The organism is Archangium violaceum (assembly GCF_016859125.1).
GTDB lineage: Bacteria > Myxococcota > Myxococcia > Myxococcales > Myxococcaceae > Archangium > Archangium violaceum_A.
This window is the reverse complement of sequence record NZ_CP069338.1, coordinates 3,714,470-3,770,619: the sequence shown is the minus strand read 5'-3', so window position 1 is coordinate 3,770,619 and position 56,150 is coordinate 3,714,470. Positions and strand designations below refer to the sequence as shown.

Annotated in this window: 50 protein-coding genes (2 of these 50 running past the window's edge); 25 read left to right on the top strand and 25 right to left on the bottom strand. The window is 69.1% G+C overall.

Annotation, left to right across the window (positions count from 1 at the left end; translation table 11 throughout):
* Both JQX13_RS16190 and JQX13_RS16185 read right to left on the bottom strand, forming a co-directional pair.
* A protein-coding gene (locus JQX13_RS16190) for a type VI immunity family protein (protein WP_239014783.1) crosses the window boundary here: on the bottom strand, positions 1–662 show its 5' portion. The gene continues 280 nt to the left of window position 1, outside the view; only the first 662 of its 942 coding nucleotides appear in the window; it begins with the start codon at positions 660–662; its stop codon lies beyond the left edge, outside the window.
* 104 nt (positions 663–766) lie between these two features.
* The gene (locus JQX13_RS16185) at positions 767–1,390 is read right to left on the bottom strand and encodes a hypothetical protein (protein ID WP_203409909.1); all 624 of its coding nucleotides are present in this window, start codon (positions 1,388–1,390) and stop codon (positions 767–769) included.
* A gap of 326 nt (positions 1,391–1,716) precedes the next feature.
* Between JQX13_RS16185 and fdh the strand changes: the two genes are divergently transcribed.
* From fdh to JQX13_RS16155, 6 genes are all read left to right on the top strand, one after another.
* On the top strand, positions 1,717–4,980 hold the full coding sequence (gene fdh / locus JQX13_RS16180; RefSeq protein WP_203409908.1) for a formate dehydrogenase: 3,264 nt from the start codon (positions 1,717–1,719) through the stop codon (positions 4,978–4,980).
* Between the two features lie 5 nt (positions 4,981–4,985).
* Complete coding sequence (locus JQX13_RS16175; protein ID WP_203409907.1) at positions 4,986–5,786, top strand: 4Fe-4S dicluster domain-containing protein; 801 nt, start codon at positions 4,986–4,988, stop codon at positions 5,784–5,786.
* Entirely contained in the window at positions 5,779–6,999 is a 1,221-nt protein-coding gene (gene nrfD / locus JQX13_RS16170; protein ID WP_203409906.1) for an NrfD/PsrC family molybdoenzyme membrane anchor subunit, read from the top strand. Before JQX13_RS16175 ends, nrfD begins: the two co-directional genes overlap by 8 nt.
* A gap of 78 nt (positions 7,000–7,077) precedes the next feature.
* Positions 7,078–8,685 carry an FAD-binding oxidoreductase gene (locus tag JQX13_RS16165; protein ID WP_203409905.1) on the top strand — a complete coding sequence of 536 codons (1,608 nt, stop codon included), beginning with the start codon at positions 7,078–7,080 and terminating at the stop codon, positions 8,683–8,685.
* A gap of 152 nt (positions 8,686–8,837) precedes the next feature.
* Positions 8,838–9,320 carry a hypothetical protein gene (locus JQX13_RS16160; RefSeq protein ID WP_239014782.1) on the top strand — a complete coding sequence of 161 codons (483 nt, stop codon included), beginning with the start codon at positions 8,838–8,840 and terminating at the stop codon, positions 9,318–9,320.
* 135 nt (positions 9,321–9,455) lie between these two features.
* A complete protein-coding gene (locus JQX13_RS16155; RefSeq protein ID WP_239014781.1) occupies positions 9,456–9,989 on the top strand; it encodes a cupin domain-containing protein in 534 nt (177 codons plus the stop codon).
* A 60-nt stretch (positions 9,990–10,049) separates the two neighbouring features.
* On the opposite strand, the gene JQX13_RS16150 is transcribed toward JQX13_RS16155, so the two are convergent.
* Positions 10,050–10,772 (bottom strand): hypothetical protein, encoded by a 723-nt coding sequence (locus tag JQX13_RS16150; RefSeq protein WP_203409903.1) that lies wholly within the window; start codon positions 10,770–10,772, stop codon positions 10,050–10,052.
* Positions 10,773–11,096: 324 nt separating this feature from the next.
* A complete protein-coding gene (locus JQX13_RS16145; RefSeq protein WP_203409902.1) occupies positions 11,097–11,882 on the bottom strand; it encodes an SDR family NAD(P)-dependent oxidoreductase in 786 nt (261 codons plus the stop codon).
* Positions 11,883–12,064: 182 nt separating this feature from the next.
* On the opposite strand from JQX13_RS16145, the gene JQX13_RS16140 reads away from it, so the two are divergent.
* The 3 genes from JQX13_RS16140 (at position 12,065) to JQX13_RS16130 (ending at position 15,713) form a co-directional block, all read left to right on the top strand.
* The gene (locus JQX13_RS16140; protein ID WP_203409901.1) at positions 12,065–13,909 is read left to right on the top strand and encodes a serine/threonine-protein kinase; all 1,845 of its coding nucleotides are present in this window, start codon (positions 12,065–12,067) and stop codon (positions 13,907–13,909) included.
* Between the two features lie 111 nt (positions 13,910–14,020).
* Positions 14,021–14,683 (top strand): hypothetical protein, encoded by a 663-nt coding sequence (locus JQX13_RS16135; RefSeq protein ID WP_239014780.1) that lies wholly within the window; start codon positions 14,021–14,023, stop codon positions 14,681–14,683.
* A 181-nt stretch (positions 14,684–14,864) separates the two neighbouring features.
* The gene (locus JQX13_RS16130) at positions 14,865–15,713 is read left to right on the top strand and encodes an ankyrin repeat domain-containing protein (RefSeq protein WP_203409899.1); all 849 of its coding nucleotides are present in this window, start codon (positions 14,865–14,867) and stop codon (positions 15,711–15,713) included.
* Here JQX13_RS16130 and JQX13_RS16125 read toward each other — a convergent pair.
* The 3 genes from JQX13_RS16125 to JQX13_RS16115 form a co-directional block, all read right to left on the bottom strand.
* Positions 15,597–15,974 carry a hypothetical protein gene (locus JQX13_RS16125; protein WP_203409898.1) on the bottom strand — a complete coding sequence of 126 codons (378 nt, stop codon included), beginning with the start codon at positions 15,972–15,974 and terminating at the stop codon, positions 15,597–15,599. The two genes, JQX13_RS16130 and JQX13_RS16125, sit on opposite strands and share 117 nt — an antisense overlap.
* On the bottom strand, positions 15,971–16,306 hold the full coding sequence (locus JQX13_RS16120; protein WP_203409897.1) for a hypothetical protein: 336 nt from the start codon (positions 16,304–16,306) through the stop codon (positions 15,971–15,973). The genes JQX13_RS16125 and JQX13_RS16120 overlap by 4 nt, the downstream gene beginning before the upstream one ends.
* Before the next feature lie 97 nt (positions 16,307–16,403).
* Positions 16,404–16,922 carry a hypothetical protein gene (locus JQX13_RS16115; protein WP_203409896.1) on the bottom strand — a complete coding sequence of 173 codons (519 nt, stop codon included), beginning with the start codon at positions 16,920–16,922 and terminating at the stop codon, positions 16,404–16,406.
* Positions 16,923–17,075: 153 nt separating this feature from the next.
* On the opposite strand from JQX13_RS16115, the gene JQX13_RS55390 reads away from it, so the two are divergent.
* The 3 genes from JQX13_RS55390 to JQX13_RS16100 all read left to right on the top strand — a co-directional run bounded on the left by JQX13_RS55390 (position 17,076) and on the right by JQX13_RS16100 (position 20,641).
* Positions 17,076–17,978, top strand: a complete 903-nt coding sequence (locus tag JQX13_RS55390; protein WP_203409895.1) for a peptidoglycan-binding protein — start codon at positions 17,076–17,078, stop codon at positions 17,976–17,978.
* 442 nt (positions 17,979–18,420) lie between these two features.
* Positions 18,421–19,527, top strand: a complete 1,107-nt coding sequence (locus tag JQX13_RS16105; RefSeq protein WP_203409894.1) for an esterase/lipase family protein — start codon at positions 18,421–18,423, stop codon at positions 19,525–19,527.
* Between the two features lie 259 nt (positions 19,528–19,786).
* On the top strand, positions 19,787–20,641 hold the full coding sequence (locus JQX13_RS16100) for a hypothetical protein (RefSeq protein ID WP_203409893.1): 855 nt from the start codon (positions 19,787–19,789) through the stop codon (positions 20,639–20,641).
* Here the strand turns inward: JQX13_RS16100 and JQX13_RS16095 are convergent.
* The 3 genes from JQX13_RS16095 to mobA all read right to left on the bottom strand — a co-directional run bounded on the left by JQX13_RS16095 (position 20,638) and on the right by mobA (position 22,879).
* Entirely contained in the window at positions 20,638–21,420 is a 783-nt protein-coding gene (locus JQX13_RS16095) for an SDR family NAD(P)-dependent oxidoreductase (RefSeq protein ID WP_203409892.1), read from the bottom strand. The genes JQX13_RS16100 and JQX13_RS16095 overlap by 4 nt on opposite strands.
* Positions 21,421–21,554: 134 nt before the next feature.
* Positions 21,555–22,040, bottom strand: coding sequence for a hypothetical protein (locus tag JQX13_RS16090; protein WP_203409891.1), 486 nt, complete (start codon positions 22,038–22,040; stop codon positions 21,555–21,557).
* Positions 22,041–22,234: 194 nt separating this feature from the next.
* Positions 22,235–22,879, bottom strand: a complete 645-nt coding sequence (mobA, locus tag JQX13_RS16085; RefSeq protein WP_203409890.1) for a molybdenum cofactor guanylyltransferase — start codon at positions 22,877–22,879, stop codon at positions 22,235–22,237.
* A 117-nt stretch (positions 22,880–22,996) separates the two neighbouring features.
* Here mobA and JQX13_RS16080 point away from each other — a divergent pair, with 117 nt between their 5' ends.
* From JQX13_RS16080 to fdhD, 3 genes are read left to right on the top strand one after another with little or no spacing between them, the layout of a single operon-like run.
* Positions 22,997–24,238 (top strand): molybdopterin molybdotransferase MoeA, encoded by a 1,242-nt coding sequence (locus JQX13_RS16080; protein WP_203409889.1) that lies wholly within the window; start codon positions 22,997–22,999, stop codon positions 24,236–24,238.
* Entirely contained in the window at positions 24,238–24,741 is a 504-nt protein-coding gene (gene mobB, locus JQX13_RS54100; RefSeq protein ID WP_239014779.1) for a molybdopterin-guanine dinucleotide biosynthesis protein B, read from the top strand. Before JQX13_RS16080 ends, mobB begins: the two co-directional genes overlap by 1 nt.
* Positions 24,738–25,616 carry a formate dehydrogenase accessory sulfurtransferase FdhD gene (fdhD, locus tag JQX13_RS54095; protein WP_239014778.1) on the top strand — a complete coding sequence of 293 codons (879 nt, stop codon included), beginning with the start codon at positions 24,738–24,740 and terminating at the stop codon, positions 25,614–25,616. Before mobB ends, fdhD begins: the two co-directional genes overlap by 4 nt.
* A gap of 150 nt (positions 25,617–25,766) precedes the next feature.
* On the opposite strand, the gene JQX13_RS16070 is transcribed toward fdhD, so the two are convergent.
* Entirely contained in the window at positions 25,767–27,212 is a 1,446-nt protein-coding gene (locus tag JQX13_RS16070) for a DHA2 family efflux MFS transporter permease subunit (protein ID WP_203409888.1), read from the bottom strand.
* Between the two features lie 99 nt (positions 27,213–27,311).
* Between JQX13_RS16070 and JQX13_RS16065 the strand changes: the two genes are divergently transcribed.
* Positions 27,312–27,731, top strand: a complete 420-nt coding sequence (locus JQX13_RS16065; RefSeq protein WP_203409887.1) for a MarR family winged helix-turn-helix transcriptional regulator — start codon at positions 27,312–27,314, stop codon at positions 27,729–27,731.
* 50 nt (positions 27,732–27,781) lie between these two features.
* Positions 27,782–28,087, top strand: coding sequence for a DUF3861 domain-containing protein (locus tag JQX13_RS16060; RefSeq protein WP_203409886.1), 306 nt, complete (start codon positions 27,782–27,784; stop codon positions 28,085–28,087).
* A gap of 18 nt (positions 28,088–28,105) precedes the next feature.
* Here the strand turns inward: JQX13_RS16060 and JQX13_RS16055 are convergent, their stop codons facing one another.
* The 5 genes from JQX13_RS16055 to JQX13_RS16035 form a co-directional block, all read right to left on the bottom strand.
* Entirely contained in the window at positions 28,106–29,428 is a 1,323-nt protein-coding gene (locus JQX13_RS16055) for a cytochrome P450 (protein WP_203409885.1), read from the bottom strand.
* Between the two features lie 87 nt (positions 29,429–29,515).
* Positions 29,516–30,022, bottom strand: coding sequence for an ABA4-like family protein (locus tag JQX13_RS16050; RefSeq protein WP_203409884.1), 507 nt, complete (start codon positions 30,020–30,022; stop codon positions 29,516–29,518).
* Between the two features lie 905 nt (positions 30,023–30,927).
* Positions 30,928–31,317 carry a GNAT family N-acetyltransferase gene (locus JQX13_RS16045; RefSeq protein WP_203409883.1) on the bottom strand — a complete coding sequence of 130 codons (390 nt, stop codon included), beginning with the start codon at positions 31,315–31,317 and terminating at the stop codon, positions 30,928–30,930.
* 52 nt (positions 31,318–31,369) lie between these two features.
* Complete coding sequence (gene pgm / locus JQX13_RS16040; RefSeq protein ID WP_203409882.1) at positions 31,370–33,007, bottom strand: phosphoglucomutase (alpha-D-glucose-1,6-bisphosphate-dependent); 1,638 nt, start codon at positions 33,005–33,007, stop codon at positions 31,370–31,372.
* A gap of 72 nt (positions 33,008–33,079) precedes the next feature.
* On the bottom strand, positions 33,080–33,526 hold the full coding sequence (locus JQX13_RS16035) for a hypothetical protein (protein WP_203409881.1): 447 nt from the start codon (positions 33,524–33,526) through the stop codon (positions 33,080–33,082).
* Between the two features lie 238 nt (positions 33,527–33,764).
* On the opposite strand from JQX13_RS16035, the gene glgC reads away from it, so the two are divergent.
* On the top strand, positions 33,765–35,018 hold the full coding sequence (gene glgC / locus JQX13_RS16030; protein ID WP_203409880.1) for a glucose-1-phosphate adenylyltransferase: 1,254 nt from the start codon (positions 33,765–33,767) through the stop codon (positions 35,016–35,018).
* Positions 35,019–35,024: 6 nt separating this feature from the next.
* Here glgC and JQX13_RS16025 read toward each other — a convergent pair whose 3' ends face one another.
* The 6 genes from JQX13_RS16025 to JQX13_RS16000 all read right to left on the bottom strand — a co-directional run bounded on the left by JQX13_RS16025 (position 35,025) and on the right by JQX13_RS16000 (position 42,437).
* Entirely contained in the window at positions 35,025–36,161 is a 1,137-nt protein-coding gene (locus tag JQX13_RS16025) for an aminotransferase class V-fold PLP-dependent enzyme (RefSeq protein WP_203409879.1), read from the bottom strand.
* A complete protein-coding gene (locus JQX13_RS16020; RefSeq protein WP_203409878.1) occupies positions 36,158–38,767 on the bottom strand; it encodes a sensor histidine kinase in 2,610 nt (869 codons plus the stop codon). Before JQX13_RS16020 ends, JQX13_RS16025 begins: the two co-directional genes overlap by 4 nt.
* Before the next feature lie 135 nt (positions 38,768–38,902).
* Entirely contained in the window at positions 38,903–39,616 is a 714-nt protein-coding gene (locus tag JQX13_RS16015) for a CHAP domain-containing protein (RefSeq protein WP_239014777.1), read from the bottom strand.
* Between the two features lie 137 nt (positions 39,617–39,753).
* Entirely contained in the window at positions 39,754–40,134 is a 381-nt protein-coding gene (locus JQX13_RS16010; RefSeq protein ID WP_203409877.1) for a hypothetical protein, read from the bottom strand.
* 11 nt (positions 40,135–40,145) lie between these two features.
* Positions 40,146–41,294, bottom strand: a complete 1,149-nt coding sequence (locus tag JQX13_RS16005; RefSeq protein WP_203409876.1) for a zinc-dependent alcohol dehydrogenase — start codon at positions 41,292–41,294, stop codon at positions 40,146–40,148.
* A gap of 75 nt (positions 41,295–41,369) precedes the next feature.
* Positions 41,370–42,437 (bottom strand): thiamine pyrophosphate-binding protein, encoded by a 1,068-nt coding sequence (locus JQX13_RS16000; protein WP_203409875.1) that lies wholly within the window; start codon positions 42,435–42,437, stop codon positions 41,370–41,372.
* A gap of 402 nt (positions 42,438–42,839) precedes the next feature.
* On the opposite strand from JQX13_RS16000, the gene JQX13_RS15995 reads away from it, so the two are divergent.
* From JQX13_RS15995 to JQX13_RS15985, 3 genes are all read left to right on the top strand, one after another.
* Positions 42,840–43,763 carry a heme-dependent oxidative N-demethylase family protein gene (locus JQX13_RS15995; protein WP_203409874.1) on the top strand — a complete coding sequence of 308 codons (924 nt, stop codon included), beginning with the start codon at positions 42,840–42,842 and terminating at the stop codon, positions 43,761–43,763.
* A 92-nt stretch (positions 43,764–43,855) separates the two neighbouring features.
* Complete coding sequence (locus tag JQX13_RS15990; protein WP_203409873.1) at positions 43,856–45,220, top strand: hypothetical protein; 1,365 nt, start codon at positions 43,856–43,858, stop codon at positions 45,218–45,220.
* A gap of 77 nt (positions 45,221–45,297) precedes the next feature.
* Positions 45,298–48,009: a tetratricopeptide repeat protein gene (locus tag JQX13_RS15985; RefSeq protein ID WP_203409872.1), complete on the top strand. Its 2,712-nt coding sequence runs from the start codon at positions 45,298–45,300 to the stop codon at positions 48,007–48,009.
* Between the two features lie 112 nt (positions 48,010–48,121).
* Here JQX13_RS15985 and JQX13_RS15980 read toward each other — a convergent pair whose 3' ends face one another.
* The 3 genes from JQX13_RS15980 to JQX13_RS15970 all read right to left on the bottom strand — a co-directional run bounded on the left by JQX13_RS15980 (position 48,122) and on the right by JQX13_RS15970 (position 51,750).
* Positions 48,122–49,483: a hypothetical protein gene (locus JQX13_RS15980; protein ID WP_203409871.1), complete on the bottom strand. Its 1,362-nt coding sequence runs from the start codon at positions 49,481–49,483 to the stop codon at positions 48,122–48,124.
* Between the two features lie 166 nt (positions 49,484–49,649).
* Positions 49,650–50,225, bottom strand: coding sequence for a Uma2 family endonuclease (locus tag JQX13_RS15975; protein WP_203412046.1), 576 nt, complete (start codon positions 50,223–50,225; stop codon positions 49,650–49,652).
* A gap of 118 nt (positions 50,226–50,343) precedes the next feature.
* Positions 50,344–51,750: a PLP-dependent aminotransferase family protein gene (locus JQX13_RS15970; protein ID WP_203409870.1), complete on the bottom strand. Its 1,407-nt coding sequence runs from the start codon at positions 51,748–51,750 to the stop codon at positions 50,344–50,346.
* 165 nt (positions 51,751–51,915) lie between these two features.
* Here JQX13_RS15970 and JQX13_RS15965 point away from each other — a divergent pair, with 165 nt between their 5' ends.
* The 4 genes from JQX13_RS15965 to JQX13_RS15950 all read left to right on the top strand — a co-directional run.
* Positions 51,916–52,983 (top strand): branched-chain amino acid aminotransferase, encoded by a 1,068-nt coding sequence (locus JQX13_RS15965; protein WP_203409869.1) that lies wholly within the window; start codon positions 51,916–51,918, stop codon positions 52,981–52,983.
* Positions 52,984–53,075: 92 nt separating this feature from the next.
* A complete protein-coding gene (locus JQX13_RS15960) occupies positions 53,076–53,459 on the top strand; it encodes a RidA family protein (RefSeq protein WP_203409868.1) in 384 nt (127 codons plus the stop codon).
* Between the two features lie 34 nt (positions 53,460–53,493).
* Entirely contained in the window at positions 53,494–54,570 is a 1,077-nt protein-coding gene (locus JQX13_RS15955) for an enoyl-CoA hydratase/isomerase family protein (RefSeq protein WP_203409867.1), read from the top strand.
* 281 nt (positions 54,571–54,851) lie between these two features.
* Positions 54,852–56,150, top strand: the 5' portion of a protein-coding gene (locus JQX13_RS15950) for an ATP-binding protein (protein ID WP_239014776.1). 903 nt of this gene lie beyond the right edge of the window; only the first 1,299 of its 2,202 coding nucleotides appear in the window; its start codon is at positions 54,852–54,854; its stop codon lies off the right edge, out of view.

Genomic DNA, 56,150 nt, shown 5'->3' with positions numbered 1-56,150 from the left:
CCACCGAGCTGGCCCAGCACGGGTTGCGCGAGGAAGTTGAGCCAGTGGACACCATCGACTCGCAAGCCCATCCGGTGAGCGCCGAGCCAGGCCGTGCGCAGATCGATCCCCGGATAACGCAGGAACTCGGCGCGGAGGGCCGCATCCGAGGGACGCAGGGACCCGTAGAGGTGGAGAGCGAGGCCGGCGTGGCCAGAGGCGAAACGAAGCTGGGACGCCATCTCCAAGGCGAGCTCGCGCACCCTCGCAGCGCCGTGCACCTCCAGGTACTCGGTGGGAAACGTCGCGGTGAGGAGGCTCACGGAGTCCGGTGATGGCGTACGCCAGGGAAGGCGGGCCCGGTAGCAAAGCTCGTAGCCATTGCTGCTGAAGATGCCTCCGTTGAAGATGAGCTGAGTGGCATAGCCCCTCTTTTCCAATCGGTTGGCAGTTGGCTCGCTGAGTTCCTCGACGAAGCGGAAAGGCCGCTCGGGAAGAAGAAGACGGCGGATATAGCTCCAGCGCTCTTCGTGCAGAGCATCACCTTCATCGTCGTTGGTGAAGGCACGGTTGATGGTCTTGGGACCCTGCCCGACAACACGCATATAGCTCTCGACAGCATGACTCACCCCAGAGGCGATGTCCGGGTGGTCGTAGGGCAGGTAGAAGGCGAAGCGAACCACGTCTCGCGCGAGAAGTTCCCGCGGAAAGCGGGGCTCTTCACCACTCCAGAGCTTGACGTAGCCAGGGCGACGTCCACGATGGCGGATGCGAGGGAAGGGTGAAGTCATGGATGGATGCCGTGTTGGAAAAGCCCCCCGGGAGAGATGATGGCCGCGGGACATCGTTTCGTGAGCTTCTGGTAGGCATCCAGTTGAGCCTTTACTCCCGGAGACTTGCGAGGGTCCAGCTTGTAGGAGGAGAGGCAGGGAAACTTGAACTCGTAGACGCACTGCACGTCGGTGGCATTCCTCGTCCCGTGCACCACGAAGTCTGGATGGAGGGTGTCGAGACCCTTGTTGGTCAGCACGACGCCATTCACATCCGGGTCCGGCTTGTAGCGAGGCTCGACGGTGAAGTTTTCACGGAGGTCCAGAGGTAGGCGAACCTTGAGGCAGGCAAAGGCCACAGCGTGCTTGAGTCGGCCAAGCTCCTGGGCGAGGGAGACATTTTCCCCCGAGTCATCGAACCCGACTGTTTTCAAGCACTCGGCGTCATTTGGAAACTTGCCGTTCTCGAACTTCGAGCCCCCATCCCGTTGCTGGTAGGCAGCGTTGACGTCAGCGTGGGCCTGCGCCGCGCAATCCTTGAGAGTCTCCTCGACGAGATCCAGCTCCGCGCCGGACAGGGCCCTCGCGAGGATGTTGAGGCCCTGGACGGCCTCCGCGACCTGAACGACCTTGTCGAGCACCTGACCGGCGCGGGTCGCCGTTGGAGCGAGGAACTCCCCGGTGCTTGCATTGACGGGGGCGGCACAGGCTGCACCACACGACTGGTTGAACCGGGACCGTGAGCCTGGGAACGAACCGTGCGGCGCGTGAGGAGTGGTAGTGCAGGACAGGCCGAGTGGATTGTCGACCCTCACCCCGTCCCTCTCCCAGAGGGAGAGGGGAGTGGGGCACGCTCGGTTGCCTGGTGGGTTCGGTGACTGTTCCACGGAACAGCTCCCTCCCCCCTCGCTTCCCGTCTCGTCCATCCCCACCTTTCGTCGGAACCTCGTCCTCCCGGAGGCATGCCATGGGACTCTTGGACCTGCTCTCTCGCTGGCCTCTCATCCGTCAACTCCAGGAGAAGGACTCCACCGCCCTGGGTGAGACGGCCATGTCCGAGCGCAGCCGCGAGCTGGAGCCACGTACGGCCCAGGCCGACAAGGTCGTCCAGTCCATCTGCCCCTACTGTGCCGTCGGCTGTGGCCAACGCGTCTATGTGAAGGACGAGAGGATTCTCGACATCGAGGGTGACGAGGACTCACCCATCTCCCGCGGCCGGCTCTGCCCCAAGGGCGCCGCCACCTTCCAGCTCGTCACCGGTAGCCACCGGCTCGACACCGTCCTCTACCGGCGTCCCGGCGCCATGCAGTGGGAGCGCATCCCCCTCCACAAGGCCCTGGACATGGTCGCCGAGCGCGTGAAGAAGACGCGCGACGCCACCTGGGAAGAGAAGAACGCCAAGGGGGAGATCGTCAATCGCACCCTGGGGATTGCCCACCTGGGCGGCGCCACGCTCGACAACGAGGAGAACTACCTCATCAAGAAGCTCTTCACCGCCGGGCTCGGCATCGTCCAGGTGGAGAACCAGGCTCGAATATGACACTCCTCCACGGTGCCCGGTCTGGGCATCTCGTTCGGTCGCGGCGGTGCCACCTCGTTCCAGCAGGATCTGCAGAACGCGGACTGCATCGTCATCATGGGCAGCAACATGGCCGAGTGTCACCCGGTGGGCTTCCAGTGGGTGATGGAGGCGCGAGAGCGCGGCGCCACCGTCATCCACGTGGACCCCCGCTTCACCCGCACCAGCGCCATGGCGGACGTGTACGTGCCGCTTCGCGCGGGCTCGGACATCGCGTTCCTCGGGGGAATCGTCCACTACATCCTGGAGAACGAGCGCTACTTCCACGACTACGTCGTGAACTACACCAACGCGCCCGCCATCCTCCGCGAGGACTTCCGGGACACCGAGGAGTTGGATGGCCTCTTCAGCGGCTACGACCCGGAGACGGGCAAGTACGATCCCCAATCCTGGCAGTACGAGAACATGGACGGCGTGGTGCCCGCCGCGGGCCATAAGGAGCTCTTCGGCGAGCCGGGAGCGGGCGGCCACGGGCGCGTGCGCGGCAAGAACGTCACCGAGGTGTCCAGGGACAAGACGCTCCAGCACCCGCGCTGTGTCTTCCAGGTGCTCAAGCGCCACTTCTCGCGCTACACGCCGGCGGTCGTCTCGCGCATCTGCGGCGTCCCCGAGGAGCTCTTCCTGAAGGTGGCCAGGGCGCTCTGCGACAACTCAGGGCGCGAGCGCACCAGCGCCTTCTGCTACGCGGTGGGCTGGACGCAGCACTCGGTGGGCGTGCAGAACATCCGCACCGCCGCCATCATCCAGCTGCTGCTCGGCAACATCGGCCGGCCCGGCGGCGGCATCATGGCCCTGCGCGGCCACGCCTCCATCCAGGGCTCCACCGACCTCCCCACGCTCTACAACCTGCTGCCCGGCTACATCCCCATGCCGCACGCGCCGGACGCGCAGCGCTTCGACCAGTACATCCACGACAACGAGTCGGCCAGCGGCTGGTGGAGCGAGTTCCCCAAGTACGTCGTCTCGCTGCTCAAGGCGTACTACGGCGACGCCGCCACGAAGGACAACGACTGGGGCTTCCATTGGATACCGAAGCTCACCGGCAACCACTCGCACATGGTGACCGTGGCCGACATGGCCGATGGCCGCGTGAAGGGCTACTTCGTCATGGGCGAGAATCCCGTGGTGGGCTCGATGAACGGGGCCCTCCAGCGCAAGGCCCTGCAGAAGCTCGACTGGCTGGTGGTGAACGACTTCAGCCTCACCGAGACGGCCGAGTTCTGGCGCACCGCCCCCGAGGTGGTGCGCGGCGATGTGCGCCCCCAGGACATTCGAACCGAGGTCTTCTTCTTCCCCTGTGCCGCGCACACGGAGAAGGAGGGCTCGTACACCAACACCCAGCGCCTGCTGCAGTGGCACTTCAAGGCCGTGGAGCCACCCGGAGAGGCGCGCAGTGATCTGCACCTCGTCTTCGAGCTCGGGCGCCGGCTCAAGAAGCTCTACGCGCACTCCACCGAGGAGAAGGACCGGCCCATCCAGGCCCTCACCTGGGACTATCCGACGAAGGGCCCGCTCCAGGAGCCCGACGCCGAGGCCGTGCTGAAGGAGATCAACGGTTACACGGTGGCGGATGGCGAGCCGGTGAGTGGCTTCAAGGAGTTGAAGGACGACGGCTCCACCGCGAGTGGCTGCTGGCTCTACTCGGGCTGCTACGCGGACGGGGTGAACCAGCCGGCGCGCAAGAAGCCGGGCCGCGAGCAGACGTGGGTGGCGCTCGAGTGGGGCTGGGCGTGGCCCGCCAACCGGCGCCTCCTCTACAACCGCGCCTCGGCGGACCCCGAGGGCCGTCCCTGGAGCGAGCGCAAGAAGTACGTCTGGTGGGATGCCCAGAAGGGCAGTTGGACGGGCGAGGACGTGCCCGACTACATCGCCGACCGACCGCCCACCTACCGCCCCGAGAAGGGCGCCATCGGGTTGGAGTCCATCTCCGGGAATGATCCATTCATCATGCAGGCGGACGGGAAGGGCTGGCTCTTCGCGCCGAGCGGGATGATGGACGGGCCGCTGCCCACGCACTACGAGCCGCTGGAGTCCCCCGTCCACAACTTCCTCTACGGGCAGCAGTGCAATCCGGCGCGCTACGACTGGCGGCGCCGGGACAATCCCTACCACCGCGCGTGGGAGGACCCGCGCTACCCCTACGTGCTCACCACGTACCGGCTCACCGAGCACCACACCGCGGGCGGCATGTCGCGCTGGCTGTCGTGGCTGAGCGAGCTGCAGCCGGAGATGTTCGTCGAGGTGTCTCCGGAGCTGGCCGACGAGGTGGAGCTGGAGAACGGTGGCTGGTGCACGGTGTACACGGCGCGCGGGGAGGTGGAGTGCCGGGTGCTGGTGACGGAGCGCATCCGCCCGTTGCAGCTCGACGGCAAGCGGGTGCACCAGGTGGGCCTGCCGTACCACTGGGGCTACACGGGGCGGTCGAAGGGCGAGAGCGCCAATGATCTGACGCACTTCTCGGCGGATCCGAACGTCTCCATCCAGGAGTCCAAGGCGCTCACCTGCAACCTCCTCCCCGGCAGACGCAGCCGGGGCCGGCGCGCCGCCATGGGCTGGGAGCCATGGCCGCTGCCACCGGGTGTCAGCGAAGTGGGGAGGGACCACGAGGACGTCGGCCCGCCCACGGACAAACCCCAGCAGGAGAAGAGGTAGCGCCCATGGGACAGAAGGGCTTCTTCACCGACACGACCCTCTGCATCGGCTGCAAGGCGTGCGAGGTGGCCTGCAAGCAGTGGAACCAGCTCCCGGATGACGGCTTCCGGCTCACCGGCATGTCGTACGACAACACGGGGCACCTGGGGGCGTCCACCTGGCGGCACGTGGCCTTCGTCGAGCGGCCGGTGCCCCTGCCCACCCAGACGGTGGGCCTGATGGACTTCTCGTGGCTGATGAGCTCGGACGTGTGCAAGCACTGCCAGCGCGCGGGGTGCCTGGAGGCGTGCCCCACGGGCGCCATCATCCGCACCGAGTTCGACACCGTCTATGTCCAGCCGGACGTGTGCAACGGCTGCGGCTATTGCGTGGCGGCGTGCCCCTTCGGCGTCATCGACCGGCGCGAGGACGACGGGCGCGCGTGGAAATGCACGCTCTGCTACGACCGGCTGGGCGAGGACATGACGCCCGCCTGCGCCAAGGCGTGCCCCACCGCCTCCATCCAGTTCGGAGACGTGGACGAGCTGCGCGAGCGGGCATATCGGCGCGTGGCGCAGCTCCATGAGAAGGGATGGGAGCAGGCGTACCTGTACGGCGCGGACGCGGAGAGCCAGCCGGGCACCGGCGGGCTCAACGCGTTCTTCCTGCTCGTGGACAAACCCGAGGTCTACAACCTGCCGCCCGATCCCGTGGTGCCCACGATGAAGGGCAAGGAGGCCTGGGCCTCCATGGGCTGGGGCGCGCTGGGCATGGCCGTGGTGGCGCTCGGAGCGGTGCTGTTTGGACGCGAGGTGACGCATGGGTGACATCCGGCCCGAGGATCTGGAGAAGCGCCAGGACGGGCGCAACATCGACTCACGGTTGGGCGAGCTCTCCGGGGAGGGTGCCCAGCAGCGGGTGCGGGACATCGACGAGGCCAATCCCACACGTGGGGTGTTGCGGACGCGGCCCTCGCGGTCGGGAGTGCTCGCGGAGTCGCCGAGCTACTACGGGCAACCGGCGCTCAAGGAGCCCGTGTGGATCTGGAGCATCCCGCTCTACTTCTACGTGGGAGGAGTCGCGGGCGCGGCGAGCGTGCTGGGCGCGGCGACGGACGTGGCCGGCGGCAAGCACCTGGAGGGCATGGGGCGCAAGTGCCGGTGGGTGGGCACGGTGGGCGATATGGTCAGCGCGGGGCTGCTCATCTACGACCTGGGCAGGCCCGAGCGCTTCCTGAACATGATGCGGGTGTTCCGGCCCACGTCGCCCATGAGCGTGGGCTCGTGGGTGCTGGCGGGCTCGGGAGCGATGAACACCGCGTCCCTGCTGTTCGCGGGCCGGCGCGGCTGGTTGGGGCGCGCGGGCGAGGGGGCGGCGCTGGGAGCGGGCCTGTTCGGATTCCCGCTCGCCGGGTATACGGCGGTGCTCATCGCCAACACGGCGGTCCCCGTCTGGCAGGCCACGCGCAAGACGCTGCCCCTGCTGTTCATGTCCTCGGCGATGGCGAGCGCGGGGAGCCTCCTGGAGCTGCTGCCGCACTCGCGCGGCGAGGAGAAGATACTCCGCCTGTTCAGCACGCTCGGCAAGGTATGCGAGCTGCTCGCGGGCGTCGCGGTGCAGCACGAGGCCTCGAGGCTGGAAGTGCTCGAGCGGCCGCTGAAGCACGGCCCCACGGGGCGGATGTGGAAGGCGGCGAAGGCGTGTACCGCGGCGTCGCTCGTGCTGGGCGTGTGGCCGGGACGGCGCAGGTGGATGAAGGTGGCGGGCGCGCTGCTCGGCTCCACGGGCGCGCTGCTGACGCGCTTCGCGGTGTTCCGCGCGGGCAAGGCGTCCGCGAGCGATCCTCAGGCCACGTTCCAGCCGCAACGAGAGGGCATGGGCGCGGCCGAGGTGACGGGGAACACGCACGCCTCGGACGGGAGGCCCTTCGAGTTCCCGCTGCCCGTGCTGCGCGAGTCACCGGAGCCACCTCGAAGACAGACATCCTCCGCTCGGTTCGAAGAGCTGGAGCCGGAGCCCCCCTCGGCCCCCGAGTCCTGAGCCGCCGCGTTCACCACCCATCTCACCTCCGGCCCCCTGGATTCCCGCTCCCCGGCCGACCCACTACGCTCGCGCGACATGAGCACTCGCGCGACGAGCATCTGGGGCTGGGGCTACGCGGACAAGTTCCCGGACATCGAGGCACGGCGGGCCCTCGCCGAGCAGGTGTCCCCACTCCTCGGGGGCCCCAACCTGGAGCCCCGCGAGCCCGCCGCGAGCCCGCGCCTCCCTCCTCCCCGCGTCGCTCCACCCGAATCCCTGGCGGAGCTCTGCTCGGCCGAGGACAGCGACCGCGCCGCGCACACCTACGGCAAGGGTTACGGAGACCTCGTGCGAGGCTTCCACGGGGACTTCTCCCCCGCTCCCGACTTCGTCGCCCGTCCCCATAACGAGGACGACGTGCGGGCCGTGATGGAGTGGTGCGCGGACAACCGCGTGGCCCTCATCCCCTTCGGTGGAGGCACCAGCGTCGTCCGGGGTGTCGAGGCCGCCATCGGCGAGGGCTTCCACGGCGCCGTGTCGCTCGACATGCGCCGCATGGACCGTGTCGTCGAGGTGGACCCCCTCTCCCGCGCCGCCCGCATCCAGGCCGGTGCCACCGGGCCCGTGCTCGAGGCCCGGCTCGCCCCGCATGGCCTCACGCTGCGCCACTTCCCCCAGTCCTTCGAGTTCTCCACGCTCGGCGGGTGGATCGCCACGCGCGCCGGTGGCCACTTCGCCACGCTCTACACGCACATCGACGACCTGGTGCAGTCCACCCGCATGCTCACCCCGCGCGGCCTCCACGAAACGCGCCGCCTGCCCGCCTCGGGCGCGGGCCCCGCCCCGGATCGGCTCGTGCTCGGCTCCGAGGGCACGCTCGGCGTCATCACCGAGGCCTGGGTGCGCGTCCAGGCCCGCCCCCTCTTCCGCGCCAACGCCAGCGTCCTCTTCCCCGACTTCGCCACCGGCGTGCGCGCCGTCCGCGAGCTCTCCCAGTCCGGCCTCCACCCCTCCAACTGTCGTCTGCTCGACGAACGGGAGTCCTTCCTCAATGGCGTCACGGGCGATGGCTCCAGCGTGCTCGTGCTCGCCTTCGAGTCCGCCGACCATCCCCCGCGGGCGAAGATGGAGCGCGCGCTCGCCATCACCGCCTCCCACGGCGGCGAGTGCCGCGAGGGCGCCCGCTACCGCTCCGACGAACCCGGGACCCGGGCCCGCCCCGGTGGCGCCGCGGAGAGCTGGCGCTCGGCCTTCATCGAGGCCCCCTACCTGCAGAACGTCATGGTGAGCCTCGGAGTCATCGCCGACACCTTCGAGACCGCCTGCACGTGGGACCGGTTCGACGCGCTCCACGGCGCCATCCTCGAGTCCGTGCGCGGCGCCCTGGAGCGCATCTGCGGCGGCGGGCTCGTGAGCTGCCGTTTCACCCACGTCTACCCGGATGGGCCCGCGCCCTACTACACGTTCCTCGGCCCGGCCCGGCCCGGCGGCGAGTGGGAGCAGTGGATGGCGCTCAAACACGCCGCCAGCGACGCCGTGAGCGCACACGGCGGCACCATCACGCACCACCACGCGGTGGGCCGGCTGCACCGCCCCTGGTACGACCGCGAGCGCCCCGAGCCCTTCGCGCTCGCCTTGAGGGCCGTGAAGCAGGCACTCGACCCCCATGGCATCCTCAACCCGGGTGTCCTCGTGGGTCCTTGATGAAGACTCTCCGTGGCTGGTGGCGGCGGACGTCTTGAGGGCAGATCTGGCCGCGTGCTTGAGTATGACGCCCCCCAGCACGGAAAGGACCTTTTATGACTCGCAGTACGTCAGCCACTTCGGTCGAGGTGTACGGACGGAGTGTCCAGGCCGTGGCCAGCGCCATGGAATTCCTCAAGCTCAAGGCCCAGCGCATCCTCGCCACCCACGGCATCGAGTCGCTCCAGCCCGAGCAGTGGTACCCCCTCCAGAAGGTCCTCAACAGCTTCGAGGACATCCTCAAGCAGGTCGGGCCGCACACCACCCGCGCCATCGGCCGCGCCGTCCCCAAGAGCGCCGTCTTCCCCCCCGCCATCAACTCGTTCGAGTCCGCCCTGCTCTCCCTCGACCAGGCCTACCGGATGAACCACCGCGGCAGCGGTGACATCGGCAGCTACCGCTTCATCCCCGGGGAGGGCCGCAGCGCCCGCGTGATGGCCGACAACCCTTATCCCTGCGAGTTCGACCAGGGCATCATGGAAGCCCTCTACGACCGCTTCCAACCCAAGGGCTCCTTCGTGCTCCGCATCGAGCACGAGGGCACGGCCTGCCGCGCCAAGGGTGCCCGCTCCTGCACCTACAACCTCAAATGGTGAGTCTTTAAAGACCCCCTCGCCCGGGCCGGCCGGGCTCGCCGGCCGGATCCACTTTTACGAATTCTTTCTAATCCCCCTGGACAGCGAATCTAAGATGGTTCAAAGTATACGTCATCACTGAAACAGAGAGGGACCATGGCTCACACCGTTCGCCCCCACCGTCTGATGAGTCTCGGCGCCGCAGTCCTCGCGGCCTTCCTGACCACCGCGTGCGGAGGGGAGCAGCTTCAGAGTGAGTCGGATGGGCTGGGGACGAGCGCCGCGGCGCTCGAGGGTGGCGAGAGCGCCCCCCGCCCCAAGAAGATGGTCGTCTACTCCAAGCGGGAGAAGGTGGACGACTCGAAGTTCGTCTGGCTGGGGCCGCCGGAGGCGATGGGTGGCCAGGTGCTGGAAGGCTCGCCGAGGCTCTACGGCCGCATCGATTACAGCAAGGACGGCATGGCGGCGGGCATCTTCAAGGCCACCAAGGGGAAGATCCGGGTGACGTTCCCCTTCTCGGAGCACGCCACCATCCTCGAGGGCAAGGTCACCATCACCGACGAGTCCGGCCAGAGCCACACCTTCAAGGAGGGTGACAGCTACTTCATCCGCCAGGGCCAGGTGGTCATCTGGGAGGTGAAGGGCAAGGAGGTCATCAAGTCCTTCTACAACGTCGTCGAGAACCCGTAGGTTCGGCTCCTCCGACGGAAGCGGCGGGGATGGCTCTCTCGAGCCATCCCCGTTGCCGTTTCAGGACGCCCTGGAGAGGAGGGCCTGCTCGGGAAGAGCGGCCGTCAGCCCGGGCCCCGCCACCACCGGCCGCGACTCACCCGACATCCCATCGAACATGGCGTGGAACGCCTCGTAGACGCGGTCCACCAGCGCGATGGCCTCGGCGCGCAGCTCCGGCGTGAGCTCAATGCCGAGCAGCATCGCCTCCATCTGCTCCTCGAAGACCTCGTGCTGCTCCTCCGCCTCCATGTGGTGGTTGGAGAAGTACTTCAGCCGCTTGCCGGAGCTCAGCTTCTGGGGAAGCGAGGAGGTGCGGCTGAAGAAGGCGTGGCTGGTGGACTCCAGCGCCAGCACGAACACCACGCGCAGCCGGTCGTCCATCGGGCGGAGCACCTCGGAGATGAGCGCGAAGCTGGCGTCGCGGGTGGCCTCATGCCCGCGGCTCCAGATGTCGGTCAGGGTGAGGGGACGCCCCTGCAACGCGGCCAGGTCCTCGAAGAACCAGTCGTCATGCCCGCGCTCCTCCGAGCGATGTCGGAGCATGAGCATGGTGAGCTCCGGGTCCCGCACCCGCTGCGCGTTGAGGCGCAGCACGTCCTGGAAGCTCATCACCCAGAAAGCCAGCCTCGGGGCGAAAGCCAGCACCTGCTCCAACGGCAGATCCTGCCGCAGCGCTCCGAAGCAGGGGTGCTCGGCGAAACGGGACTGCCGGACGCTGATGTGTTGCAGCACTGCCTTCATGGTGATCTCCCGCTCGAGCGTTTCAGGTCTCCCCTCCTGGGGACCCACACTACCTGCTTTGCAACGACGGGGCCGTCTTGGATCTACCCCCCATTTGGAGCGAATTTTCCAATGGAGCAACCCATCCGCATCCAACCCGGGAGGGCCCCCTCGGGGAATTGAATATGAACAAGCGAAGCAGATGCAAATGGTATGGCTCATGCGTAATTTTGCATGTGCATCGCGCCGGTTCCCCCGAGGGGAGCGCGGTCCCGGAAGACCCAGGTGGGGCTGGAGCGAACCACCCAGGTCATGCGCGGCATCAATGCCAGACAAGAGGAGGAATCACAGCCCGGCCATCATCCCGCCATCCACCGTCATCACACAGCCGTTCACATACGAGGCATCCTCCGACAGCAGCCACGCGATGGCCCTGCCGCACTCCTCTGGACTGCCCACGCGCCCCATCGGAATCCTCGGCACGTAGAACTGCGTCTCCGCCAGCTCCGGCGCTCCGGGTGAAATCTTCTCGAGGAGGCCTTCCAGCATCGGTGTGCGGTGCGCTCCGGGACACACCACGTTCACCCGGAGTCCCTGCCGCGCGAACTCCAGGGCCGCCGTCTTGCTCAGCCCGTGCATGCCGTGCTTCGCCGTCACGTACGCCGTCCCCATGGGCGTGCCCGTCAGCCCATTGATGGACGAAACGTTGACGATCGCCCCGCCCCCCATTCGCAGCATGGCCGGAATCTCGTACTTCATGCACAGCCAGACGCCCTTGAGGTCCACCGCCAGCACCCGGTCGAACTCCTCCTCGGGCAGCTCCGTCAGGGGCACCAGCTGCATGTCTCCCAGTGCGGCGTTGTTCACCGCCAGATCCAACCGCCCCCACCGCTCCACCACCTCCTCCACCATCCGCCGCACGTCCTCCGAGCGCGCCATGTCCGCCTGCACGTAGAGCACCTCCATTCCCTCCTCCCGCAGCGCCCTCGCCGCCGCCTCGCCGCGCTCGCGCGTCCGGCCCACCAGCGCCACCTTCGCTCCCGACCGTCCCAGCTCCCGGGCCGCCGCCAGACCAATGCCCGAGCTGCCCCCCGTCACCAGCGCCACCTTGTCCGTGAATCGCTTCTCCATGGAGTGCTCCCCCTGTGTGGGTTCGAATGGCGCCGCGAACAGGCCCTCGCTCACCCCCATTCCCTCCCCGCTCTGTCGGGTAGGCAACTGGATGGGAGGTGTTCCGGAGGGGACGTTTCGTGGGAGCATCCGATTCCGCCTCGTTCGTCATCCGTCCCATGCCCAACGAAGCAGAACCAGACATGTCCGCCCCCCTGCGAGAGACCTTCGAGCCCTCCGTCAAGAGCCGCGAGCCCGGGGGAGACCCGCTGCTGGGGACATGCATCGGCAGCTTCCGGCTCACCCGCCGGCTGGGTCAGGGAGGCATGGGCGCGGTGTACCTCGGCGAGCACGTGGACATCGGCAGCCGAGTGGCCATCAAGGTGCTCCACCGGCGGCTGGCGTCCTCGCCCCAGGTGCTGCGCCGCTTCCACATGGAGGCGCGCGCCGTCAACCTCATCGGCCACGAGAACATCGTCAACATCATCGACATCAACCCCGCGCCGCCCCGGCCCTACCTCGTCATGGAGTACCTGGAGGGCGAGCCGCTCTCCGCGCTGCTCACCCGCGGGCCCGTGCGCGCGGAGATCGCCGTCGCCCTGCTCGCCCAGGTGTGCGACGCGCTCGAGGCCACGCACGCGCGAGGCATCGTCCACCGCGACCTCAAGCCCGAGAACCTCATCCTCCTGCAGCGCGGCAGTGGCCCCGCCTTCGTCAAGGTGCTCGACTTCGGCATCGCCAAGCTGCTCGACGCCGAGGAGGAGCGCGGGAGCGACACCGGAGAGGGCGCCGTCCTCGGCTCGGCCGACTACATGGCGCCGGAGCAGTCGCGCGGAGAGCGCGTGGACGGGCGCGCCGACCTCTACGCCCTGGGCGTCATCGCCTACCAGCTCGTCACCGGGCGGCTGCCCTTCGTGGAGAAGAACTTCACCGCGCTGCTGCTCGCCCACCAGACGAAACAACCGACTCCGCCCCGTGAGCTCCGCCCCGACGTCCCGCCCGCCGTCTCCCACGTCATCCTCCGGGCGCTCGCCAAGGAGCCCGAGGCCCGCTACCAGAGCGCCTCGACGATGCGCGGCGCGCTCCAGGTGGCGATCGACGAGGTGCGCGCCCCGTCTGGCCCGGCCCTGACACCGCCTTCCGTCGTGCCCTGTGTCATCCGCCCGGCGCTCGCGCTCCCCGTGCTCGTGACGGCGGGCCCCGGCGCCACCACCGAGCAGCTCACGTGCACGGACCTGACGCGCGGAGGCCTCTTCCTGCGCACCGACCAGGCCCTGCCGCCGCTGCTCTCCCGGGTGACGGTGGCCCTGGAGCACCCGGACGGCGAGCTGACGTGCCAGTGCGAGGTGGTCCGGCACGTGAAGCCCGAGGAGGCGGTCACCTGGAGCATGTCTCCGGGCTTCGGCGTGCAGTTCGTGGAGCCCTCCGTCTCCTTCAAGGCCGCGGTGGCGCACCTGATGTTGGGGCAGCCGCTCGACACCCTGCGCCCGCCCCTGGACGCGGCCGCGGAAGCGGAGGTGGAGCAGGTGCTCGCCCCGTACCGGGAGCGCGGCACGGAGGACCTCTACGCCTTCCTCGCGCTGCCGCCGGACACGGGCTGCGAGGAGCTGAGACTGCGCGCGCGCCGGGCCTGCCATGCACTGGAGCGTCTGCGCGAGCGCCCCATCGCCGCCCACCTGCGCGCCAGGGTGGACACGGTGCTCGAGCGCATGCGCAAGGCGTCCGAGACGCTCGGCCATCCGCGCCACCGGGCCGTCTACGACGCCGAGCGGGGGAACTTCCAGGGCGTGGCGCGCTGTCTGGCCGCGGGGCTCACCCTCACGCAGATGGAGGAGCTGCGACGCGACTTCCTCGCCCGGCGCCCGCACACCCAGGGGCCGCTGCGCGTGCACCTCGCCACCGCCCGGGCCCACCAGCAGGCCGGGCTGCTCGACCACGCGCGCGAGGCCTACGAGCGGGCCCTCATCCTGGACCCGCTGTCCCTGGAGTTGCACAGGCAGTACCTCGCCGTGTGCCGTGCGCTGGCCAACCCGGAACCTCGGGGCTGACGTTCGGGCGGGAGACGGCGCGGGCCCGTCCGTGCTAACTCCCCGCCGCCAGATATGTCCTCCCAGGAATCGCCGTCTTCCTCATCCGCCGTGCCCACCTCGGTGCAGCGTGTGGCGTTCTACGCCGTGGTCTCCGGCCTCACCCCGCTCATTCCCGTGCCCTTCCTGGATGAGTACGCGCTGCGCCGCGTACGCGAGCAGATGGTGCGCACCATCCTGCGCGAGCGCTCCTTCTCCCCGCCGGATCGCACCGTGACGATGCTCGCCGGGCTCCACCCCCGCGAGGGCAGCCGCCTCCAACAGCTCGCAAGCAAGGCCGCGCTCGTCTCGCTCCGGCTCACCTGGCGCAAGGGCTACAGGCGTCTGGCCACGGCCCTCTGGGTGAAGGACTGCGTGGACATGGCCTCCATCTCCCTGCACCATGGCCACCTGCTGCAGCACGCGCTGGAGCGGGGAGACCTCGACGCGCGCACGCTCGCCACCGAGGACGTCCCGCGCCGCGTGCACGCCGCCATCGACGCCGCCTGCAAGGAATTGGACGCGCGCCCGGTGAACCAGGCCCTGCGCCGCCTCTTCGCCGGCAGCCGGCTGCTGCTCGACGAGCTCTCCAAGGCCCTGGAGAACTGGAGCGGCGCTCCCCGCACGCCCCAGCAGGGCGAGGACCAGGAAGTGGCCTCGCTGTCCGAGCGGCTCGCCGCCTCCATGTGGGAAGAGCGCGGCTACTTCCAATCGCTCGAGTCCCTCTACGCGAAGCACCTCGGCCCGCGTCCGTGACCACTTCCGGGCCCGCGCGTCACGCGAGCCACGAGAAGGACGCGGAAAATTCCACCGCATTGACTTGACCCTGGAACTCCCGAACATGCAGGCCCGAGGCGTGCGGCCGTAGCACCCCAGGCGGAGGCGGCGTTCGCTCGTGGCGACGCCTCCGCCCTTTTTCGCATGAACGGAGTCCTTCATGCCCCACCTCATCGATGCCGTCCGACGCGGAGACACCTCCCGGGTGGAGGCCCTGCTGAACACGGAGCCGAAGGCGCTCGGCCGAGGGGATGCGCACGGCATGACGCCCCTGCTGTGGGCCGCCCGGCAGGGACACGCGTCGCTCGTCCAACTGCTGCTGGCGCGCGGCGCGGATGTGTCGATGAGGGACGCGCGAGGCGCCACCGCGCTGATGATCGCCGCCGAGCGCGGCCACCTGGAGGTCACACGCCTCCTCGTGCCGCGGACGGGCCCGGACGAGCGCGGCGAGGCCCTGCGGTACGCCGCGGGCACGGGCCGTATCGAGCTCGTGGAGTGGTTGCTGGACGAGGCGGACGCCGCGCTCGAGTTCGGCGGAACGGACGGGAGGACACCCCTCACCTGCGCCATCCTCGGGGGCCACACCGCGCTGGCCGAGGAGCTGCTGCGCCGCGGAGCGGACGTGGAGGCGCGCAGCTCCGGCGTCCTCCATTGTGAGAGCCGCGAAGACTCCGGCTGGCACCCGCTGCACCACGCGGCGGACCGCCGGCACGCGCTGCTGGTGCAGCTGCTGCTCGACGCCGGAGCCCGGGTGGACGCGCCAAGCACCGGAGGTACCACGCCGTTGATGCTGGCGGCCCACCACGGCGACGAGGACAGCGTCCGCGTCCTGCTGCTGGCCGGAGCGGACCCGCTGCGCGAGAACGCGCGTCGGGCCACCGCGCTGTCCCTGTCACGTGCCCACGGCAGGCCCCACATCACCCGGCTGCTCGAGCGTCGCGCCGAGGAGAGGCCGCTCACCCGGGTGCTGCAATGGCCGTGGAACCCGGGCGCCGGCCGGAAGAACTGAGCGCCGCGACTGCTCGAGCTGGTAGGCCGCCTGCCAGTGGAAGTCCCAGCGGGGGATGTCGAGCAGACACTCGCGCTCGCCGGAGCCGCGTTGGATGTCCATCCGGGTGCTCGTCCCCAGCGTGTGCATGTGCAGCGCGACGGAGTGCACGGTGAGGGGCTCGTCCTTCTGGAAGAGGCCTCCCGTGAGCTGGTCGGCGACGCTCGTTGGCTCGAGCGCCCACGCGTGGACGACGTCCGTCTGGCCCGCGGGGATGTTCATGGTCCGCTGGTTGACCCAGTCGGGGTTGGTCCACGGCTGCCCGGAGCCCAGGAGCCGAGCCACGCGACCTGCCCACCATTCAGGCCCGGTCCTCCGAAGCAGGTGTAGCCCGGCCCCGGCTCCCGGTCGTCGAGCGCCTGGGCCTCGGCCACCTGGTGGGGCTCGGCGAGGAACGCGATGACGTGGTGGACGATGTCCATGTTGCCCGGGTCCGCGCGGAAGCCCGTCACGTACTGCGTGTCGGTGTACGGCCAGTCGAGGAGGAAACAGCGGTAGTCGTCCGGGCGCTGCTGGGGCGTGTACGCGGTGGGCATCCTCAGCGTCTGATCCACGCGCGAGTCATCACCAGTGGACAGGGGCCGGGGACAGGGTTCACTCCTGGGGGGAAGACCCGCCCTCATGGCCCTCTTCACGAGGCGAGCGGGCGTGTCAGTGCAGCAGTCCGCCAGCGCCGCCCTCGCTCCGGTTCGAGCGGCCCCCCTGGATGCGCACCACCGCCTCCTTGAAGCTCTCCAGGTAGCGGCGCAGCCTCGCGTCCATCTCCACCGAGGGGCTGTCGTAGCGCGCCAGGCACAGCATCACCGCCCGCCCTCGCACCGGATCATCCCCCGGCACCAGCGTCGTCTCCCGCGCGTTGCCGAACACCAGCCAGTCCAGCTTCCACAGCGCGTCCAGCAGCTGGCCGAAGTGCTCCTCCATCTCCTGGCGCAGCGAGTCCGGCAGCCCGTGCACGTCGCTGTACTCCGAGCAGTCCCGCAGGAAGCGCTCCACCACCTCGCCCTCCTCGGGGCGCTCCGGCACCTCGTGCGAGAAGGAGCACGCCATGGCGCCCTCCAGCAGCCGCGCGAGCTCCTCCCCGCGCGTCACCAGCGCCAGCCGCGGCCCGTCCTCCGGCACCGGTCCATCCATCCGGAGGAACGTCTCCCCCGCCATCGTGTCGAGTCTCATCCTGATCGCCACGTTCCCCTCCCGGAACCGCGAGGCCCCAGCGTACCCAGCCCCCCGCCTCGATGCACTTTCGAAGCGATGTGAGGAAACTTCTTCCCGGCACTTACGAAAATAAAAACAGTTTCTCCCCCCCGGAAAGCGAGCCGTCCCCCCATGGTCGCCATCTCCCGTTCCGCCGCCCTCGCCCCCCGCCTCGCGGCCAGCTCCGCTCCCCCCACCCTCCGGTTGGATTCCCGCGGCGCCTCCGTCGTCACCCTCCAGAAGAAGCTGAAGGCCGCGGGCTTCGACCCAGGCGCCGCCGATGGCGCCTTCGGCCCGAAGACGCTCGCCGCCGTGAAGGCCTTCCAGAAGGCGCGTGGCCTCGCCACCGATGGCGTCGTGGGCCCCAAGACGTGGAGCGCCCTCAACGCGGCCACCGCCTCCTCCGGTGGCTCCGGCCCCACCCTGCGCCAGGGTGCTCGGGGCGAGCCCGTGCGCGCCCTCCAGAACCGGCTCAACGCGCTCGGCTTCAACGCCGGCACCGCCGACGGGGACTTCGGCCCGAAGACGCTCGCCGCCGTGAAGGCCTTCCAGAAGTCCCGCGGCCTCACCGCCGACGGCATCGTGGGCCCCAAGACGTGGGACAAGCTCGGCATCAAGGTGCAGACGCCCTCCACCCCCTCGGGCGGTGGCCGCGTCGTCACCGGCTACGTGAACGGCGTGCCCCGTCAAATCACCCTCTCCCCCATCCCCAACGGCAAGGAGATGCGCTCCGACGCGGCGGCCGCCTTCAACCGCATGCACGCCGCGGCCCGCGCCGCCGGCATCAACCTCACCGTCAACAGCGGCTTCCGCTCCATGGAGCAGCAGCGCGCCCTCTACCAGGCCTACCGCAACGGCACCGGCAACCTCGCCGCCAAGCCCGGCTACTCCAACCACCAGGGCGGCATCGCCGTGGACATCAACGTGGGCGGCACGGGCTCCTCCACCTACCGCTGGCTGGCCGCCAACGCGAGCCGCTTCGGCTTCACCCGCACCGTCCCCTCCGAGCCCTGGCACTGGGAGTTCCGGCCCTGATTTCGTAGCCCCCCCGCCTTGCCGTACCCCCCCGGCCCCCGCGCCCTCTCCCCGAGAGCGCGGGGGTTTTTTTTGCCCTCCCCGGGCCCCGCCTCCCCCCGCCCCGCGACTGTCCTGAATCAGTCCACTTTCTGTCTTCTTTTAGGACAGTTGATGCAATTGTCTTCCAAGCCGTTGATATTCCAGGGCTCTCAACCCTCGAGAGCCCTGCGGAGCCAGCAGGGCCCGCGATTGACTGGAGCATCAATGCTCCACTTTCCCATGTAACGCAACGCGTCGTCCTGGGACGGATGACGCAGTGGGTCTGGCGCGGGGATTGCTCCAGTGCTTCGCTGTCAGGGAGCGCCCCCCCGACCTCGGGCTCCTTCCTGACGGGCCGCACGCCCCTCCCCTACCCCGCCCTGCTCGGAGCCCTCCGCCAGGGACACCCCAAGGAGTCCCCATGAAGAAGCTGCACACCCTCCTGCTGGCGCTGTGCGCGCTCGGGCTCGGCACCGAGGCCCGGGCCGGCGCGGCGAAGACGACCTACCCCGTGGTGTTCGCCCACGGCATGGGCGGCTTCGACAATCTCCTCGGCAACGACTACTGGGGCGACGACTACGGCATGTTCGTCGGCGACACCTGCAGCCTCTTCGAGATGCCCTGCAACGAGGACATCGACGGCGGCCAGAAGACCTTCGTGGGCCAGGTGCAGCCCTTCCAGTCGTCCGAGGTGCGTGGCCTGGATCTGGCCAACGACATCGAGGGCTACATGGCCAGCACGGGCGCCACACGGGTGAACCTCATCGGCCACTCGCAGGGCGGTCTGGACGCGCGCAAGGCGGCCAAGGTGCTCTACACGCGCAAGGGCTACACCGTGGTGGCCGTGCTGGTGAGCGTGTCCTCGCCCCACCGCGGCTCGCCCGTGGCCAAGTACATCCTCGACCTGAAGCCCGGCGTCACCAGCGTCATCGCCGCCCTGGCCGAGCTCTACGGCGACGTCGTCTACGGGCCGGGCAATGACGCCTTCGCCGGCGCCAAGCAGCTCGTCTACAACGACTACAGCAGCACCGATGGCGTGACGACGGGCGCCCGGAACTTCAACATCAACAACCCCATCGACGCGCGCTACGCCTCCCGCTACGTGTCGCTCATCACCGCGCAGAACGGCGTGAATGTGAACCCCGCGCTCTACCTGGTGAGCGAGCTCTTCTACGACATCGACGGCGACGGCTACTGCGTGGACGACTGCGACAACGACGGCGCCGCGGGCAGGGGCGACGGCTACGCCAACGAGACGGATGACGACGGCCTGGTGGGCATCAACTCGCAGCAAATGGGCTACCGGCTGAAATACACCGAGTCCACCTTCGGCTTCGACTCCGTCACCACCGACACCAACGTCCCCTACATGGACGACATCAATACGCCCAGCACCTCCGCGCAGATGACCTCCACCTCGAGCGTCATCAACCAGGATCACATGGACGTGGTGGGCCTGGGTCCGGACACCTTCGACGAGCCGGAGTTCTACGCCTCCATCATCCACTACATCGCCACCCACGACTGACACACGAGGACCGACACACGCCCTCCCGCCCCCTTCCGGAGATGAAGTCACCCATGAACCGACGCAAGGCGCCCCTGCTGCTGGCATTCGTGCTCGTCCTGGCCGGCTCGGCCCTGCTCGTCTTCAAGACGCGCCTCCCCCAAGGAGCGTCCCCGGAAGGGACCGCGACGCGCGCGGCGGCCCCGGCTCCCTGGCCCCGACAGCCAGGAGCCGGGGGTCCGCCGCGGCGCTCAGCCCACCACAACCCGGCGCGGACGGCGTGGAACGACCCCCCACGGGAGACCTGGTCTCCTACCTGCGCTCGCGCTATGGGGCCCGCATCCGCGACCCGCATACGCAGATGCGGATGCTGGAGCAGCTCATGCGCCACTTCCAGCAGCTCAACCCCACCGGCTGGGAGGCGGACCTGCTCGCCCTGCTCCAGCAGGCCTTCCCCGAGCTGTATGACGAGCTGGCCCTGCGCCTGCGCCAGCGCCTGGACTACGAGAAGTGGGTGAAGGAGCACCGCGCCGAGCTGCGCGACAAGACGAACGACGAGCGCCGCGCCGCCGTCTGGGAGGAGCGCAACCGGCTCTTCGGCAAGGACGTGGCGGAGAAGATCTGGCTCGCCGAGCTGCGCAACCAGGCCGTGGCGGACTCGCTCGAGGCCATCGACGCGCTCCCCAACGCCAACGTCCAGGAGCGCATGGCCCGGTACAAGCAGAGCCTCGGCAAGACGTACGGCGAGAGCGCCCAGGCCTATATGCAGACGCACCAGCAGGAGCTGATGAACCGCTTCCTGGACCTGGGCTCCGTGCAGCAGGAGCTCGGGGCCATGACGCCCGACCAGCGCGCCCGGAGCCTGCGCTCCATCCGCGAGGAGATGGGCCTGGACGAGGAGGCCCTGCGGCGCTGGGAGGACCTCGACCGGCGGCGTGACGTGCGCTGGGAGGTGGGCTCGCAGTACATGTCCGAGCGCGAGCTGCTCGCCCAGCAGTACTCGGGACCCGAGCTGGAGGCGCGGCTGACGGAGCTGCGCTCGCGCTACTTCTCCGACGAGGCGGAGACCCTCGCCCAGGAGGAGCGGAGCGGCTTCTTCCGCTTCACCCGCCCCCGGCAGTGGGGCCGCAACTAACGCGCGGTGTAGCCCCCGTCCACGACGAGCTCCGCGCCCGTCACGTAGCGCGAGGCGTCCGAGGCCAGGTAGAGGATGGACTCGGCGATGTCCCCGGGCTCGCCCATGCGGCCCAGCGGCGAGGCGGCCTCGAGCTTCCTCCAGGCCTCCTCCTCGCTCCCCACCTGCGAGACGAAGCCGTCCCACCAGTCCGCGTTCTCCCAGATGGGCGTGCGCACCCCTCCGGGGAACACCGAGTTGACGCGGATGCCGTCCGGCGCGCACTCCACCGCCACCGCCTTGCTCAGCATGCGCACCCCGCCCTTGCTGGCCGAGTACGCCGCCGTTCCGGGACTGCCCACGAGCCCCGACACCGACGCCACGTTGATGATGGAGCCCCCGCGCTTGCCCAGCCGCATGGTGCGCACCGCGTACTTGGTGCCCAGGAAGGTGGCGTCCAGGTTCACCGCCATCTGCTCGCGCCACTCGGCCATCGACATCTCCGCCACCGAGCGCGAAATCGCGATGCCCGCGTTGTTCACCAGCACGTCCAGCCGGCCATACAGGTCGAGCGTGCGTGTCATCACCTTCTGCCACGTCACCTCGTCCGTCACGTCGTGCACGCAGAAGAAGGCCTGGCCTCCCGCGGCGCGGATCTCCTGCGCCACCTGCTCGCCCGAAGGAGCGATGTCCGTCACCACCACGCGCGCGCCCTCACGGCCGAACAGCAGCGCCGTGGCTCGGCCGATACCCGATGCGGCCCCCGTTACGAGGGCCACCTTGTCCTTCAGTCGACTCATAGAGGCTGAAACGTACGTTACCCGACTTTCTGGCCTTCCTTGCCTGGAAATGCGGGCCCGAGGCCAGAGCTCGGTTCGTCCCCTGAGTGGCACCCGTAGGGCAGGGTGGGACCCGGGACTCATGGGACAGTGCGTCACCTGCCGCGGGAGCTGGTGCCCCGGCTGGAGCCTCGCCGCTCGGGGTTCTGCCTCGCGCCTCCCCGCAGCGAGCCCCGCCCCGTCGTCTTGCGCACCGTGCGAGCCGCCTCGCTCCGAGGCCCCCGGCGCTCACCGCGCTCCGCCGCCTGCTTCTGGCGATGGCGCGACGGCCCCACCTTCTCGCCCGTCTCCAGGTCCACCGTCTCGCGGGCGATGAGCTTGTTGAAGTTGCTCCGGTGGCCGTGCGCATGCGCCGAGTACACGAGCGCCAGTTTGCTCTCCTCGAACTTGGCGAAGAACTCGTCCCAGGTGATGGGCTCCAACGTTCCCCTGCCCGCGTAACCCGGAAAGTCGATGCGCAGGATGCCCGTCTCGTCGCCCTTCCCCGTCCCCGTCACCACCGAGGGGCGCCCACAGCGCGCCTCCGCCCAGTTGCGGATTTCCTCATGATCGATCGTTACCCGGGAACTCTTCGTTGGCATGGCCCACCCCCTGTGCATGTGTGGAATGACCGCTGGCTCGTCAGCGGCCCCTACTTACGAGGGTGTGCCTCGCCGCCTCCGATAACCACCTCCACGTCTCGAAGGGAGCCCCCTTTTCGAGCGCCTTCCGAGTGTTGGCTCGGAGCCCGAGCGGACCGCGGGGACCGGGGATTCAACCCGGGGGACGGATACCCTCACCCCGTCCCTCTCCCAGAGGGAGAGGGGAGGGTGGCACCGTGGCGTGACAGATCCTCCGGCGTGTTCACGCTCACCACCGAGCGGAGGTGCTCGTCCACCGCTCGCAGGGCCTCCTCGGGGAGCAGCTTCGCCCGACAGCGTGACAGCAAGGTGCGCAGGGAAGGCTCCTCCACTCGCAGGGACTCGCCCCAGGGGTCCGCCAACGTCCTCCGGTAGAGGGCCAGCAGTGGCTCCACCCTGCCTCCCACCGTGAAGCACACCGCGTCCACCTCGGGCTTCCGCGCGCTCAGCAACACCCGCACCGCCGCCTCCGACACGAACGGCATGTCGCAGGCCACCGCGAAGACCCACTCCGTCCTCGCTCCCACCAGCGCCGCGTGGACCCCTCCCGGCGCGCCCCGGCCTCGCACCACGTCCTCCACCGTCCGCAGGGAGAAGCGCGCGTAGGGCGCCGCGTCGTTCGCCACCAGCAGCACGTCCCCGAACAGCCCCGCCAGCCGCAGCACCCGCGCCAGCACCGGCTGGCCCTCCACCTCCAGCAGGCCTTTCGTCACCCCGCCCAGCCGCTCGCCCTTGCCTCCCGCGATGACCGCCAGCGTCACGTCCGGGTACTCCGGCCCCTTTCGTTCCCTATCGCTCACGCCGTGCCTCCTCGCTCCTCGGCACTCCCGTGCTCCGTCCACTGGAGGAGGCTACCTTCTCTCCGCCCACCTCCCGGCGCGCTCTTGCGCTAAAGCCCGGTGGACGACGCCTCCACCATGTCCCTCGCATCCCTCGCCACCGCCCGGACGACAGCCCTCGACGCGCTCAGCCCCGCTCCTCCCGTGCGCATGCCCCTCCTGGAGGCCCTCGGCCGCTTCCTCGCCCGGGACGTCATCGCCGCGCGCTCGCTCCCCGGCTGCCCTGTCTCCGCCATGGATGGCTATGCCGTCCGCGCCGAGGACACCTCCGACGTCAACCGCGACCGCCCCGCGCGCCTGCGCGTCGTGGATACCATCTACGCCGGTCACCTGCCCTCGCGCGTCCTCCAGCCCGGCGAGGCCTCACGCATCTTCACCGGCGCGCCACTCCCCGAGGGCGCCAATGCCATCGTGCGCCAGGAGGCCACCGTCGTCCCGGAGGCGGGGCTCGTCGACATCTGCGTCGGCGTCCCGCCGGGCAAGGACATCCGCCCCACCGGGGAGGATCTGCTCGCCGGCACGCTCCTGATCCGCGCCGGACAGCGGCTCGAGGCCTCCGTGCTCGGCGTGCTCGCCTCCATGGGCGATACCCATGTCCTCGTGCGCCCGCCTCCGCGCGTCGCCGTGCTCGCCACCGGAGACGAGCTCGTCTCCCCCGGCACGCCCGCCCTCCCCCACCAAGTGTACGAGAGCAACCTCGTCCTCGTCGCCGCCCTGGCTCGCGAGGCCGGAGCCCACGTGGTCTCCCTGGAGCGCGCCCGGGATGACGCCGACGCGCTGCGCTCCACCCTGCGGCGACTGACGGGCGAGGCCGACGTGCTCGTCACCACGGGCGGCGCCTCCGTGGGAGAGAAGGACCTCGTGAAGCACGTGCTCTCCGAGCTGGGGGCCTCGTTCCTCGTGGACGGCGTGGCCCTCAAACCCGGCAAGCCCGTGGCCGTGGCGAGACTCGGCACCACCGCCGTCGTCGTGCTCCCCGGCACCCCTGGCGCCGCCACCGTGGCCTTCGACCAATTCGCCCGCCCGCTCCTGTTGCGCCACCAGGGAGTCTCCGAGGAGCGCCAACGCGTGCGCGTCCGCCTCGACGATGGGCGCCACAAGCAGGCCGGCTTCACCTACCTCGTCAGCGGTACCCTGGAGACGCGCGAGGACGGACAGGTATGGGCCCGCATCCGCTCGCAGGACTTCGGGCAGCACCTGCAGAACGTCGGCGCCGAGGGCTACGCCGTCCTCCCTCCGGGCCGCGCCGACTTCGCCCCTGGCGACGAGGTGGACTTCGAGCGCTTCGACCGTCCCCGCTTCCTCCCCGTGGAGCCGTGATGCGACCGCCCGCGCTCGCCGTCGTTGGCTGGTCCGGCTCGGGGAAGACGACACTCCTCTCGCGGCTCGTGCCCGAGCTGCGCCAGCGAGGCCTGCGCGTGGGCGTGGTGAAGCACTCGTCCGACTCGCACCCGCTGCACCGCGAGGGCAGTGACACCGCGCGCTACGCCGCGTCCGGCGCCGCCTTCGTCGCCTTCGCCAACCCTGCCGGCGTGCAGCTCTCCTTCCCCGAGCCCTCCGAGCACGTGCTGTCCCTGCTCGAGCGCTTCGCCGACACCGTGGACCTGGTGCTCGTCGAGGGGTGGAAGCAGGGGCCGCTGCCCAAGCTCGAGGTCTGGCGCGAGGGGCTCGGCCCCCTGCTCGCGGCGACGCGACAGGACGTGCTCGCCGTGGTGGGTGATGAGGGAGCCGTGCCCGAGGCCATGAAACGGTTCGCGCCAGACGACGTGCGAGGGATTGCCGCCTTCCTCCAGCAATGCCTTCGGGACGGAGTCCTGCGATGACCGGTGACAAGCACCCGCTCCCCCCCGGAGTCACCCGGCGCCCCGTGAGGCGCTACACCTCGGACGGCCAGCTCGCGCCCGCCGAGCCGGACGCCGTGGCCCTCGAGGAGCCGCTCGACATCCGCGTCAGCGGGGACACCGTGGCCGTCACCATGCGCACGCCGGGCGCGGACCGGTTCCTCGTCACGGGCTTCCTCTTCGCCGAGGGTCTCATCCACTCCGCCGAGGACCTGGGAGGACTCGCGCACTGTGGCCGGCCGGGAGAGGAGGGCTACGGCAACATCGTCGAGGTGACGCCCGCTCCCGGGCTCGTCATCGACCTGGAGCGCGTGGGCGCCACGAAGCGCGGAACGCTCACGACCGCGGCCTGTGGCGTGTGCGGCCGGCGCAGCGTGGACGATCTCATGGCCACGTGCTCGCCCGTGCCCCCGGGACCGGAGCTCCCCGCGTCCGTGCTCGCCCGCGCCACCGAGCACCTGCGCACCGTGCAGCCCAACTTCGCCCGCACCGGCGGAGTCCATGCCGCCGCCGCGCTCGACGAGACGGGTAAGGTGCTCGCGGCCTTCGAGGACGTGGGCCGCCACAACGCCGTGGACAAGGTGGTGGGGGCGCTGCTGCTCGAGCACGGCCTGCGCTCGGCACGGGCCTCCCAACCCGCCGCGATGCGCCCCACCGTGCTCGTGGTCAGCGGGCGCGTCAGCTTCGAGATCATCCAGAAGGCCGCCATGGCCCGCTGCCCCATCGTGGCCAGCGTCTCCGCGGGCAGCTCACTCGCCATCGACCTCGCCGAGCGCGCGGGCATCACGCTCGCCACCTTCGTGCGCAACGGGCGCTTCAACGTGTACACGCACCCCGAGCGCATCCACGAAGGGTAAATCCCCTCTCCCTTCGGGAGAGGGACGGGGTGAGGGTACCAGGGCCCCGGGTTGAACCCCGTGTCCACACGAAGGGCCACGGGTTGGAAGAACGGGCTCGGATACCCTCACCCCCCGCCCTCTCCCAGAGGGAGAGGGAGCATGCTGGACTCAGTGCATCACCGCGGCCTCGCCCGAGGGAGCGGAAGCGGGGCCTCGCCGCATCGTGGAGAGAGCGTCCTCGTCCCGGATGGCGAGCGCGGCGAAGACTCCGAGGAGCGCCACGCCCGCGTCGACGAGGAAGGCGACCCGGAAGGCGGGGAGCTGCTCCATCCCCGAGGCATGGGCGCCGCCCCGTCCGAGGAAGCTCGACAACACGGTCGCCATCAGCGCGACCCCGAGCGCGGCCGCGAGCTGCCGCTGCGCGTTGAAGATGGCCGAGGCATGGCCGGTGTCCGCGCTGGAAATCCGGGCGAACGTGGCCGCCTGCTGGGAAATGAAGAGGAAGGCGATGCTCGCGCCGGTGGTGAACATCAACGCGCGCAACACCCAGAGGCTCGACTGCAGGCCCACGAGCGCCACGAGCGTGACGGACACGCTGACGAAGAACAGGCCGAACGCGATGAGCCGCCTCGGGCCCACCCGGGGATAGAGCCTCCCGACGAGCTGCGAGGAGACGAGCACGCCCAACGCCTCCGGGAACGTGGTGAGGCCCGAGGCGAAGGCCGACTCGTGCCGGGCGGACTGCAGGTAGATGGGCATCAGGAACAGCAGGCCGACGAAGCTCGCGCTGCCGAAGGCCGAGGCGATGTTGGTGTTGCGGAAGAGCCGGTCCTTCAGGAGCCGCAGCTTCAACATCGGCGCCTTCACGCGCAGCTCGTTCCAGACGAACGTCACGGCGGCCAGCAGGCCCAGCACCCCGGCGAGCGCGACGGACGGCTTGCTCCAGCCGACGACGGGGCCCGAGCTCAACGCATACAGGAGCATCGAGAGCCCGGAGCCGGCCAGGAGGAACCCGGGGAAGTCGAAGCGGCCCACCCTCGGCTCGCGGTGCTCCTTCAGGCTGTAGGCACCGAACGCGAAGGCGGCGAGGCCCACCGGCACGTTCACCAGGAACACCCAGTGCCAGGACAGCGTGTCGACGATGAACCCGCCCAGCACCGGCCCGAGCGCGGGCGCCACCACGGTCGGGATGATGAGCACCCGCGCGGCGTTCGCGCGCCGCTCCGGCGGGAAGGCGCGGAACAACATGGCGGTGCCCACGGGCGCCATCATCCCGCCGCCCACGCCCTGAAGGACACGGAACGCCACCAGCGAGTGGAGCCCCGTCGCCAGACCGCAGAGCCCCGACGCCACGGTGAACACGCCGAGCGCCATGAGGAACGTGCGCTTCGTCCCGAACCGGTCGCCGATCCACCCCGAGGCGGGAATCCACACCGCCAGACTCATCAGGTAGCCGAGCACCACCCACTCCGCCTCGGTCGCCTGCACGCCGAATTGCTGGGCGATTACCGGCAGGGCGACGTTCACGATCGTCGTATCCAGGATGTTCATGAACATCGCCGTGACGAAGATGACGGCGACGACGTACTCGGGGCGTCGGTGAATCCAGGACATGAGGAGGGGTCCTTCTATTTTCTCGTGAAGGCCACATCGCGAGATGCAATGCAGCCTCATAGTGAGTATACTCACTAAATCCGAAGGGAGACCGCGTCAATGCCGAAACCACGGACAGGAGACGAGCTGCTCGACACGCTCCTCTCCACCGCTCGACACATCCGAATGCAGGCGAACGACCGCCTGAGTGCCTGTGGGCTCTCCCTGCCCCGGTACAAGGTGCTCCAACTCCTGGAGGAGGACCGCCGCCGGATGCGGGAGGTGAGCGACGCGTTGGACATCGTTCCCCGGACGCTGACGAGCACCGTGGACGGGCTGGAGTCCGAGGGGCTCGTGAAGCGCGAGGAAGACCCGGAGGACCGCCGCGCCACGCTGCTGTCGCTCACAGCCCAGGGCAGGAAGCGGCTGACCGAGGCCCGCACCATCCTGGCCGCCCACGTTCGCGAGCGGACGGCCGGATTCAACGCGGAGGAGCGCGCCGTGATGATCCGCTTGCTCAAGAAGCTCGCCGGCGAATGAGCCCCCAAGAAGGAACCATTCAACACTCACGCACCACAGGAGAAGCACCCATGCTGGCACATCGTTACCGCCTCACCCTGGAGCACCTGGCCACCCGTCGCGAAGGCGAGACGCTCCACACCGAGCCCGTCACCTTCGAGTTCGAGAACCACGATGACATCTTCGAGATCATCTCGCGCATGCGGCGGCAGGAAGGCCTCAGCGAGGGCGACCAACAGGAGCTCGCGGTGGGCCTCAAGCTGTTCAGCGAGGTGATGCTGCGCAACCGGGAGCACCCGCTGTTCCAAGGACTCCAGCCGCACTTCCGCGACTTCATGAAGACCCTCAAGGAACGGGGCAAGGCCGCCGCCCCGTGAGGGCTGGCCCCCGCAAGCTCAGGCGGCCCGGGCCAGGGGCACCCGGCGGCCCGTCGGCTTCGCGAACACCTTCACCCCATGCCGCGGGCTCGTCATCGCCCCCGAGTTCGCCACGTCGAGGCGCTGTCCCGGCGCCAGCTCGAAGCGGAACGTCCTCAGCAGGTACGAGAGCACCACCTTCGCCTCGAACATCGCCAGCTCCTTGCCGATGCACGTGCGGTAGCCGCCTCCGAACTCCACCATCGCGTATGGCTGCTTGTGCTCCTCGCGAGGCGGCGCGAACCGGTCCGGGTCGAACCGCTCCGGGTCCTTGAACACGTCCGGGAGATGGTGCGACACGCGCGGCAGGTACATCACCTTCCACCCCTTCGGGATGGTGTAGCCGCCCAGCTCGAAGCCCTCCAGCACCCCGCGCCGCAGCAGCGACGCCGGCGGATAGAGACGGTGGGCCTCGCGGATCGCCCGCTCGAGCACCGGCAGCTTCCGCGTGGCCTCCGCGTCGATGGGGCCATCCCCCAGCACCTCGTCCTGCTCGGCGAGCACCCGTGCCAGGTACTCGGGGTGGCGCAGCAGCAGCGCCAGCGTCCAGGTCAGCGACAGCTTGGTGGTGTCGTGCCCCGCGAACATCAGCACGAGCACCTGAGAAATCACATCCTCGTCATCCAGCCCCGCCTCCAGCAGCCGGCTGATGATGTCGTCACGCGGATGGGCCCGCCGGTCGGCAATCCACCTCGCCGACAACCGCCGCAGCCCGTCGCGGTAGCGCTGCATGTACGGCAGCCCCGCCGCCTGCAACGCCAGGCCCACCGGTGTGAACATCTTCTTGTAGAGCTCGCGGAAGCGCGGGTAGTCCTCGCCAATCTCCACGCCCAGCAGGAAGCCGCAGGCCACGCGGAACGTCAGCTCGCTCATCTCCCCGATGAGGTCGACCGGCCGGCCCTCCTTCCACCCTGCCGTCTGGGCCCGTGCCAGCTCCACCATCGCGTCGCCAAAGGCCGTGATGTTCTGGTGGCGGAACGCGGACATCATCGGCGCGCGCCGGCGCCGTTGCTCCTCGCCATCGAGCAGGGGCATCGCCGTGGGACCCATCACCCGCGAGCCCTCGTCTCCATAAGCAGCCCCCCAGGAGAGGTGCGGCGTCTCGCGCTCGAGCACGAAGCGGTTGGCCTCGGGCCCGAGCAGCACGGCGAAGGTGTCCTTCATGTCCCGCACGGCGAAGACGCGGCCGTGCTGGCGATAGCCCTCCATGAAGAAGGCGAACGAGTCGACACCGAGTCCGTGGATGTACGGGAAGTGACCGAGGAGGGGGAGCCCTTGGCCCATGAGAGGAGGAAGCGGCATGATGCCCACGAGGCTACGAAGCGCGAGCCCTCCAGGTCCAGCCACCCCACTGCGCTGACAGGCTGGACAACGCAGTGGAGCAGTCCTTCACACATTCACCAGGCGCCCTGGGGCCGGAGTCTCCGTGGAGGGAAGAGCGGCTGCACTCGTGGACCCGGTTGCCTCCTCCATGGTGAGAACCCGCCGGGAGATGAACCGAACGATGAAGTACAGCAGCATCCCTTGCGGACCATACAGATACGTCAGCAGGACACACGGAGCGACGGCCAGGTGGGGAACCTTGCGCCGGAGCGCGTCTCGGACCACCCACGCACCGACGAACAGGTCAAACACCAGGTAGTGAATCCAACAGACCAACGCCGTCCACGGCTCCTGGAAGAGCCGCATGGCGCCCTCGAGCGTCGCCGCGCTGGCTCCCTCGGGAGGAGAGGCCGCGAACAGCATGAAGCCGAGATGGGCCAGCGCTAGCATCACCGGTATCACCACCGCGTGCACAATCTTCTGCGTCCACTTCCAACGCGGAGCGAACACCAGAAGGGCCCACGCGGGTGCAACACCATACGTAAAGACAAGGAACAGGGTTTCAGCTCTCATACAGTCCTCCGGTCATCACAGGGGTTCGGGTTCAGGACGAACCGACACGCGATGAAGCCGTGGCGCTGGATGTCTTTTTCCGGGCTGCCCGCCCCGACACACGTTGAAGAAAGCCTGTCGGGTGACGAACGAGCACGAAGCACCCACGAAGGTGGGCAACCAGGGCCTCGGTTCGCTTGTCGGCACCCCACTCCACCTTCACGGGCCCACGACACGTGCTCGCGCGGAAATTCGCGGCTCGTGGTCGAGGACTGCGCACTCGCGGCGACGCATGAGCACCGTCCTACCGGTGTCGGTAGGCGATTCACCCAGAGGATCGCGCGGCGGAGCGGTGGTTAGCGGGCAGAGATCATGAGAGACGCGGGTGGCGCGTCGATGGACAAACTAAGGCCGCTTCCAAAATCTGTCCATGTTTTTTTTCGAAACCCTCATTTGAGAGGGACAGCGCCCGGGCAGCACAGCAGGCGTACTGCCGCCCGGGAATCTTCTGTGAGAGCGGGAGCCGCGCCTACTTCACCTGCACGCCCGGAGAACCCTGGCGGCAGAGCTTGATGGGCTCACAGTTTCCCGCTCGACGGCTCCAGCAGTCAGAGTCCGTCGAGCAGTACGAGCAATCCAGAGTGCAGTACCCGACCGCGGCCGTGGACTCGCCGGCCCCCTGGGCCGCGACCGGTTCGGAGCGGGTCTCCAGCGTTACGGCAGGAGCCTCCTCCCCACCACGGGAGAGGCAGACGTCAGCCGCGGTGTCATCGCGCTCGTCATTCGCGGCATGGGCGGAAGCCAGGGGCCACGCCGCAACGACCATCAGGGCAACCACAAAGAAGGACGCCAGAGTCGATCCCGACTTCATCATTTTCTCTCCTTGGCTTCGGGGGGACTGCTGGCGACGGATGTTAAGCCATCCGCTACCGGAGAAGGTATTTCTTGAACGCGCGGCTCACCGAGCCGCTGTACCCGAGCCGCTCGAAGAAGGTGTGGGCCGCCGTCCGGTGCACGCCGCTCAGGAGCACCACCTTCGTGCAGCCGTGCTCGCGGCACACACGCTCGGCCTGCCCCAGCAGCGCCCGGCCCGAGCCCCTGCCTCGCGCCCCCGGGTCCACGACGAGGTTCTCCAGTAGCGCGTAGGGCCGATCCTCGAACATCACGTCCGGGCACAGGTGGAGGAGCACCGTCCCCACCACCTGGCCGTCCCGCTCGTCCACGAAGCAGAAGTCATCCGCGGCTCCACGCAGGCGCTCGAGGCGCTCGAGCAGGACGCGGATACGCGGATTGTGGGGGACCAGCAGCTCATACAACCGCTGGAGGGCCCCGCGTCCGCTGGATCGGCCTCGCGAATCATCCCAGGGCTCAGCCGCGCGCGAAGGCGTCGCTGACGATCTGCCGCGCCTCGTCCACGAGGGACTCGAGGTGCTTCGCGTCCCGGAAGCTCTCCGCGTAGATTTTGTAGACGTCCTCGGTGCCCGAGGGCCGCGCGGCGAACCAGCCGTTCTCCGCCACCACCTTGAGTCCGCCCAGCTCCGCGTTGTTGCCGGGAGCGCGCGTGAGGCGCTGGAGGATGGGCTCGCCCGCGAGCGACGTGGCGCGCACGGCCTCGGGCGACAGCTTCTTGAGCGCCGCCTTCTGCGCCGGGGTCGCCGCCTGGTCGATGCGCGTGTAGAGCGGCGAGCCGAACTTCTTCGTGAGCTCCTGGTAGTGCTCGCCCGGGTCCTTCCCCGTGCGCGCGAGGATCTCCACGGCCAGCAGGTCCAGGATGATGCCGTCCTTGTCCGTGGACCAGACGGTGCCGTCGCGGCGCAGGAACGAGGCGCCCGCGCTCTCCTCGCCGCCGAAGCCGATGGAGCCCTCCAGCAGCCCGTCCACGAACCACTTGAAGCCCACGGGCACCTCGACCACGCGCCGGCCCAGGTCCTTGCCCACGCGGTCGATCATGCTGCTGCTCACCAGCGTCTTGCCCACGCCCGCGTCGCCCTTCCAGCCCGGACGGTTGCGGAAGAGGTAGCTGATGGCCACGGACAGGTAGTGGTTGGGGTTCATCAACCCCGAGCTCCGGGTGACGATGCCGTGCCGGTCCGAGTCCGTGTCGTTGCCGAAGGCGATGTCGTAGCGGTCCTTGAGCTCGACCAGGCCGGCCATCGCGTACGGGGACGAGCAGTCCATGCGAATCTTGCCGTCGTGGTCCACGCGCATGAACCGGAAGGTGGGGTCCACCGTCTTGTTCACCACCTGGATGTTCAAGCCGTAGCGCGCGGCGATGGGCTCCCAGTAGTCGAGGTTGGAGCCGCCCAGCGGGTCCGCGCCGATGGACAGCTTCGCCCCACGCACCACCTCCAGGTCCACCACGTTGCCGAGGTCCTCGACGTACGGGGTGATGAAGTCATGGAGCTGCACGGTGGGCGCGGTGCGCGCGCGCTCGTAGGGGATGCGCTGCACGCCGGTGTTGCCCGCGGCGAGCAACTCATTGGCGCGCTTCTCCACCCACCCGGTGATTCCCGTGTCGGCGGGGCCACCGTTGGGCGGGTTGTACTTGATGCCACCGTCGTCGGGCGGGTTGTGCGAGGGCGTGATGACGATGCCATCGGCCAGCCCCTGCTCGCGCCCGCGGTTGTAGATGAGGATGGCGTGCGAGATGACCGGCGTGGGCGTCGCCCGGTCGGTGAAGCGCACCTGGACGCCGTGGGCGGCGAGCACCTCGAGCGCCGTGCGCTGGGCCGGCTCGGACAGCGCATGCGTGTCCATGCCGAGGTACAGGGGGCCGTCGATGCCTTCCTTCTTTCGGTACTCGCAGACGGCCTGCGTCACCGCGAGGATGTGCGCCTCGTTGAAGCTGCGGCGCGCGGCCGAGCCGCGATGACCGGAGGTACCGAAAGCCACGCGCTGCTCGGCTTCGCGCACGTCCGGACGCTCCGAGTAGTACTGGGAGCGCAGCGTCTCGGGGTTGATGAGGATGGAGTCGGGGGGGAGCTTGCCAGCGAGAGGATGGGCCACGTGGCCAATCTAGCGCCACGTGGCCCCGCTGCCGTGCACCGTTTTCGAGGATGTGTCGCTTCGTTCACGCCCTTACGGACGCTTCAGCTGCTCACCCTCCAACGGTTCGCTGCCCTCGGCGCCGGAACCCCCCGTCCCGCCGAGGTCGTCCGGGCCCAGGTCACCGGTGCCGCCCATGCCCTGGTCGTTCTCCGGGTTCATCACGCCGGAGCCCCCCGTGTCGGGAGCGAGCTCGGGACCGCGGTCGATGTCACTGCCCGGGTCCACGGTGCCCGAGCCAACGCCCGGCTCGGTTCCCATGGTGTCGCCGGTGCCCATGTCGCCGGTGCCCATGTCGCCGGCGCCGCCCGTGCCGCCGGGGCTGGTGGAGCCGGGCGTGGTCCCGCCCTGGTTCTCCGCCGGAGTCTGGGTCTGCTCCGTGGGCTCGGAGCGCTCGGCCGCCGAGTTCGACTTGCACGCGGTCCCCACCGCCATGGCGCCAGCGACGAGGCCAGCCAGGATGAGCCGGGTCTTGGTCATGGATTCATTCCCCCTGTGAAGAACTGTCTTGGTTGCTCGGGAACGTGCTCAGCAGGAAAGCCATTGGGAACCCATTGACGGGGAGCGCCTCCCTGGCCGGCCGCTCCTCGGGGTGGCCTCGCGGGGCACTTCTCTGACGCGGAGTGTCGTTCCAGCGTCGAACGTGAAGCCTCACCAAATCCGGGCTTTTCTTGAAAGCCTCTCTATACTCCGAGCCGCCAAGGGGGTTCACCATCGTATGAGCAGCAAGCGCCGCATCCTCGGGATGATTCTCGCGGGGGGACAGGGCACGCGCCTGGCTCCTCTGACGTCCAAGCGCTCGAAGCCCGCCGTTCCCTTCGGGTCGAAGTTCCGCATCATCGACTTCGCGTTGAGCAACTTCCTCAACTCGGGCGTCTACTCCATCTATGTGCTGACGCAGTTCAAGGCGCAGTCGCTCACCGAGCACATCCAGCGCGGCTGGCGCTTCGGCTCGGGCCTGCTGGCCGACTACTTCATCACCCTGGCGCCGGCGCAGATGTACCGCTACGAGGAGCTGGGCAACGTCTGGTACCGGGGCACGGCGGACGCCATCTACCAGAACCTCCATCTGGTGGAGAACTACCGCGCCGACGACGTGGCCATCTTCTCCGGCGACCACATCTACAAGATGAACGTGGCGCACATGCTGGAGCAGCACGAGGCCCAGCGCGCGGACATCACCATCGCCGCCTATCCCACGCCGGTGGCGGAGGCCACGCGCTTCGGCGTCATACAGGTGGACGAGCGCGGCCGCGTCATCGAGTTCCAGGAGAAGCCCAAGGAGCCCAAGCCCATGCCGAACAAGCCGGGCCTGGCCCTGTGCAGCATGGGCAACTACATCTTCAGCCGCCGCGTGCTCACCGAGCTGCTCGAGGTGGACGCGCGCACCGAGGGCTCGCAGCACGACTTCGGCAAGGACGTGCTGCCGCGCGCGCTGCGCGACGGCTACCACATCCAGGCGTATGACTTTCACTCCAACCCCATCCCCGGCCAGGACAGGGCCAACACCTACTGGAAGGACGTGGGGACGCTGGAGGCGTACCACGAGGCCTCCATGGACCTCGTCTCCGTCAACCCGGAGTTCGACGTCTTCAACCCGCAGTGGCCGCTGCGCACCGCCGTCGAGTACAGCCCGCCGGCCAAGTTCGTCCACGAGGCGGGCGAGCGCGTGGGCCGCGCCCTCAACTCCATGGTGGCCGGAGGCTGCATCATCTCCGGCGGCACGGTGCGCGAGAGCATCCTCTTCCGCCGCGTGCGCGTGAATTCGTACTCGCTGGTGGAGCGCTCCGTCATTTTCGACGAGGTGGACGTCGGCCGGCACGCGAAGATCCGCAACGCCATCATCGACAAGGACGTGCGCGTGCCGCCCAACACGAAGGTCGGCTACGACCTGGCGCAGGACAAGGCGCGCGGCTTCACCGTCACGGACAGCGGCATCGTCGTGGTGCCCAAGGGCTACCGCTTCGAGTGAGCCGGCTCACACGAGCGCATCCAGCTCCTCGAGCAACCGGTCCACGTCCGCCTCCGTGTTGTAGAGGTGCGGGGACACGCGGATGCTGTCCCCGCGCACGCTCACGAACACCTTGCGTGCCGCCAGCTTCGCCGCCACCTCCGGCCCATAGCCCCCCCGCCGCTTGAGCCCCACCATATGCCCCGCCCGCAACGACTCGGGCGGCACCTCCAGGTGGAGCGCCCTCGCGCCCTTCGTCACGCGCTCCGTCAACGCGCGCAGCGTCTCCTGGACGTCCGCCGGGCCCCACGCGAGCAGCTGGCGCAGCGCCTCCATCGCCATGGGCACCAGCACGAAGTTGCTGCGCTCGCCCACGTCGAAGCGCCGGGCCCCCGGCTGGAAGTCGTCGCGGTAGTCCACCAGCCGCGAGAAGTCCTCGCTGCCTCCCCGCAGCAGCCAGTTGTGCTCGAGGGGCCGGCCCTCTCGGAAGCGCGGCGCCACGTAGAGGAAGCCCTGGCTGTAGGGCCCCATCAACCACTTGTAGCCCGCGGACACCAGGAAGTCCGGCCGCACCTCCGCCACGTTCAACGGCAGCGCGCCGAGCGACTGCGTCCCATCCACCGCCAGCGCCGCCCCCACCTCGCGCGCCCGCGCCCCCACCCGGACCAGGTCCACCAGTCCCCCGTCCGTCCAGTGGCAGTGCGGCACCGCCACCAGCGCCGTGCGCTCGTCCAGCGCCGCGAGCAGCGCGCGCGTCCAGTCCCCGTCCTCGGGCCTGCGCACGGTGACGACCTGGCCCCCCGAGCGCTCCGCCAGCTCGCGCCACGGGTACACGTTGGAGGGGAACTCGTCGGCCAGCACCAGCAGCCGCTGGCCCACGCGCACCGGCACGTTGGCCGCCGCCACCGCCATCCCGTAGCTCACCGAGGGCACCAGCGCCACGCCCTCCACGTCCCCACCCACCAGCCGCGCGAAGGAGCCCCGCAGCGCCTCCGACTCGGTGAAGAAGTCCTCGGGCCGCACCAGCCACGGCCGCGCCTTGCGCATCACCGCTTCCCTCCCCGCCTCCGTCACCGCGTGCAGCTGCGGGGACATGTACGCGCAGTTGAGCCACGTGACGTCGTCGGGCAGGTCGAAGAGGTGCCTCTGGGTGGGGAGGATCATGGGTGCGCGAGCATATCGTGCACCCCGGGTGGTAACTCCACCGTGAAGGTCGAGCCCCGGCCCGGCTCGCTCTCCACCAGGATGGAGCCCCCCAACGCCTGGACGATCTGTTGTGTGATGTGGAGCCCCAGGCCCAGCCCGCCATAGTGGCGCTCGGACACGGCGCGCTCGAACTTGCCGAAGATGCGCGAGCGGTGCTCCGGCGCGATGCCGATGCCCTCGTCCCGCACCGACAGCCGCGCCACGCCCCCCTCCATCCAGACGCGCACGTGCACGGGCCGGCCCGCCCCGTACTTGAGCGCGTTGGTCAACAGGTTGGTCACCACCTGCTCCAGCCGCACCCGGTCCCAGTGGCCCACCACGGCCGGTCCGGCCCACAGCTCCACCGCGCAGCCCGCGCGCGCGGCGTCGTCCGAGAACTGAGCGATCACCTCCCGCGCGATCGCCACCAGGTTCACCTGCTCCAGGCGCAGCGGGAGCCGGCCCTGCGCCAGCCGCGACACGTCCAGCAGGTCATTCACCAGCCCCGACAGCTTGCGCACCTGGGCCTCGCAGATCCGCGCGGCCCGGAGCACACGCTCGGGGTCCACGGGCCGGCCCGCCCGCGACTCGACCACCCGCCACAGCCCCTGGAGCTGCAACCGCAGTGGCGTGAGCGGCGTCTTCAGCTCGTGCGAGGCCACCGCGAGGAACTCGTCGCGCAGCCGCACCGCGCGCTGCGACTCCATGAAGAGGCGCGCGCTCTCCAAGGCCGCCGCCACGCGGTGCGCCAGCTCCTGTCCCAGGGAGATGTCCTCCGGGCCGTAGCGCCGCCGCGGCGAGCAGGAGCCCAGGGTGACGAGGCCCAGGGTGCGCTCGTGCGAGCGCACCGGCACCACCAGCACCGAGCACGCCTCTCGCGCCATGCCCTCCACCTCGGGCACGGCTCCCGAGGCCAGGTACCGCCACGTCTCCACGCCGAAGTCCGGGAAGAGCAGCGGCTCGCCCGCGTGCATCGCGTCCAGCAGGGCCCCCCCCGACTCCTTCAACGGGGGCAAAGGCCACCCCCGCCGCAGCCGCTCCTCGCGCTCCCCCTCCCGGTGGGCCACGGCCGCCCGGCGCAGGAGCCCCTCGGGTGTGGCCAGGTCGATGACACACCAGGAGGCCACCGAGAGACTCGCGAGACACGCCACGTGTTGGAGCGTGGCGTCGGGCACCTCCAACGATTGGCCCAGGATGCGGCTGGCCGTGGCGAGGAAGCGCAGCGCCCCTTCCGCCCGCTTGAGGTCCGACAGGTCCAACACGAAGGTGAGGACACGCTCCTGCTCCTCCACCCAGGCCGAGCCCGTCAGCACCGGCACGAGGCTGCCATCCCCACGCCGCAGCTCCAACTCGATGGTGGGGGACGTGCCGTGCGTCCACGGCTCGCGCAGCCCGTGCTCGATCGACTCCTCCCCTCGGGGCAACAGATTCCGCCAGTGCAGGTGGCCCCTCCGCAACTCCTCCCGTTCGTGGCCGACGAGCGAGAGGAAGGCGTCGTTGGCCTCGAGCAGGAGGCCGTCCTTGTCGCAGAAGGACAGCCCCATCATGTTGGACTCCATGATGCGGCGGAACACGCACTCGCCCTCGCGCAGGGCCCGCTCCATCCGCAGCCGCTCGGTGATGTCCTCGAGGACGGCGACCGCGGCCGTCACCCGGCCCTCCGCGTCACGCACCGGCCCGGCGCTCATCTCGAGCATGAGCGGAGGGCCACCGTTGCCAGGAAACTCCGCGACCTCGCCGCGCACCGCCTCTCCCCCGAGGGCGCGAACCAGGGGCCACTCGTTGGGGAGGTAGGGCCGCCCGTCCGGGTGGAAACCGCGGGTGGCCGAGTACTCCTCCAGGCGCCAATCGCGAGGCACGGGCCCCCTCCCGAGCCGCAGCACCTGGTCATTGGCCATCACCATCCGGCCACTCGGGGCCTCGGCGAGGATGACGCCCTGGGGCAGTTGCTGGAGCACGGCCTGGAGACGGCGATGCTCCGATTCCAGCAGGCGGCGTTGCTCCTCGACCTCGGCCCGCGCCCGCTCCGCCGCCTCGCGCAGCTCACGCTCGCGCGCATAGAGGAGGGCGCGCTCCAACGCCTGCGAACACTGCCTGGCGATGAGACAGGCGAAGTCCTTGTCCTCGGCGGCGAAGCCACGCTCCAAGGGGAAGCCAACCGCCAGCACTCCCAGCAACCGGCGATCCACGTGGAGCGGCAGGAACGCCCACGCGCCATCCTGGCTCAGCGGAATGTCGTCGAGGGCCGGGTAGCGCTGGCGGAAGGACTTCAATGACTCGACCCAGACGGGCGTCTCCTCGCGAGCGGCCTCCGCGATGGGAACGGGCGCATCCACGGACAGCCGCTGCCAGCGCTCGAAGGCCGCCTCGGGCAGCCCCATCGCCTGGACGAAGCGCAGCACCCCGGGCTCCGAGAGGAGATAGATGCAGGCATCGCACGCCCCCATGGCGGGCCCGGCCTGCCGGACGATGACACGGGCCACCTGCTCGGGCGTGAGCGCCTGCGACAGCTCGCTCGTCACCTCCTGCAGGCGCAGCAGCCGCTCCATCGATTGCCGTGCCACCCGCTGCCGCCTCTCACTCATCAGACCCCGTGGTCAGGAGCACTCCCTCCGTTTCAACAACACCCGAGCCATTTGTTCCTCCTGCCCCGAGGAACGAGCCAGGCGTTGGAGAGCACGCCGCGTCCCACGCCTGTTACTTCACTGTTCCGCGGGTGCCTACAGGCGGGCGGCCGAGGCATAGCCGCTGAAGAGCTCGCTGGTGAGGCGCGCGCGCTGCCCCCCCTCGGCCCGGCGGATGTAGTCGTTGAGGACGCGCCCGCCCTGGGCGTGCTTCGAGGGGATGCGCAGGTTCATCCGCGCGCGCCTCACGCCACTGCCCCCGCGGTGCACGAAGACGACGGTGCCGTCGCGCTCCACCGACTCGATGACGCCCACGTGCGTCAGCCCGTCGTTGCGCACGCCATCCCGGTTGCGGTCGTACGTCTCGCGGAAGAAGATGAGATCGCCGGGCTTCGGCGTGCCGCGGTGGAGCGCACCCGAGCGCTGTGCGCGCCGGTGGATGGCGCTCACCGCGTTCTCCCCTGGCAGCGAGCCCTGCGACAGCAACTCGATGCCCACGGACTTGTAGGCCGCGCGCGCCAGCCCGGAGCAATCGTCGGGGACGCGCTGCGAGGCCAGCGAGGTGCCCACGAGGGAGCCCGCGCGGCGGGCCACGCGCCGTCCACGGGTGAGCCGGACGGCGGGCCGCTTCTTCTTCGAGGACGTGGCCTTCACGGCGGCCGTGGAGCCGCGTGAACGTTGGACCTTGGTGCCGCCCGAGGCCTTCTTCGCCTTCGCCACGGGCTTCACCGATTCACGCGGTGCGGCAACGGCCGGAGCCGAGCCGAGCACCGCGAGCATCAAGGGGAGCAGGAGCTTGCGAAGCATCATCCGAGCAGACGAGCGTAACGCCCCGCGCATTCACGGGCGATCTTTCGGCCCTCCGCTCCCCCCTGCCCGCCTGTCCACCTGCCTACGCCCCCAGGGCCCACATCGGCACCGAGCCACGCACGCCGGCCCGGGAGGGGTCACGCACGCAGGCGTCGCAACACCTGGAGCGGGAAGCGGAACAGCCTCGACTCCACCACGTCCACCCGGTCCGCCAGCAGCAGCAACATCACGTGCCGTACCAGGTGCTCCGGTATCCCGTAGGCCACCCGCCGCAACACCCCACTCAGGCCCCTCGGCGGTATCGCCGTGCTGAACGCGGGCGTCAATTCATCGAGCTCCGCCCGCTTCAACACCGGGACGTCCGGCGGTGGCTGGCGCTCCGGCTTCTCCCAGTGCGCGCCCCCGCGTACCCGTGGCTTCAACAGCATGGGCACCCCGGGCCTCTTGTTCGGGTCCCCATCCACACCCCAGCCAGGAATCTCCCGGTGCTTCTGCTCGGAGGTCATCAGCTCGGCCATGTCCTGTCTCCTCACGCATGCCCGTGCGGCAGCAGCACGCACTTGATGCACCCATCCTGCTTCTTCTCGAAGAGCTCGTACGCCCGCGAAATCTCCGCCAGCGGGAAGCGGTGCGTGATGAGGCCCTTGGCGTCGATGCGCCCCTCGCGGATGTGCTCCAGCAGGTGCGGCATGTAGCGCTTCACGTTGCACTGGTTCATCCGGAACGTCAGGCCCTTGTTCATCGCCGTGCCGATGGCCACCAGGTTCCACGGCGGCCCGTACACGCCGATGATGGAGATGGTGCCTCCCTTGCGCGCCGCCTGGATGCACCAGTTGATGGCCGTGGGCGAGCCCGCCTCCATCTTCAGCTTCACTCCCAGCACGCTGTGCAGCGTCGAGCCCTCGGCCTCCATGCCCACCGCGTCGATGCACACGTCCGGCCCGCGCCCCTCCGTCATCTCCTTCAGGGCGGGGATGACGTCCGTCTGCTTGAAGTTGAGCGTCTCCACCTGCGCGTACCTCCGCGCGAAGTCCAGCCGGTACGCCACGTGGTCCACCGCGATGACGCGCCCCGCCCCCAGCAGCCACGCCGACTTCATCGCGAACAGCCCCACCGGACCCGCGCCGAACACCACCACCGTGTCCCCGGGCTGGATGTTGCCCATCTCCGCCCCCTGGTAGCCCGTGGGCAGGATGTCGCTCAGGAAGAGCACCTCCTCCTCGTCCATGTCGTCGGGAATCTTCATCGGCCCCACGTCGGCGAAGGGCACGCGCACGTACTGCGCCTGTCCGCCCTCGTAGCCGCCCGTGGTGTGCGAATACCCATACACGCCCGAGGCCAGGTCGCTGCTCGGGTTGGTGCTCTCACAGTTCGCGAACAGCCCGCGCTTGCAATAGAAGCAACTGCCGCACGAGATGTTGAACGGCACCACCACCCGGTCCCCCGGCTTCAGCGAGCGCACCGAGGGGCCCACCTCCTCCACCACGCCCGCGAACTCGTGGCCGAACGTGCAGCCCACCCGCGTGTCCGTCACCAGCCCGTGCAACAGGTGCAGATCCGAACCGCAGATGGCCGAGCGCGTCACCCGGATGATCGCATCGTTGGGATGCTGGATGACCGGGTCCGGCTTCGTCCCCACGCGCACGCGGTAGGGCCCCTCGTACACCATGGCTTGCATTGTCCACTCCCCTCCTGGGTGTCGCGCCGCCCCCGCGGCGCGAGTGTTGACACCTCTCGAGCCCCCCGGCTCGCGCTAGCTCTTGTGCGGCTTGAGCTGCTCCACCATGCCCTTGATGGACTGCTTGATGACGCCGGCCGACTTCTCGTCTCCCTTGAAGATGGCCTCGGCGAAGTGTTTCGCCTGCTCCAGGGAGATGTGCGGCGGCAGCGGCGGCACGTCCGGGTCCACGTACGCCTCGAGCACCACCGGCTTGTTCGCGCTCAGCGCCTCGTCCCAGGCGCGGACAATCTGCTCCGGCCTGTCCACGCGGATGCCACGCAGGCCGAGCGACTCGGCGTAACGCGCGTAGGGGAAGTCCGGCAGGTCCTGCGACGCCGGGTACTTCGGGTCTCCCTCCAGCACGCGCTGCTCCTTGCCGAGCAGCGCCTTGGCCACGCCCGCGCCCAGCAGGTCCGCCACCTCGATGATTTCGTCCGCCGCGTTCAGGGCTCCGGCGCCCACCAGCATCGCCACCTTCTTGCCCTCGTTGAGCACCTGCGCGGCGCGCCGCAGGTCCTGCTCCTTCGGCACCACGCGCGGCTCGCTGTAGCCCACGCTGGAGTGGATGGAGCCGTGCACCTGCGGAGGCCGCTGGTAGGGCGACTCCTGTACGTCGTTGGGGATGATGATGCACGTCACCGTGCGCTCGGCCCGGGCGATGCGCAGGGCCCGGTCCACCGCGTGGCGGATGGCCGAGGGGTGGGAGACCATGACGGTGTACTCGCTCGCCACGTCCTTGAAGAGCACCGGCAGGTCCACCTCCTGCTGATAGTGGCCGCCCAGCCCCATGCTCTTCTGCTGGCCCACGATGGCCACCACGGGCTGGTGGTCCAGCTTCGCGTCGTAGAGGCCATTGAGCAGGTGGATGGCGCCCGGGCCCGAGGTGGCCAGACACACGCCCGGCTCGCCGGTGAACTTCGCGTGGGCACAGGCCATGAAGGCCGCCATCTCCTCGTGGCGTGCCTGGATGAACTGGAACTCGGAGTTGCGCCCGAGCGCGCCGAGGATGCCGTTGATGCCGTCCCCCGGGTATCCATAGAGACGCCGGACACCCCATTGGCCGAGACGGTAGAGCAGGTAATCACTGACGGTTCCGCTCATGGCACGAGACCTCGGTCGGGGCCGTCGGGAGACAGGGAACGACACGGGGAAGGCCACGCACGCGAGAGGCCCGCATCCACTCCTTCCCCTGGAGGCACGTCCGCCCCGAGCCGTCCCTCCGCACCGTCAACCTAGGCACCGGTACGATGCGGGTGAGCCCGGTTCACTCACAGGCCCGGCAGCCCGTTCCGCCCCAGCGCCGGCCGCCGGAGGGCACTCCTGCCCGGCTGCTCCGGACTTCCACGGCGCCTCGGACCCCGGACATTCACGCTCGACGAGGCGGGTGCCCTGGCATTTGGCACGGAGCAGGGGCGTTCAGGAATGAGACCTCCCGAGCCTCCCTGGTAGGCGGGTGAGGGACCCGGCGCGTAGACTCTGGCGTCCGGGAGGAGCGAAGCCGCCATGTTGCCCTACTTCCCCTTCGAGCAGGACCGCTTCGCGATGACGCTGGGCGTGCGCGCGCTGCGGCCCGACGAGCCCCTCATCGAGGTGGACGAGCCGCACTACCGCGAGGAGCTCGCACTCAAGGAGTCCCTGCTCGCCGCCCATCACCGCGCCCGCTTCCAGGCCGAGCCCGGCACGGAGCCGCACCAGTGGGAGACGGTGACGGAGCTGCTCCCCCTCCTGGCGCGCCAGCACCCCCGGCACTTCACCCTGGAGGTGGAGGGCGAGCAGTGGCGCTGGCGCAACCTGCTGCTCGGCACGGAGACGGTCTTCACGCCAGGCAGGACGGATAGCCTGCCGCGGGCCCCGCTCGACTGGCTGGGCCGGCAGGTGCAGGAGGACCTGCTGTTGATGGACGGCACGCGCGAGGGCCTGCCGATGATTGCCGGGCTCCTGTGCTTCCCTTCCGGCTGGTGCCTCGAGGACAAGATGGGGCGCTCGCTGCTCGACATCCACGCGCCGGTGCCGAACTTCGGCACGAAGCTGGGGGCCTCCACCGTGCGCCTCATGGAGGGGCTCAAACCCGGGCGCCCCGTCACCCGCGTCAACTGGGCCCTCTCCGTCACCCACCGGTTGGACCTCGAGCCCTGGACGAAGCCCGAGTGGCGCCACCTGTTCGAGGGCATCACCGCGCACAACGCGGGGGAGCGGTGCTTCCTGCGGCTGGAGCGGCAGACGCTCTCGCTGTTGCCACGCACGGGCGCCATCCTCTTCACCATCCACACCTACCGAGCCCCGGTGGCCACCGAGGTGGTGGACCCCGCGCGCCGGCGCCGCCTCGCCAACGTGCTGCGCACGGTGCCCCCGGACACGAGCGCCTACAAGGGAATCACCCCGCTCCTCGAGCCGCTCGTGGCCTGGCTGGAAGCAGACGCGCCCTGACCAGAAGTGACGTCAGCCATGGGACGACTTCACCCAGGCTCTCCCTGCCTTTGGCTCGCCGACTCTGGAGGCCGATGATACACGCCCTCACCATGTCACGCCGCGACCTCTGGCGAGAACTCTACGAGCGTTTCGACCCGGAGTTGCCCGCCCCCCTGCAATGGCGGGCCCCGCGCCCGCATAGCCCGGCCGGGAAGATGTTGGAGACGTTGGACCGGCCCTTCGGAACACCGCGCATCCTGCTCATGGGCACGGTGGGCACGGGGAAGACGACGGAGTTGCTGCGCGTCGCGGAAGAGCGGGAGGAGCGCGAACTGGTCGTCTTCCTGGACCTCGAGCGGCACTTCACCAACGTGGTGAAGGACCCGAACGCGCTGTATCGAATCCAGGCCTGGGAGGTGTGCTTCCTGGCCGGCCTCGCACTGGTGTTCCGCTTCAAGGAGCGGCTGGGAACCGAGCTGGATCCCGAAATGGTGAAGCAACTCGGCAAGGCCTGGCAGGGGCTGGCTGAGGCGACGAAGACCCCGGCCCCTCAGCTCGACCTGGGCTCCTTCGCGAAGGAGGCGTTGGATCTGGGAGCGACCCTCGCCAGCACGGGCGCACTGGGCGTGGAGGCGGCGGGGGCGGCCTTGGGGCTCAAAACAGCCAAGACCGTCATGGGTGCCTTGCGCTCCTGGAACCTCCCGCTGGGACGCAGTGAGAAGGCGCTGCCCGATCAGGACCGTCAGGTGCAGGAGCTCCTGGGCGCCGTCAACCTGCTCCTGGGCGAAGTGCAGCAGAAGCACCGGAAGGTGCTCCTCGTCATCGATGGCCTGGACCGGCTCCGGGACCTGCCTCGTGCCAAGGCGCTCTTCGTCGAATCCCAGCTCCTCTCCCAACTCATCTGCCCACTGGTGGTATGCGGCCCCTTCGCCCTCCGGCACGACCTGGCCAGGGCGGGAGTGCGCGGATTCAAGGCCACCGCACTGGTGAACGAGCCCGTGCTGGACCATCAGGAGCCGAGCCGCCCCGGGTCCGGAGTGGACTTCTTCCTGGCTCTCTACACCCAGCGGGTGAAGGACCTGGGCGAAGACGCCTTGGGATTGGTGAGCCCCGAGCTGCTCAGGGAGCTCGCCTATCGCTCGGGTGGGCGAGCGAGGGACTTCGTCCGGTTCATCCGCTCCCTCTCGGAGATGGCGTGGGACCAGGATGCCCCCGCCGCGACGTCCGAGTTGGTGAAGCAGGTATTGGATGAATGGCGGTTGAGGCAGGAGACAGGACTGAACACGGATCACATCCGGCTCCTGCAGGACGTGATGAAGGATCCGCAGCACCGGCTGCCACCAGGGGAGCTGGCGCATGAGTTGCTCGACTACCAGCACCTGTTGCCCTACCCCAATGACTCTGAATGGTACTACCCCCATCCACTCCTAACGATGCATCTGGTCAGGGCACCCCAGGCTGGCTCCGAAGGCTGAAGGTCTCGCTGGGACTGTCTCGCGCCGGGTTGCTGGTCCTGGTGGATCACGCCCGCCCCGAGCGGCTGGGGGAACTGGTGCGGGCGCTGTACCCCCTCGCCCCGGAGCTGGAGGTCCACACCGAGGCCCAACAACTGGCGGAGGTCAAACCCGGCTCGACGCTCGTCCTCGTACCGCGCGCGGAGGATGCGGACTGGCTGAACCTCAACCGGCCGCTCTTCGCCTCGCATGCACTGCGCGTCGTCTTGTTCTGCACGCGCGAGGTATCCGTGGCGCTGTCGCGCCAGGCGGTGGACTTCCTCGATTGGATTTCGCTCCGGCTGGAGTGCCCCGCGGGACCCGCCCCCTATGCAGTGGCTGGCCTCCGCCTGGCCCTGGCGGCCCGAGTGCCTGGCATCACCTGGACGGGGGGCGACCTGGAGGCGAGTTTCGCTGCGGCGAGGCCGCGCCGGGTGCTTCGGCGAGTCAGCGCGGCCAGACCCTATGAAGAGCTCGTCACAGAGGCAAAAGCAGGCAAGCGGGAGGAGTGGCTCGCCTGGACGGAGGTGGATGGAGATTTCCGGCTGCGACGGGTGCGCTGGGCACTGGCGGAGGCCGGGCGGCGGACGCGGACCCTCCTGATCGAGCCGGCCGTGCCTTCTCCAGGATGGTGGGAAGTGCATGGACAGGTGACCGAACCAGGAGAAGCACGCGAGCGGTTGAAGCAAACCGGAGCAGCGTTTCCGGGTCGGCTCGCGGCACTGGTGAACCTGGAACCTGAAGCCATCCAGTTACTGGGTGGGCTCATGGAACAAGGCCTGGGTGAGCGCACCTTGGAAGAGGAGATTCTCAAGGAAGCGGATCCGGGAGCGACCGTTGGACGGTTGGCCATCGCGCATGGGCTGGTGACAGAGAAGGAGCTGATACGCGGAAGGGCACCTCCTCCCGCCATGCGCGCATTCGCTGCAGAGCGAGAGCGAATGCGGTCGCTGCGTGACGAAGAACTGGACACCCTCGAGAAACAGCTGAGCCAGGAAGCGCAGGTCGAGAGGGAAGACGCGGAATGGTGGTCCGCGTGGGCCAAGGCACTCCCTTTTGAGGGGCAACTCAGCATATTGGAGACACGAGGAGAGTTCGTGGAAGCGCTGCTTCGGCATACACGTCGGACAGGTATGCGCTGGGGGCAGTCGGTATCCGCAGCCATTTCCGCGGGAGCTCTGGATGTAGCCGATGTCTGGTCCAGGCATGCGGTGGATGCCGATCCCTCGAATTGGGCTCTCCTCGTCAGGGTGCTTGTCGAGCAAGGGCGACCTGCCGAAGCGGAATCGCTTCTCAGAGGACAGCTCACGACGAGCAAGCTGATACCCGATTCGACTCGCGCGTGGATTCTTCACGAGTTGGGATACGTGCTCCACCAACAGGGTCATTACACCGAGGCAGAGAAGTTCCTACGCCAATCCATTGCGCTCGAGGAACAGTCGCTCGCCACACGGGAAGCGGGCTACAGGACATCACTTGAGATCCTGGCCATGGTGCTCGAAAGGCAGGGCCGCTACGCAGAGGCGGAAGAGACACTACGCAAGTCTCTTACCCTTGAGGAGCAGATGCTCGGCGCCCAACACCCCCGTTACGGAGCGTCTCTTCATAACCTTGCGACACTGCTCGGCAAGGAAGGCCGCTACGCAGAGGCGGAAGAGCTACTGCGCAGGTCCCTCGCCATCGGCGAGCAGTCGCTCGGTACTCGTCATCCCGACTATAGCGCTTCACTTCACGAGCTAGCTTTAGTGATTGAACAGCAGGGTCGATATACAGAGGCGGAGGAGCTACTGCGCAGGTCTCTTGTTCTCAACGAGCAAGTGCTTGGCAAGCAACACCCGCACTATGGCGCATCCCTCCATGCTCTAGCCATCGTGCTTGAAAGACAGAGCCGTTATGCCGAGGCGGAGGAACTGTTACGTCAGTCTATTGACATCACAAAGCAATCTCTCGGCCCTCTGCACCCCTCCCACGGCGCTTCGCTTCATGAACTGGCCGGAGTGCTCGAAAGGCAAGGCCAGTACATCGAAGCAGAGGCTCTGCTGCGCCAGTCTCTTGCCATCATCGAGAAGTCTCTCGGCCCACAACACCCTGACCATGCTGTTGCGCGCCACGAACTCGCTGCGGTTCTAGAAAGACAGGGCCGCTACGCTGAGGCAGAACACCTGTTGCGACAATCGGTCGCAATCATCGAGCAGACACTCGGTCCGCAGCACCCTGACTATGGTGCTTCGCTTCATACCTTGGCGCTGTCGCTCCAACACCAGGACCGCAACTCCGAGGCGGAAATCCTGCTGCGCCAGTCCATCACCATCAAGGAGCAGACACTCGGCCCGCAGCACCCTGATTATGGCATATCGCTGAGCGCACTTGCTGGGGTGCTCGCAAGCCAGGGTCGCCATGCCGAGGCGGAGAACCTGCTGCGCCAGACCCTTGCTCTCAAGGAGCAGACACTCGGTCCTCGCCATCCCCAACTCTGTCCCACACTGGCGAGGCTCGGCTTTTGTCTAGCTGCACAAGGGCACCCAGGCGAAGGAGAACCGCTCCTGCGCAGAGCCCTCGACATTGCCCGCGAAACCTGGGGAATGCATCATCCCGAAACAGCACAAATCCTCAACCTGCTGGCGCGGCTCCAGTCCGCACTGAAGAAGCCTGAAGCCATCACGACAGCCCGGCAGGCCATGGACTCACTGCTCGGCGCATTGGGAGCGGAGCATCCCATCACCCAAGCAGCGCTCCCGGGATTACGCCTTATCCTCGCAGGGCAGGAGTGAATCAGCTCCCAACTCGCTCCGGCTGCCCCGCCGCATGCACTCGCCGCAACACGCCCGGGAGGCAGAAGCTGAAGCCCCCGCCCCCAGCAGCACTCGTCGCCGCCGCTCCCGCTCAGCGGCAGACGCCGATCGGGATGTATCGGCACATGCCGTCGGGCCCACACGTGTCGGAGGTGCAGCTCTTCCCATCATTGCACCGGCCACTGTCGACCGCGTCGTTGGGGCAGGAGGGACTCGCACCCGAGCACTGCTCCGCGACATCGCACTCCCCCCTCACCGCACGGCAGACGTAGCCCGAGGGATGGTAGCTGTTGGCCGGGCACACCGGATTGATGCCGTCACAGGTCTCGGCCGGATCGCAGGCTCCCGCCGAGGCATGGCACACGGTGCCCGCCGCCACCTTCCGGTCAGTGGGGCATGCGGTGCCCGCGCCATCACATCGCTCCTCGACATCGCACGCCCCCCGTGAGGGCCGGCAGATGACGTCGTTGCCGATGCGCTTGTCCGAAGGGCAGACCCCCGCGGTGCACACCTCCTCCTGGTCGCACACGCCGGCCGCCGTGCGGCACGTCCTCGCATTGCAGTCCGGATCCGCGCAGTCCGCCAGCCCATCACAATCGTTGTCCTGGCCATCACCGCACGCCAGCTCCGTGGAGCCGCCCGGGCAGGTGCACGTCCTACCGCCGCAGACCTTGCCCGTGGTGCCGCAGGAGCGCGTGTTGCAGTCCGGGTCGGCGCAGTCCGCGAGCCCATCGCAATCATTGTCCTGCCCATCACCGCACGCCAGCTCGGTGGGGCCTCCCGGGCAGGCACAGCCGGAGTTGCCACAAACCCTGCCGTTGGCGCCGCAGGTCTTCGCGTTGCAGTCCGGATCCGCGCAGTCCGCGAGCCCATCGCAATCATTGTCCTGCCCATCGGTGCACCGGCTCTCGGCCTGCTCCGACCTCGAGCAGACGCAGCTCCCGGTCCGCGTGTCGCACCGGGGCGTCGCGCCGCCGCACTGCGTGTCATCGACACAGCCCGCGCACGTCCGCCGCGAGGCATCACACACGCCCGGGCAGCTCTCACAGGCCACCCCTCCCTTCCCACAGGCCGCGTCCGCCGTGCCGGGCACGCAGGTGTTTCCCTGGCAGCAGCCATCCGCACAGGACTTCGGGTCACAGACGCACTGGCCGCTCACACAGCGCTGCCCCGTATCGCACGTCTCGCAAGGGCCCCACGTTCCATCGGCGCCGCACGTCCGCACGCCCGCGCAGCCCTCCTCGCAGGAGCGCTTCGTTCCCGCGACGCACTTCTCCCCGGCCTCCGGTGATTCGACACACACTCCGTCGACGCAGGCCTCGCCCACGGGACAGTCCTGGCCCGACTCGGGCGCGCACGGACTCCCCGCTGGCGCCACGAGCCCACAACCCATGGCCACACACATCATCCACACGCAGCCCAGCAGCCACACTTCCCCAACACCTCGACGCATCGACGATGACTCCCTCGGAACTGGCACGTGGCCAGAGACGTTTCGGGAAGCCGCTCAAGCAACACGCCTGCCAGCCGCGCTCAGCCGCATCCCCCGAGTGGAGACACGCCCGCGCCCGGCCTCCAGGACCATCCCGCCCGGGAGATTTCCGTCCCAACCGCGAAGGTCACCCGCCGACACGCGCCAGCCACAGCGCGCCCAGCCCGAGCGACACCGCGTCGAAGGGCTCGGCGCGCACCTGCGCGTCTCCCTCGTGCGTCGCGGTGAGCAGCCAGCCGGAAGACTCGCGCCGGAAGACCTCCAGGGTGCGCGCGAGCGGATCGATGAGCCACGCGTGCGCCACGCCCTCGCGATGGTAGATGGGCAGCTTGCGGCTCCGGTCGACGACGACCGTGGAGGGCGAGAGCACCTCGCACACCCAGTCCGGAGCGAACGTCACGAAGGGCTCCCCGGGGGAAGGAGGCCTGGACATGCGCTCACGGCGCCACCCGGCCAGGTCCGGCACGAGGATGTCCCGGCCCAGATGCAGCTCCGGCTCGTAGAGGATCCACCACCCACCGGGCCCTCCCTCCCCGAGCGAGAAGAGATTGACCAGCCTGGCGCTCAACACGGAGGTGGCATGGGCATGCCCCACCGCCGGCCTCGGAGAGGCCCACAGCTCGTCCTCCAGAATCTCCCCCACCCACCCGACCGGCAGGGCCTCGATGTCCTCGTAGGTCGCCGGCTTCTTCCCATTCCCCATCGCCATGCCTCCTGGATGCACGGCGGGTCGCTCTCCCGCCGTGACTTCTCCAGTCTACCCACTCGTCCGACATTCCAGGTAGGCACGCGTGGAAGAAGGAGCAACGCACTCCAGGGGCTCAGACGATGGCGGCCATGGGCTCGGGCCCCGCGTCGAGCACCTCGCGCAGCCGCCGCAGGCCGCGCTCCAGCTGCACGCGCGTGCGGGGCGCTCCGATGCACACCCGCACCGCCGCCGGCACCGGCCCCGGCCCCGTGGTGAACAGGTCCGCCGACGTCACCGACACCCCGTTGCGCCGCGCCTGGGCCACGAACTCCTCGCTCCGCCGCCCCTCCGGCAGCCCGAGCCACAGGTGATAGAGCGGCACCGGCACGCCCCGCTGCACCCCACGCCCGAGCATCGCGCGCGTCAGGTCCAACCGGTCCGCCACCTCCTGCCGCTGGCGCACCACCAGCTCGTCCGCCGTGCCGTCCTCCACCCAGCGCGCCAGCACCTCCGCCATGAGCGGCGTCGTCATCAGCGAGGCCAGCCCCACCTCCTCCGCCAGGCGCTCGCCCCTCGCCCGAGCCGGCGCCACCAGGTACCCGATGCGCAGCCCCGGCGTGAGCAGCTTCGACACCCCGGCGATGAAGTAGCTCGCCTCGGGCAGGAACGTGGAGAGCGGCGGGGGCCTCGCCTCCGCCAGCAACCCGTACGAGTCGTCCTCCAGCACCATCACCCCGTGGCGGCGCGCCACCTCGGCCACCTTGCGGCGCCGCTCCTCCGGCATCACCGCCCCCGTGGGGTTGTGGCACGTGGGCTGGGTATAGAGGATGCGCACCGTGCCATTGCGGCACGCCGCCTCGAACGCCTCGGGCACCAGCCCCTCCGCGTCCATGGCCACGCCCTGCAGCCGCAGCTGGAAGCGTCGCGCCAGCACCTTGATACCCGGATAGGTGAGCGCCTCGGTGGCGAGCGTGTCCCCGGGCCGCGTGAGCGCCGCCAGCGCCACCTCCATGGCGTGCTGCCCGCCCGCGCACACCACCACCTGCTCCGGCCGCGCCCGCAGCCCGAAGCGCGACGCCCACGCCGCTCCCGCCGCCCGGTGCGCCGTGGTGCCCGCCGCGGGCTGGTACGCGAGCAACTCCGGCAGCTTCGACGTCCGGCCCAGCTCCTCGAGCGAACGGCGGAGCGCCTGGCTCGCCGGATCCCCCTCGGGCGTCGCCGGAGCATTGATGCCCAGCTCCACCGGAGAGTCGTCGTGAGCCAACTCCACCGGCGTGGGCATGTGCGCGGGCGCGTCGCGGTCCCTCACGAAGGTGCCGCGGCCCACCTCTCCGCTCACCAGTCCCCGCTTCTCGGCCTCGGCGTACGCGCGCGTCACCGTCCCCACCGTGACGCCCACCCGCTCCGCCAACTCCCGGTGCGTGGGCAGCCGGGTGCCGGGGGCCAGACGCCCCGCGTCAATGTCCTCGGCGAGCGCGTCCGCGATGGCTCGATAGAGCGGCCCGCTGCGTCCCCGGAGCTCCGGCATCCAACTTGTCATGGTGACAATCGATACACTTGACGGAATACCGCTGCCAACGTAACTGATTGTCTCGATTCTACCTCGGATTGTCACGAAAGATTCCGGGGAGAAGCGCGAGCCACTGGGGAAAGCCCGAGCCCTGGACGGAAAGCACCCCGTCCCCTCAGCACGAGGAGCCGAAGCATGTTGCCCATCGAGGTCCAGCGCGCCGCCACCCTGAAGCCCAAGCCGTCCCCCGAGGGACTCGGTTTCGGCAAGTACTTCGCCGACCACATGTTCCGGATGGACTACTCGCCGGAGCGGGGTTGGCATCAGGCGCGGATCCTTCCACATGCGCCGCTGGGGTTGGACCCGGCCGCGGCGGTGCTGCACTACGCGCAGGCGGTGTTCGACGGCTCGAAGGTGTTCCGCGGCAAGGACGGGCAGCTGCGCGCCTTCCGCATCGACGACCACTGCAAGCGTCTGGCGGCGAGCGCCGACCGGCTGGCCATGGCGGCGGTGCCGCCCGAGGTGGCGCGCGAGGCGATCGAAGCGCTGGTGAAGCTGGAGGCGGACTGGGTGCCCAACGCCCCGGGCACGTCGCTGTACGTGCGGCCGGTGGTGATCGCCTCGGAGCCGTTCCTCGGGGTGCGCCCGGCGGACAAGTACATCTTCTTCGTCATCCTCAGCCCGGTGGGCAGCTACTTCGCGGGCGGTGCGGAGACGGTGCGCATCTGGGTGGAGCAGGAGCACACGCGCGCGGCGCCCGGCGGACTGGGTGGCGCGAAGGCGGCGGCCAACTACGCGGCGGGCCTGAAGGCCTCGGTGGAGGCCAAGAAGCGCGGCTACGCGCAGGTGCTGTGGCTGGACGCGCTCGAGCACCAGTACATCGAGGAGGTGGGCACGATGAACCTCTTCGTGCGCATCGGGGACGAAATCATCACCCCGCCCCTGGACGGCACCTTCCTGCCGGGCATTACCCGCGAGAGCGTGCTCACGCTGCTGCGCGACTGGGGCATGAAGGTGAGCGAGCGCAAGCTGGCCATCAGCGAGCTGCGCGAGGCGCACAAGAAGGGCGAGCTGCGCGAGGTGTTCGGCACGGGCACCGCGGCGGTGATTTCGCCGGTGGGCGGGCTGGGCTTCCAGGACGGCGAGCTGCGCATCGGCGACGGCAAGGTGGGCGAGGTCTCCCAGCGCCTCTACGACACCGTCACCGGAATCCAGAACGGGACGCTGCCGGACCGCCACGGCTGGATGTCCATCATCAAGTAGTCGCGCTCGTCGCACTGGGGCTCGGGGCCGCGTGTGCCCCGGGTCTCGCACCGGAGCGGTTCGTCTCGAGTCACCCCGAGGAGGCTCGCCGTATGCGCGAAGGAATCAACAGTCCCCGGCTGCCGGCGCCCACCCTTCCGTTCTCGCACGCGGTGCGCGATGGCGACCGCGTGTACCTGTCCGGCCAGGTGGGGCAGGACCCGAGCACCGGGAAGCTCGTCGCCCCGGACGTGGCCGCCCAGACGGAGCAGGCATTCCAGAACATCGCCACGGTGCTGGCCGACGCGGGCAGCTCGATGGACGACGTCGTGAAGGTGAACGTGTACCTCGTGGACATGGCCGACTTCGCGGCGATGAACGCGGTGTACGCGAAGCGGTTCGCCCAGCCCTACCCGGCCCGGACGACGGTGGCGGTGGCGGCGCTCCCGCTCGGTGCGCGCGTGGAGATCGAAGTCGTGGCGCGGGTCCGCGAGTAGTCCGAACGCGCCCGACCTGCTATGGCGCGCGGACATGAACACGGATGTGCTGCTGGAGAGGCGCGGGCCCCTGGGCCTGGTGACACTCAACCGCCCCAAGGCGCTCAACGCGCTCGACCTGGGCATGATTCGCACGCTGCACCCCGCGCTCGAGGCCTGGGCCCGCGACGCCGAGGTGAAGGCCGTGGTGATTCGCGGCGCTGGCGGCCGGGCCTTCTGCTCCGGTGGGGACGTGCGCGCCGTGGCCCTGTCCCTGGGCTCGCCCGCCGCCGAGGGACAGGAGCCGCTCTCGCGCGCCTTCTTCCGCGAGGAGTACCGGCTCAACCACCTCATCCACCACTACCCCAAGCCGTACATCGCGCTCGTGGATGGCATCAGCATGGGCGGAGGGCTCGGGCTGTCCGTGCACGGCTCGCACCGCGTCGTCACCGAGCGGCTCATGCTCGCCATGCCGGAGACGGCCATCGGCCTGTTCCCCGACGTGGGCGGCGGCTGGTTCCTCCCGCGATTCCCGGGCGAGACGGGCACGTACCTGGGGCTCACGGGCACGCGGTGCAACGCCGCGGATGCGATGTGGCTCGGGTACGGCACGCAGCACGTGACGCATGACAGGCTGGAGGCCGTGGTGGAGGCGCTCGCGGCGGCGGAATGGAGCGCGGGGGACTCGCGCGAGGTGGCCACGCGGGTGCTGTCGGGTTTCGCCACCGAACCGGGGGCCTCACCGCTGAGCGCGCATCGCGAGGCCATCGACCGGTGCTTCGGGAAGGACAGCCTCGAGGACATCCTCGAGGCACTGCGGGCCGAGGGCACGCCGTGGGCCGAGGAGACGCGCGCCACGCTGGGACGCATGTCGCCCACGAGCCTGAAGGTGACGCTGCGCCAGCTCCGGCTGTGCCGGGGACGGCCCTATGACGAGGTCGTCACCGTGGAGTACCGGCTGAGCCAGCACTGCTCCGCGCTGCCAGACTTCCGTGAGGGCATACGCGCCGTGCTGGTGGACAAGGACAACCGTCCGAAGTGGAGCCCGCCCACGCTCGACCAGGTGCGAGACACCGACGTGGAGGCGTGCTTCGCGCCGGTGGCGGACGAGGAGACGGTCCTTCTCCGATAGTGAAGTGTCCACGAAGTTCCTGGGGCGAGGAGCACGGAGATGAATACCCTCACCCCCCGCCCTCTCCCAGGGGGAGAGGGAGCATGCGCAACACCAGGCTCCACAAAGGGAAGACAAGGAGGGGAACCCTGTTGGACAAGCCCTCCACATGGCGGGCTCCCTCACGGCGAGGAGGGATACGACCCATGCCTCGCTCGCGCGCATAGGCGACCCGCGGACAGGCCTCTGCCTGCATGTCCCGCTCGGAATACGCGTGGGGGAGATGGTGTCCCTCCGGCTCCATGCAGCTGCAAGCATCCCGCCCCCGCGCCCCGCTGGCCCGTTCAACGCTCTTCAAGATGGGCGTGCGCATCGCGGTCGTCATCACCCTCTCCACCTTCTTCAGCTACCTCCACATCCGCCACACCCTGCACGAAGAGGCCCTCGAAAGCCTGGAGCAGCACGTCTCCGAGCGCAGCCAACGCGAGCAGGCCCTCTTCGTGCTGGCGGAGGACAACCACGCCTTCCTCAAGAAGGCCCTGGAGGAGAAGATCCGGGCCTTGCAGGCGGAGGACGTGAGCGCCCGCTTCGACAACCTCTTCGCCCGGATGCCCGACGGCTCGGTCCGCAGCCGTCCCGAGCTCTTCGACGGCACGAGGATGGCGGGCCTCTTCGTCCCCAGGGGCGTCACCGTCGACCAGGACATGCGCCGCCGGATCCTGGCCGCGTATGACGTGCTCAACCAGTACGGGCCCGCCTTCCACACGCGCTTCGAGGACACCTACATCATGCTCCCCGAAGGGCCGCTCGTCCTCTACTGGCCCGAGCGCCCCACCTGGAGCCACGACGCCGCGCCCGACTTCCTGCCCGTCCAGGCGGATTACTTCCGCATCAGCCTGCCCGAGCACAATCCACAGCGGCAGACGGCCTGGACCAGCGCCTACAAGGAGGACTTCAGCGAGAAATGGATGGCCTCGGCCTCCACTCCGCTGGACATGGACGGCCGCCATGTCGCGACCATCAACCAGGACGTCTTCATCGAGGACTTGATGGCCCGCACGCTCAACGAGAGCCTGCCCGGCGCCTACAACATCATCGTCCGAGATGATGGCGAGCTCATCGTCCACCCCGCGCTGAAGCTGGACGATGTCGCCTCCCAGCCCGACGCGGTGGAGCGGACGGACCACCTGCGAAGCCTCATCGAGCGGGTGAGGACCCGCCCGGCCAACCAGGCCGTCCTGGAGCTCCCGGGCTCGAGCGAGTACCTCGCCGTGGCTCGGCTACAAGGCCCCGGCTGGAACTTCGTCACGGTGTTGCCCGAGAGCGTGATGTCCCAACCCGCCTTCCTCGCGGCGCGCTACGTGCTGCTGCTCGGTGTGTTGTCCCTGCTGCTGGAGCTGGGCATCATGTACTGGGTGCTGCAGCAGCAGATCTCCCAACCGCTGCTCGCCTTCACCCAGGCCACCGATCGGGTGGCCGCCGGTGACTTCAAGGTCGAGCTGGACACTTCACGCGGCGATGAACTGGGACAGCTCGCCCGAGCCTTCCAGCTCATGGCGGATCAGGTGCAACGGCGCGAGGAGGAGTTGCGGCAGGCCAAC

What these genes read in the sequence shown, in the direction of transcription:
- JQX13_RS15955 (WP_203409867.1), top strand. Translation starts at nt 53,494, where the DNA reads ATGAACACGGATGTGCTGCTGGAGAGGCGCGGGCCCCTGGGCCTGGTG.
- JQX13_RS15960 (WP_203409868.1), top strand. Translation starts at nt 53,076, where the DNA reads ATGCGCGAAGGAATCAACAGTCCCCGGCTGCCGGCGCCCACCCTTCCG.
- JQX13_RS16115 (WP_203409896.1), bottom strand. Translation starts at nt 16,922, where the DNA reads ATGAGACTCGACACGATGGCGGGGGAGACGTTCCTCCGGATGGATGGA.
- JQX13_RS15965 (WP_203409869.1), top strand. Translation starts at nt 51,916, where the DNA reads ATGTTGCCCATCGAGGTCCAGCGCGCCGCCACCCTGAAGCCCAAGCCG.
- JQX13_RS16050 (WP_203409884.1), bottom strand. Translation starts at nt 30,022, where the DNA reads ATGAGAGCTGAAACCCTGTTCCTTGTCTTTACGTATGGTGTTGCACCC.
- JQX13_RS16125 (WP_203409898.1), bottom strand. Translation starts at nt 15,974, where the DNA reads ATGAACATCCCCGCGGGCCAGACGGACGTCGTCCACGCGTGGGCGCTC.
- JQX13_RS15990 (WP_203409873.1), top strand. Translation starts at nt 43,856, where the DNA reads ATGTCACGCCGCGACCTCTGGCGAGAACTCTACGAGCGTTTCGACCCG.
- JQX13_RS16130 (WP_203409899.1), top strand. Translation starts at nt 14,865, where the DNA reads ATGCCCCACCTCATCGATGCCGTCCGACGCGGAGACACCTCCCGGGTG.
- JQX13_RS16090 (WP_203409891.1), bottom strand. Translation starts at nt 22,040, where the DNA reads ATGCCAACGAAGAGTTCCCGGGTAACGATCGATCATGAGGAAATCCGC.
- JQX13_RS16065 (WP_203409887.1), top strand. Translation starts at nt 27,312, where the DNA reads ATGCCGAAACCACGGACAGGAGACGAGCTGCTCGACACGCTCCTCTCC.
- JQX13_RS16155 (WP_239014781.1), top strand. Translation starts at nt 9,456, where the DNA reads ATGGCTCACACCGTTCGCCCCCACCGTCTGATGAGTCTCGGCGCCGCA.
- JQX13_RS16150 (WP_203409903.1), bottom strand. Translation starts at nt 10,772, where the DNA reads ATGAAGGCAGTGCTGCAACACATCAGCGTCCGGCAGTCCCGTTTCGCC.
- JQX13_RS16095 (WP_203409892.1), bottom strand. Translation starts at nt 21,420, where the DNA reads ATGAGTCGACTGAAGGACAAGGTGGCCCTCGTAACGGGGGCCGCATCG.
- JQX13_RS16145 (WP_203409902.1), bottom strand. Translation starts at nt 11,882, where the DNA reads ATGGAGAAGCGATTCACGGACAAGGTGGCGCTGGTGACGGGGGGCAGC.
- JQX13_RS55390 (WP_203409895.1), top strand. Translation starts at nt 17,076, where the DNA reads ATGGTCGCCATCTCCCGTTCCGCCGCCCTCGCCCCCCGCCTCGCGGCC.
- JQX13_RS15975 (WP_203412046.1), bottom strand. Translation starts at nt 50,225, where the DNA reads ATGGGGAATGGGAAGAAGCCGGCGACCTACGAGGACATCGAGGCCCTG.
- JQX13_RS16015 (WP_239014777.1), bottom strand. Translation starts at nt 39,616, where the DNA reads ATGATGCTTCGCAAGCTCCTGCTCCCCTTGATGCTCGCGGTGCTCGGC.
- JQX13_RS16025 (WP_203409879.1), bottom strand. Translation starts at nt 36,161, where the DNA reads ATGATCCTCCCCACCCAGAGGCACCTCTTCGACCTGCCCGACGACGTC.
- mobB (WP_239014779.1), top strand. Translation starts at nt 24,238, where the DNA reads ATGCGACCGCCCGCGCTCGCCGTCGTTGGCTGGTCCGGCTCGGGGAAG.
- JQX13_RS15995 (WP_203409874.1), top strand. Translation starts at nt 42,840, where the DNA reads ATGTTGCCCTACTTCCCCTTCGAGCAGGACCGCTTCGCGATGACGCTG.
- JQX13_RS16055 (WP_203409885.1), bottom strand. Translation starts at nt 29,428, where the DNA reads ATGCCGCTTCCTCCTCTCATGGGCCAAGGGCTCCCCCTCCTCGGTCAC.
- JQX13_RS16060 (WP_203409886.1), top strand. Translation starts at nt 27,782, where the DNA reads ATGCTGGCACATCGTTACCGCCTCACCCTGGAGCACCTGGCCACCCGT.
- JQX13_RS16020 (WP_203409878.1), bottom strand. Translation starts at nt 38,767, where the DNA reads ATGAGTGAGAGGCGGCAGCGGGTGGCACGGCAATCGATGGAGCGGCTG.
- glgC (WP_203409880.1), top strand. Translation starts at nt 33,765, where the DNA reads ATGAGCAGCAAGCGCCGCATCCTCGGGATGATTCTCGCGGGGGGACAG.
- JQX13_RS16140 (WP_203409901.1), top strand. Translation starts at nt 12,065, where the DNA reads ATGTCCGCCCCCCTGCGAGAGACCTTCGAGCCCTCCGTCAAGAGCCGC.
- JQX13_RS16070 (WP_203409888.1), bottom strand. Translation starts at nt 27,212, where the DNA reads ATGTCCTGGATTCACCGACGCCCCGAGTACGTCGTCGCCGTCATCTTC.
- JQX13_RS16105 (WP_203409894.1), top strand. Translation starts at nt 18,421, where the DNA reads ATGAAGAAGCTGCACACCCTCCTGCTGGCGCTGTGCGCGCTCGGGCTC.
- JQX13_RS16010 (WP_203409877.1), bottom strand. Translation starts at nt 40,134, where the DNA reads ATGGCCGAGCTGATGACCTCCGAGCAGAAGCACCGGGAGATTCCTGGC.
- JQX13_RS16000 (WP_203409875.1), bottom strand. Translation starts at nt 42,437, where the DNA reads ATGAGCGGAACCGTCAGTGATTACCTGCTCTACCGTCTCGGCCAATGG.
- JQX13_RS16005 (WP_203409876.1), bottom strand. Translation starts at nt 41,294, where the DNA reads ATGCAAGCCATGGTGTACGAGGGGCCCTACCGCGTGCGCGTGGGGACG.
- nrfD (WP_203409906.1), top strand. Translation starts at nt 5,779, where the DNA reads ATGGGTGACATCCGGCCCGAGGATCTGGAGAAGCGCCAGGACGGGCGC.
- JQX13_RS16165 (WP_203409905.1), top strand. Translation starts at nt 7,078, where the DNA reads ATGAGCACTCGCGCGACGAGCATCTGGGGCTGGGGCTACGCGGACAAG.
- JQX13_RS15980 (WP_203409871.1), bottom strand. Translation starts at nt 49,483, where the DNA reads ATGCGTCGAGGTGTTGGGGAAGTGTGGCTGCTGGGCTGCGTGTGGATG.
- JQX13_RS15970 (WP_203409870.1), bottom strand. Translation starts at nt 51,750, where the DNA reads ATGACAAGTTGGATGCCGGAGCTCCGGGGACGCAGCGGGCCGCTCTAT.
- JQX13_RS16080 (WP_203409889.1), top strand. Translation starts at nt 22,997, where the DNA reads ATGTCCCTCGCATCCCTCGCCACCGCCCGGACGACAGCCCTCGACGCG.
- fdhD (WP_239014778.1), top strand. Translation starts at nt 24,738, where the DNA reads ATGACCGGTGACAAGCACCCGCTCCCCCCCGGAGTCACCCGGCGCCCC.
- JQX13_RS16175 (WP_203409907.1), top strand. Translation starts at nt 4,986, where the DNA reads ATGGGACAGAAGGGCTTCTTCACCGACACGACCCTCTGCATCGGCTGC.
- JQX13_RS16035 (WP_203409881.1), bottom strand. Translation starts at nt 33,526, where the DNA reads ATGACCAAGACCCGGCTCATCCTGGCTGGCCTCGTCGCTGGCGCCATG.